Below are 54,987 nucleotides of genomic sequence, written 5' to 3'. Positions count from 1 at the left end.
GCTCTCCGAGCCAGTCGTCTTCCTTGATGAGCGCGAGCAGGAAATCCCCCTCGACGTAGATCACGGGCCGGCCTCGTCGAGCGCCTCGTCTAGTGCCCCCTGTTTTAGCTCCTCGGCGGAAGCGTCTACGTTGCGGAACTCCTCGCGGAGCGCGGCCAGTGGGTCCTCGTCGACGGGGATAAGTACGAGCCGGTCACCGCGGTCGACGAGCTCGAACCGGTCGCCGAACTTCTCCCGGAGGTGTTTCGGGAGATAGACACGGCCGTCCTCTGCGTCCACGTCCATAGGTGAGATAGTGGCTAAACCTCTGTAAACGCTCCGAGAATGGGGCCGTTTTCCCACGATGCGGGTCGAATTGGGAACCTACTGAGCGGTGCCATCTGCTGTCGCTCGTGGCTCTAATAGCGTATGTCGGCTATAATCTACCGTTACAACGTCGCCGTCACCATCACGAAGCGAGCGCTCGTGGAGTTGCGTCGAGAGAAGTGCGCTGGCCGAGATTTGAACTCGGGTTGTGACCATGGCAAGGTCACGTGATACCACTACACTACCAGCGCCCTGCACTCTCAGTATCCCGCTGGAAGGTAAAAGCGTTCCGAATCGAAATCGAATCCCCGGACGGAGAACCCACCACACGGGCTTCGTCGCGCCCTGTGAACGCGGCGCACGCGCCCGCCGAAGCGCTATCCTTTTACGACCCAATACGGTAAAAGCGCCACAGTCTAGTGGCACGGCGCGAAAGCGCCGGCATGACACGTAGCGTACTCGTGCCGTCATCCCTCTGTCGGGAGGCGAGCGACAAACGCGAGGCGACCCACAAGGTCGGCCTCGTGGCTCGTGCGGCCACCGTCTTCCGGGTCGACCGCGTCACGGTCTTTCCGGACGACGGCGGGAACCGACGATGGGGTGGCGGATTCGTCGCCACGGTACTCGCGTACGCCGCGACGGCCCCCTACCTCCGAAAGGAGGCCTGGGGCACGCGCGAGGAATTGGAGTACGTCGGTGTCCTGCCGCCGCTTCGCCCCGTCCCACGGACCGGCTCCGGACCACAGAGTTCGGGGTCGTTAAGACAGGGAATCGTGACCGAGGTCGGCCCTGATGGGCGCGTTCGGGTCAATTGCGGACTGCAACACCCGGTCTCGCTCGTCGTGCCTCCCGGAGTGGAGGTCGGCGAGGGGGAACGCGTGACCGTCAGGATATCTTCGCGAGAACCGGTCCGCGCACGGATCGTCGACGAACCCGCACCCGGGTTCGCCGTCGACCGCACGGACCTCCCGGCGGCGCTCGGCCGTGAGGATGCCGGGCTCCGGGTCGCCACGTCGCGCCACGGCGAGGCGCTGACGGCGGACGGACTCGGAGCACTGGCCGGCGGGCCCGGCGGCGACCTGACAGTCGCCTTCGGGGCCCCCGAACGAGGGCTGCCGGCGATGCTCGGCATCGACGTCGAGTCGGTGACGAGCGCCGAACCGAACGGCGGGTTCGACCGCTGGCTCAACACGGTTCCGAACCAGGGCAGCGAGGTGGTCCGCACGGAAGAGGCCGTGTTCGCGACCCTCGCCTGCCTGACCCTGCCGTAACAGAGGGAACACACAAGATGGTACAACCAAACAGACCACGAAAAGGCTCGATGGGCTACAGCCCGCGAAAGCGCGCGAGCAGCGAGGTCGCGCGCTTCGGGTCGTGGCCCGACGACGACGGACAGCCCGGGCTGCAGGGCTTTGCCGGCTACAAGGCCGGTATGAGCCACGTCGTGATGATCGACGACGCGGCGAACTCGCCACGCGAGGGGATGGAACAGACGGTCCCTGTCACCGTCGTGGAGACGCCCCCGATGCGCGCGGTCGCCCTGCGAGCCTACGAACAGACCCCCTACGGACTTCGCCCGCTCACCGAGACGTGGACCGACGAGTTCCACGCGGACCTAGACAGAGCGCTCGACGTCCCGGACGGCGAATCCGACCCCGAGGCGTTCGAGGAGGCCGTCCAGGACGGCGACGTCTCGGAGATCCGCGCCATCACCCACACCGTTCCGGGCGGGATGGCGAACATCCCGAAGAAGAAACCCGACGTGATGGAGACCCGGATCGGCGGTGGCGACGTCACCGAGCGCGTCGAGTTCGGTCTCGACCTCATCGCCGGCGGCGGCGAACACAACATGACCGAAGTGTTCCGCCCCGGCGAGTACATGGACGCGGCCGGCGTCACGAAGGGCAAGGGCACCCAGGGCCCCGTCAAGCGCTGGGGCGTCCAGAAACGCAAGGGCAAACACGCCCGTCAGGGGTGGCGGCGTCGCATCGGCAACCTCGGCCCGTGGAACCCCTCGCGCGTGCGCTCGACGGTCCCCCAGCAGGGGCAGATGGGCTACCACCAGCGGACGGAGCTCAACAAGCGCCTCGTGAGCGTGGGCGACGGCGACGACGCCAGCGCCGAAGGTGGCTTCGTCGGCTACGGCGAGGTCGACGGCCCCTACGCGCTCGTGAAGGGATCGCTTCCCGGTCCGGACCAGCGACTCGTTCGCTTCCGACCGGCGATCCGACCCGGAGACCAGCCGCGCCTCGACCCCGAGGTCCGGTACGTCTCGACGGCCTCCAACCAAGGACAATGAGTGTAACCAAATTCGACACCGACGGCGAGGACGCGGGCGAGGTCGACCTCCCCGAGGTCTTCGAGACGCCGTACCGCCCCGACCTCATCGCGCGGTCGGTGCGCGCCGCCCAGGCCAACCGGTCGCAGGCCCACGGGGCCGACGACTACGCCGGGATGCGCACGCCCGCCGAATCGATGGGGAGCGGCCGCGGGATGGCCCACGTCCCCCAGTCGAACGGGCAGGCGCGGCGCGTCCCCCAGGCCGTCAGCGGTCGCGCGGCACACCCGCCGAAGGAAGAACAGGACCGTTCGCAGAAGGTCAACACGAAGGAGCGAAAGCTCGCGACCCAGAGCGCCATCGCGGCCACGGCCGACCCCGAACTGGTCGAGGAACGCGGGCACGTCTTCGAGGGCGACCTCCCGCTCGTCGTGAGCGACGAGTTCGAGGAGTTCGAGAAGACCCGCGAGGTCGCCGACCTCCTCGACGCGCTCGGGGTCGCCGGCGACATCGAGCGCGCCGAGGACCGGACGGTGCGGGCGGGCCGCGGGACGACCCGTGGCCGGAAGTACAAACGAGCCAAATCCATCCTGTTCGTCACGAGCGACGAGCCCTCGCGCGCGGCGCGCAACCTCGCCGGGGCCGACGTCGCCACCGCGCAGGAGGTCAACGCGGAGGACCTCGCGCCCGGCACGCAGGCGGGCCGGCTGACGATCTGGACCGAGAGTGCCATCGAGGAGGTGGCCGACCGATGAGGCTCGAAGCACGCGTCGCGCGCTTCGGCCACATCGGTCTCACCCGAGGTGAGACGCGATGAGTGTCATGAAATACCCCTACGTCACCGAGAAGGCGATGAACGAGATGGACTACCGAAACAAGCTCCAGTTCGTGGTGGCGACCGACGCCACCAAGGCCGACGTCAAGTCGGACCTCGAAGAGCAGTTCGACGTCGCCATCACGAAGGTGACCACGCAGGTCACGCCGCGGGGACAGAAGAAGGCGACCGTCACGCTCAGTGAGGACGACGACGCACAGGACGTCGCCTCGCGGCTGGGGGTGTTCTGAGATGGGACGACGGATCCAGGGTCAGCGGCGTGGTCGCGGGACGCCGACGTTCCGCGCGCCGTCACACCGATACAAGGCCGAACTCTCCCACCCGACCGTCGAGGGCGACGACGTCGTCTCGGGCACGGTGGTCGACATCGAACACGACCCCGCCCGGAGCGCGCCGATCGCCGCCGTCGAGTTCGACGATGGCGACAGACGGCTGGTGCTCGCGCCGGAGGGCATCGGCGTCGGCGAGGAGCTCCAGGTTGGAGTCACCGCCGAGATCAAACCCGGCAACACGCTCCCGCTCGCCGAGATCCCCGAGGGGATCCCGGTCTGCAACGTCGAGAGCCACCCCGGCGACGGCGGGAAGTTCGCGCGGTCGTCGGGCGTGAACGCCCAGCTGATCACCCACGACCGCCACGCCGCGGTGGTCGAGCTGCCGAGCGACGAGATCAAACGCCTCAGCCCGCAGTGTCGCGCCACGATCGGCGTGGTCGCGGGCGGCGGCCGGACGGAGAAGCCGTTCGTGAAGGCGGGGAACAAACACCACAAGATGCGCTCGCGCGGGACGAAGTACCCCCGTGTGAGCGGTGTGGCGATGAACGCCGCCGACCACCCGTTCGGTGGCGGTGGCCGCCAGCACCCCGGCCAGCCGAAGAGCATCTCGCGGGACGCACCACCCGGCCGGAAGGTCGGCGACATCGCCTCGCGGCGAACCGGGAGGAAGTAGACCATGAGTTCTGATTACAGAACCGGCCGTGAGGGCGAGTTCACCTACCGCGGCCACACGATGGAGGAACTGAACGCGATGGAGCTCGACGAGGTCGCCGAGCTGCTGCCCGCGCGCAAGCGCCGCAGCATCGAGCGCGGTCTCTCGGTCGAGAAGGAGAAGCTCCTCGAGAAGGCCCGCGAGGCCGACGACGAGACCACCGCGAACGACCCGATCCGGACGCACCTGCGCGACATGCCGGTGCTCCCGGCGTTCGTCGGCAAGACCTTCGCGATCCACAACGGCGAGGACTTCGAGCGGGTCCGCATCGAGCCCGAGATGCTCGGCCACTACCTGGGCGAGTTCCAGCTCACCCGGACGTCGGTCGAACACGGTCAGGCGGGCATCGGGGCGACGCGGTCCTCGAAGTTCGTACCGCTCAAATGATGGGGAACTAACACAATGGGAATCAGCTACAGCGTGGACGCGGACCCGGAGAAGACGGCGAAAGCCATGCTCCGGGAGCGCCACATGAGCCACAAGCACAGCAAGGAGATCGCCCGGGAGATCAAGGGGATGACCATCGCGGACGCCCGCGACTACCTCGAAGCCGTCATCGACGGCACGCGATCGGTCCCGTTCCGGTCGCACAACACCGGTGTCGGCCACCGGAGCGACGTCGACGGCTGGGACGCGGGTCGCTACCCCGAGAAGGCCTCCGGGGCCTTCCTCGACCTGCTCGAAAACGTCGGCGCGAACGCCGAACACGGCGGCTTCGAGCCCGACGCGATGGTCATCAGCCACGTCGCCGCCCACAAGGTCGGCGAGTCCCAGGGTCGCAAACCCCGCGCGATGGGGCGGGCGACCGCCTGGAACACCCCCGAGGTCGACGTCGAGATGATCGTCGAAGACCGGGAGGTCGAGAACTGATGGCGACCGAACAGCAGTTCATCGAGGACGGGATGCAGCGCACCCAGATCGACGAGTTCTTCGCCGAGGAGCTGGGGCGAGCGGGCTACGGCGGGATGGAACTCGCCAAGACCCCGATGGGCACCCAGATCGTCCTGCGGGCCGAGAAACCCGGTATGGTGATCGGCAAGGGTGGCAAGAACATCCGGAAGGTCACCACCGAGCTCGAAGAGCGCTTCGACCTCGACGACCCCCAGATCGACGTCCAGGAGGTCGACGAACCCGACCTCAACGCCCAGATCGTCGCCGACCGGCTGGCGAACGCCCTCGAACGCGGCTGGTACTTCCGGAAGGCCGGCCACACCACGATCGACCGGATCATGGACGCGGGCGCACGCGGTGCGGAGATCACCCTCAACGGGAAGGTGACGGGCGCGCGCTCGCGCGACGAGAAGTTCAACCGGGGCTACATCAAGCACAACGGCGAGCCCTCGAAGGACATCGTCGACCGCGGCAACGGCGTCGCGGTGATGAAGCTCGGGACGATCGGCGTCACGGTGCGGATCATCCCGCCGAACGCCGAGCTCCCCGACGACTTCCGCATCCGCGAGGACGTCGATGTCTCCGACCTCGTGCCCGAGGACATCGAGTCCGGCGACGAGGTCGACGCCCTGCTCGACGAGGGCGAGGGCGAACCCGTCGCGGGCCCCGAGGAGTCCGACTCCGAGGAGGAGTTCGAACTCACCGGCGAGGAGGCCCCCGAGACCGACGACCTCGCCGAGGAGGAGGTCATCGAGGAGGCCGTCGAGACCGAGGAGGGCGCGGCCGAGACCTCGCCCCCCGATTCGGCGGCCGAGCCCGACGTCGACGACGACCTCTCCGAGGAGACCGAGGCCGACGCCGAGGCGCTCCTCGACGAGATGGAGTCGGTCGAAGGGCTGACCGCGATCGACGGCGTCGGCGACGCGAAAGCCGACGCGCTCCGCGAGGCCGGCTTCGAGTCGGTCGAGGACGTCCAGGCCGCGAGCGAGGACGACCTCGCCGAGGCCGAGGGCATCGGCGCGGCGTTCGCCGAGCGCATCAAGCAGGGTGCCGAGGACCTCGTGGAGGCGGAGAACTGATGGCGATCCTCTACGCCGCGGAGATCCGCGACATGACGCCGGCCGAGCGCGAGGCCGAACTCGAGGAGCTCGAAACCGAACTCCTCAACTCTCGGGCTGTCCAGGCGGCAGGTGGCGCACCCGAGGACCCCGGCCGCATCGGGGAACTCAAGCGCACCATCGCACGGCTCAAAACCATCCGCAACGAGGAAGGCGACCTCGACGAGAACGAGGACGAGGAGGCCGCGTGATGGCGGTGACGCCGGAGACGGTCGCGCGACACGAACTCTGCGGGCTTCCCGCGCGAGTGGCGGCGGCCGACGATCCGTCGCTCGTCGGGACTCAGGGTCGTGTCGTGAGCGAGACGAAATCCACCCTCCGGGTCGAGACCGACTCGACGCGGACGAAACAGGTGCCGAAGGCCGGTGCGACCTTCGAGTTCGACCTCACGGGCGAGTCCGAGACCGACTCGGCGTTCGTCACCGTCGAGGGGACTCGACTCCTCGCGCCGCCGGCACGGCGGACCGAACTGAGCAGTGATTCGAAATGGCGTTAGGACTCAACGTAGACGAACCCGAGGCGACCTGCGACGACCCGAACTGTCCGTTCCACGGCACGCTGTCCGTGCGCGGCGGGACGGTCGACGGCGTGGTGGTCTCGACGGACATGGACAGATCGGCCGTCGTCGAACGCGAATACGACGTGGCGGTTCCGAAGTACGACCGAGCGATGAAACGGCGCTCGCGGACGCCCGCGCACGCGCCCGAGTGCCTCGAGATCGAGGTGGGCGAGCCGGTGCGGATCGCCGAGACCCGCCCGCTCTCGAAGACCAAATCCCACGTCGTGGTCGGCCGGATCGACACCGACCGCGACCTCGGCGCGGCCAGCCTCTCGGGTCCCTCGGACGCCGAGAGCGAGGCCGCGATGAGCGACATCGAGGAGAGCGTCGCCGAGGCCGAGGACGGAGGTGAGGCCTGATGGAAGCCCTCTCGGCCGACGTCACGCAGGGTCTCGAGAAGGGCTCGCTGGTGACGTGTGCCGACAACACGGGCGCACGCCAGCTCCGCGTGATCAGCGTCTCCGGCTATCACGGCACCAAGAACCGCCACCCGAAGGCCGGGATCGGCGACAAGATCACGGTGTCGGTGACGAAGGGGACGCCCGAGATGCGCCGGCAGGTGCTCGAGGCCGTCGTGATCCGCCAGCGAAAGCCGATCCGACGACCCGACGGCACCCGCCTCAAGTTCGAGGACAACGCCGCGGTCATCGTCGACGAGAACGAGGACCCCCGTGGAACGGAACTCCGCGGGCCGATCGCGCGCGAGGTCGCCGAACGGTTCGGCTCGATCGCGAGCGCGGCAACGATGATCGTCTAACCACATCGCAATGAGCAAACAACCACACAAACAACGCACACGAACGGAGCGCGCGCCGCTCCACGAGAAGCACCGACAGGTCCGTGCGACGCTCTCGGGCGACCTCCGCGAGGAGTACGGCAAACGGAGCGCCCGCGTCAACGCGGGCGACACCGTGGAGGTCATGCGCGGGGACTTCGCCGGCGAGGAGGGCGAGGTCGTGAGCGTCGACCTCCGGGCCACGACCGTCGACGTCGAGGATATAACCGTCGAGACCGCCGACGGCGAGGACGTCCCGCGCTCGCTCGACGCGAGCAACCTCCGGATCACGGACCTCACCCTCGACGACTCGCGTCGCGAGGACCGACTGGAGGGCGACGACGATGAGTAAGCACCAGAAACGGCTCTCGGTGCCGAACTCCTGGCCGGTCGAGCGAAAGACCGCCACCTTCACCGTCAAGGCCACCGCCGGCCCGCACGGCGAGGACGGGGTTCCGCTCCTCATCCTGCTCCGGGACGTCCTCGGCTACGTCGACTCCCGGAAAGAGGCGCGCTACGCGCTGAACCAGGGCTCCGTGCTGGTCAACAACGAGACTCTCAGCGACGAACAGCGCCCGATCGGGATGTTCGACATCGTCGAGTTCGCCGAGCGCGACGAGCACTACCGGGTGTTCCCCGACGAGGGCGGCCGGCTGGCGCTCACGCCGATCGACGCCGCGGACGCCGACTCGAAGCTCGGCAAGATCGAGGGCAAGCGGCAGGTGCCGGGTGGCAACACGCAGCTCTCGCTCCACGACGGTCGCACCCTCGAGATCGACGAGGGCGACTACGCCGGCAACGACTCGATCGTCGTCGACACCGACAACGAGATCCTCGCGCACTTCCCCTACGAGGAGGGCGCGCTGGTGACCGCCGTCCGCGGGCAGCACGCTGGCGAGATCGGCGAGATCGACGAGATCCAGGTCACGCCTGGAAGCTCGCCGAACAACGTCCTGGTGAGCCAGGACGACGGCGAGGGCTTCGAGACGATCGCCGACTACGTGGTCGTCATCGACGAGAACTTCGTCGAGGAGGACGACGAGGAGACCGTCACCACGACCGGCGAGGACGAGCAGGAAGCCGACGAGGGAGGTGACGACGAGTGAGCGAAGCCGCCGAGTTCCACGAGATGCGCGAACCCGTCGTCGAGAAGGTCGTCGTCCACATGGGCGTCGGCCAGGGCGGGCGCGAGCTCGCGAACGCCGAGGAGATCCTCGAGGCCATCACGGGCCAGGAGGGCGTCCGGACGCGCGCGAACGCCACCGAGCCCGAGTTCGGCATCCGGCAGGGCGACCCGATCGGCGCGAAGGTCACCCTCCGGAGCGAGTCCGCCGAGACGTTCCTCGACACCGCGCTCGACCTCGCCGCGGTCTCGCGCTCGCAGTTCGACCAGACCGGCAACTTCAGCTTCGGCATCGAGGAACACACCGAGTTCCCGAGCCAGGAGTACGACCCGAACATCGGGATCTACGGTCTCGACGTGACCGTTCACCTCGCACGACCGGGATCGCGCGTCGCGAAACGAACCAAGGTCACCCGGAAGCTGCCGAGCCGTCACCGGCTCGACACCGAGGACGCGGTGGCGTTCCTCGAAGCCGAATACGACATGGAGGTACAATGAGCGAAAGCGAAACCGATAGCGGGAACGACGTCGAAACGGGCGAGCACACGGGGAAGCGAACGGGCCAGCTCGAGGCCTGCCAGCGGTGTGGTCGCAAGCAGGGCCTCGTCGGGAAGTACAACATCTGGCTCTGCCGGCAGTGCTTCCGCGAGATCGCCCGCGGCATGGGATTCGAGAAATACCAATGACCGACAACGATCCACTCGCCGACGCCCTCAGCGGTCTCGACAACGCCGAGAGCGTCGGGAAGCTCGATCTGACCGTCCGACCCGCCTCGAACACCATCGGCTCGGTGCTCGAAGTCATCTACGACCGGGGCTACATCTCCGGCTTCGAGTTCCTCGACGACGGCAAGGCCGGGACGTTCGAGGTCGAACTCAACGGTGCCATCAACCGCTGTGGCGTCGTCAAGCCCCGGTACTCCACCGGGGCCGACGGCTACGAGAAGTGGGAGAAGCGGTTCCTCCCAGCGCGGGATTACGGCACGCTGATCGTCACGACGAGCCACGGCGTGATGAGCCACTACGAGGCCCGCGAACAGGGTCTCGGCGGGCAGGTGCTCGCCTACGTCTACTAGACCAATGACAGAAGAACGATTCACGATACCGGACGGGGCAAGCGCCGAGACGGAGCGCTTCGACCTCACAATCTCCGGCGAGAACGGTTCCGTCACGCGGCGACTCTGGTACCCGAACGTCTCCGTCGACGTCGACGGCGACGAAGTGGTCATCGAGACCGCCGCCGAGGACGCGAAGACCAACGCCATCGTCGGCACGTTCACCAGCCACATCCAGAACGCCTTCCACGGTGTCAGCGAGGGCTGGACCTACGAGATGGAAGTGTTCTACTCGCACTTCCCGATGCAGGTGCGTGTCGAGGACGGTGAAGTGGTGATCCAGAACTTCCTCGGCGAGCGCGCACCGCGCCGCACGAGGATCCACGGCGACACCCAGGTCGACGTCGACGACGAGCAGCTCACGCTCTCGGGTCCCAGCAAGGACGACGTCGGCCAGACCGCCGCGGACATCGAACAGCTCACCCGCGTCAGCGGCAAGGACGTCCGGGTGTTCCAGGACGGGGTCTACATCACCCAGAAACCGAAGCGAGCGGAGGTGACCGCCGGTGGCAGCTGAGGAGCTCACCCAGGTCGACGGCGTCGGCGAGGGGAAAGCCGAAGCGCTCGTCGACGCAGGCTACGAGACGGTCGCGGACCTCGAGGACGCCGACCAGGACGACCTCGCCGCGGTCGAGGGCATCGGCGACGCGCTCGCGGCCCGGATCAAGGCCGACGTCGACGACCTCGACGTCGACGAGGAAGCGGACGACGAGTCCGCCGAGGCCGAGGAGTCCGACGAGGCTCCCGACGACCTCGCCGACGTCAGCGGTGTCGGCGAGGAGAAGGCCGAGGCGCTGCGCGCGGCGGGCTTCGAGACGGTCGAGGACCTCCGCGAGGCCGAACAGTCGGACCTCACCGCCGTCGAGGGCGTGGGCAACGCGCTCGCGGCCCGGATCAAGGCCGACGTCGGCGGGCTCGAAGTCGAGGAGGAGACCGAGGCGGCGGTCGAGGACGAGACCGAAGCCACGGAGGACGAAGCGGTCGAGACCGAACTCGAACCGCGCGGGCTCGTGGACAAGACGCCCGACCTCGACGACGAGACCGGGCGGCTGCTCACGCGGCGTCGCCGGAAGTCGAAGCCGCAGTTCAACCGTCAGGACCACCACAAGAAAAAGCGGGTCTCGACCTCGTGGCGGCGACCCCGCGGGACGCTCTCGAAACAGCGCCGCGGCATCAAGGGCAAGGGCGCGAAGGTCTCGGCGGGCTACCGCACCACCGAGGCCGTTCGCGGTCTCCACCCCAGCGGGTTCGAGGAGGTCCGCGTCGAGAACACCGACGACCTGGAGGGCGTCGACGGCGACACCCAGGCCGTGCGGATCGGTTCGTCGGTCGGCGGTCGGAAGCGAGAACGCATCGAAGAGCAGGCCGAGAGCGACGGGATCCGGGTACTGAACCCGACCTACGTCGAAGTCGAGGTGGAAACAGATGAGTGACCTCAGCGCACAGCGCCGGCTCGCCGCCGACGTCCTCGACGTCGGGGAGAACCGCGTCTGGTTCGACCCCGAGAACCAGGACGAGATCGCGGAAGCGATCACCCGCGAGGACGTCCGCGAGCTGGTCGCCGACGGCACGATAGAATCGAAGAACGCGAAGACGAACTCCCGCGGTCGGGCGCGCGAACGCGACGCCCAGCGCGCCGCCGGCCACCGCAGCGGCCCCGGCACGCGACGCGGGACCGCCGGCGCGCGCCAGAACCGAAAGGACGCGTGGGTCTCGCGGATCCGCGCCCAGCGCCGCCGGCTGAAGGAGCTTCGAGCCGACGGCACGCTCGACCGCACCCAGTACCGCACGCTCTACGACAAGGCGGGTGGGGGCGAGTTCGACAGCGTGGCGCGCCTCGTTGCCTTCGCCGAGAACAGCTACGACATCGACATCGAAACGGAGGACGACTAATGGCCACAGGACCACGATACAACGTACCGATGCGCCGCCGGCGCGAGGTCCGGACGGACTACCATCAGCGGTTGCGCCTGTTGAAATCAGGCAAACCCCGACTGGTTGCGCGGAAAAGCAATCGCCACGTCAGGGCGCAGCTGGTGAGCCCCAGTCCCGACGGCGACGAAACGCACGCGGGCGCGAACTCGGCGGACCTCGCCGAGTTCGGCTGGGAGGCCCCCACGGGGAACCTCCCGAGCGCGTACCTCACGGGCTTGCTCGCCGGACTGCGCGCGAAGGGGAACGGCGTGAACGAGGCGGTGCTCGACATCGGCCTCAACACCGCGACGCCCGGCAACAAGCTGTTCGCGATGCAGGAGGGCGCGATCGACGCCGGCCTCGACGTGCCGCACAACGAATCGGTGTTCGCCGACTGGGAACGCACCAGCGGGGAGCACATCGCCGACTACGCCGAATCACGCGACGAGCCGCTCTACTCGGGCGAGTTCGACGCGACCGACCTCCCCGAGCACTTCGAGGAGACACGACAGACCATCATGGACGAATTCGACCACGAACTCGGAGGCGACGATGAGTAGACGCGGCTGGGAGCCGCGCACGCGGCTCGGCAAACTGGTCGCCGAAGAGGAGATCACCACGATGGAGGACGCCCTCAACTCGGGGCTCCCCCTGAAGGAACCGGAGATCACCGACCAGTTGCTCTCGCTCGAGGACGAGGTCCTCGACATCAACATGGTCCAGCGGATGACCGACTCCGGTCGGCGGGTGAAGTTCCGGTGTGTGGTCGTGATCGGCGACCGGAACGGCTACGTGGGCTACGCCGAGGGCCGCGACGACCAGGTCGGCTCGGCGATCCAGAAGGCCATCGAGGTCGCGAAGCTCAACATCATCAGCGTCGACCGCGGCTCGGGCTCGTGGGAGGACCGCGCGGGCGGTGTGAACTCCCTGACCCGCCGCACCGAGGGCAAGGCCGGCTCGGTCACCGTCGAGGTCATCCCCGCTCCGCAGGGGCTCGGCCTCGCGGCCGCCGAGACGGTTCGGCACATCCTCGAACTCGCTGGCGTCCAGGACGCCTGGACGAAGTCGAACGGCAACACCCGGACGACGGTCAACCTCGCGAAGGCGACGTACAACGCGCTCCGGAACGGTTCACAGTCCCGGATGCCACAACGTGCCCGCGAGAAGCGACGCGAGGTGGTCGAGTGATGCAAGCGCTCGTGCAGGTCCGCGGCGAGGTCAACATGGAGCAGGGCGTTCGGGACACCCTCTCGATGCTCAACATGCACAGCACCAACCACTGTACGCTGGTGCCCGAGACGGACACCTACCGGGGCATGATCACGAAGGTCAACGACTACGTGGCCTACGGCGAACCCAGCCCGGGCGTGCTCGCGACGGTGCTCGAAACCCGCGGCGAACCCGCCGAGGGCGACGAGGACGTCGACGACGAGTGGGTGGGCGAGAACACCGACTACGACGACCTCTCGGCGCTCGCGGAGGCGCTGCTCGCCGAGGAGACCACGCTTCAGGACGCCGGGCTCTCGCCCTCGCTCCGGCTCCACCCGCCGCGCGGCGGACACAACGGCGTGAAACACCCGACCGCCGAGGGCGGCGAACTCGGCAAGCACAGTTCGGACGAGATCGACGCGCTGTTGAGCGCGATGCGGTGACCACACGACGATGACTTCCAAAAAACGACGCCAGCGCGGCTCGCGCACCCACAGCGGCGGCACCCACAAGAACCGACGTGGGGCCGGCCACCGTGGCGGGCGCGGTCGTGCGGGACGCGACAAGCACGAAAAGCACAACTACGGGCCGCTCGGCAAGCACGGTTTCAGCCGGCCCGAGAAGACCACCGAGGACGTGCGGACGGTCGACGTCCGCGAACTCGACGAGGACGCGGCGCTCTACGCCGCCGACGGCCTCGCCGAGGAGACGGGTGACGGGTTCGCGCTCGACGCCCGCGACATCGTCGAGGACGGCTACGACGCCGACGTGGTGAAGGTGCTCGGCGGCGGACAGGTCCGCCAGTCGCTCGACGTGACCGCCGACGCGTTCTCCGAGAGCGCGCGCGACCTGCTCGCCGACGCGGGCGGGGAAGCGACCCTGAGCGAGCGCGGCGAGGAACGCAACGCGGAGGCGGACGACGACGAGGACTCGGACGAAGAAGCTACAAACGCGGAGTCCGAGTAACCGTTAAATGGGTTGGAAGGAGACCGCCGAACCGGTTCTGACGCGGATGCCCTCGGTCACACAGCCCGAGGGCCACATCCCGTTCAGACGCAAGCTCGCGTGGACCGCGGGCGTGCTCGTACTGTATTTCTTCCTGACGAACGTCACGCTGTACGGGCTACAGGGCACCGGGAGCAACCCGTTCGGCCAGTTCGGGTCGATCCTCGCGCTGAGTCAGGGGACGGTCCTCCAGCTCGGGATCGGCCCGATCGTGACCGCGAGCATCGTGCTCCAGCTCCTCGGCGGTGCCAACCTGCTCGGCCTCGACACCAACGACCCGCGCGACCAGGTGCTCTATCAGGGGCTCCAGAAGTTCCTCGTGCTGGTGATGATCTGCATCACCGGCCTCCCGATCGTGTTCTCGGGCTTTCTGCCCCCGAGCGGCGACGTGGCCGCCTCGCTCGGTATCGGTACGCTCGGCGTTCAGCTCGTGTTGTTCGCCCAGATATTCGTCGGCGGCGTCCTCATCCTGTTCATGGACGAGGTCGTCTCGAAGTGGGGCGTCGGCTCGGGGATCGGGCTGTTCATCATCGCGGGTATCAGCGAGCAGCTGATGCTCGGGATCTTCGGGCAGGGACAGCTCCTCGCCGGCTGGTTCGGGATCCTCACCGGGTCGATCGAGGCCTCGCCGCTGACGGCCGACGGGCTCCAGACGATCCTCTTCGGCCCCGGACAGATCGTCGCGCTCCTCACCACGGTGTTGATCTTCGTGGTGGTCGTCTACGCCGAGAGCGTCCGGGTGGAGATCCCGCTCTCGCACGCCCGCGTCAAGGGCGCGCGGGGACGCTTCCCGGTGAAGCTCATCTACGCGAGCGTCCTGCCGATGATCCTCGTGCGGGCGCTCCAGGCCAACATCCAGTTCATCGGGCGCATCCTCAACTCCCAGATCGGCTTGCCGCCGTGGCTCGGTGTCTACGGGAGCCAGGGCCAGCCCACGGGCGGGCTGTTCTACTACCTCGCCCCGATCTACCAGCCACAGGACTGGCAGTGGTGGGCCGGGAGCGTGAGCGCCGAGGTCTGGCAGGTGCTCATTCGCGTCGGCGTCGACCTCACGTTCATGGTGGTCGGCGGCGCGATCTTCGCGATCTTCTGGGTCGAGACCGCGGACATGGGTCCGGAATCCACCGCCCAGCAGATCCAGAACTCCGGGATGCAGATCCCGGGCTTCCGCCAGAACCCCGGCGTGATCGAGAAGGTGCTCGAACGCTACATCCCGCAGGTCACGGTGATCGGCGGGGCGCTCGTGGGCGTGCTCGCGGTCGGCGCGAACATGCTCGGCACCATCGGGCTGGTCTCGGGGACCGGCCTCCTGCTCACGGTGTCGATCACCTACAAGCTCTACGAGGAGATCGCCGAGGAACAGCTGATGGAGATGCATCCCGTGATGCGGCAGATGTTCGGCTGACTACCGAAGCGACCGGCGTTTCGGTTCTCCATCGTCTCCCGCTCCGTTCTTCCATCTTCCTTCGGGTCGTGCGCGTATTCGTACCGAGGACCACCTCCCGGTACGAGCGATCGAACGACTACCGATGACGGCGACGAGAACGAGGAGAACACGCCCGCCAGCCCGGACGACGGCGGGCCGACGGGCGCTCGGGACGAAGCACAGGTCGAGGACGGCACCGACGACGATTCGTGGCGCTATCGAAAACTCGTCAATCCCCTTAGACCGCGTTACTGCAACCGAGTGTAGGCCTCGCGCACCAGCGCCATCGCGGGGCCCGCGCGCTCGGCCTCGTGGTAGGTCCTGAGTTCGGGGTCGAACTTCGCTTTGTACCGATTGAGTCGGCGTTCGTCGGCTCCCACGAGGTCGTAGGAATCGATCCCGCGGTCCATCGCGTCGCGCATGATGTGCCAGTCGACGAGGTCGTTCACCGGGACGCCCGCGTCGTGTTTCGCGCCGCCCTGCCACCGGTAGATCGTGTCGTCGTCTTCGAGGGTTATCATCCCGCCGGCGAACCGACCGTCGACCCGGCAGACGTAGGGCCGGAGGCGGCCCTCGTCGAGCCCGTCGCGGAGGGCGAGCACGAGCCCCGGCGTGACGCCGTAGGACTTACCCTGGGACTCGTAGCGCCGGTAGACCTGGGTGACGATCCGGCGGATCGCGCGTTCGCCGCCCTCCTCGACCACGCAGTTCTCGGGCGGGCCGTCGCGGACGTTGCTCCGGGCGTCGGAGCTGAACCGTTTCAACAGCGCGTCTTCGCCAACCGAGAGGTCCACCGTGTAGGTGTGCCCGAGCGAGACCCGCATCTCGTTCCATTCGAGCGGCCGGAGGTCCGTGTAGCGATAATCGCTCCGGACGTGGGTGTAGCGCGGGTCGACCACCTTGTCGATCCACTCGAAACAGCCGTCGACGAAGCGCTCGTGACGGCGCTCGCGTTTGCGCTGTTTGAGCTTCCCCATGTTGAGGAGGGCGGGGCCGAGATACGGTACGAGGAGGCCCGGCGGGGGCGAGAAGGCGGTCGAGACCCCGAACCGCGTGACCTCGAAGACGGGGAAGATCCCCACGACCTCCTGGCCCTTGTAGCCGACCAGGTGGTGGCACTCGGCGTTCGCGTAGTCGGCGAGCGCCGCGAGGCTCCTCCGGTAGTGAAAGGGGTTCGCGTGCGGTGACCGGTCCACGTACGAATCCCACTGTTCCAGATCGTCGTCCGTCGCGTTCCTGATGGTGATGCTCATTCGAGGTATCCAAGGTCCGAGAGTCGTGCTTCGACGGCCCGCTCGTCGGTCGATTCGCGCGTTCGCGGTTCGAACTCCGGGTACGTCCGCTCGCCGGCGGCCTCCACCACCGGCAGCACCTCGCCGTCCATGTGGTCGCCGCGCGGGAGGCCGAGCGCCGCGAGCACCGTCGGGGCGACGTCGAACAGGTGCGCCCCGTCGAGCGACGCGTCGGCGTCGACGCCCGCCCCCGAGACGGCAACGAAACCGTCGCGTTTGTGGTTGTAGGGTTCGGTGGGCGGCCCGAACACCGACTCGCGGAGCCCCGTCGCGAGGAAGTTGTCGAACGCACGCGGCACGAGCACGATGTCGACCGCGTGCTCGACGTGCGGCCCCTCGAAGTACTCTTCACGCGGTGCGACGTCGTCGAAGGCCGGCTCCCCGTCCGGCGTTTCGACCCCAGACAACAGCTCGACCAGCCGTTCCCGAACCGCGTCGTACTCCTCGGGAGCCACCACACCCTCGGGGTCGCGACCCGCGACGTTGAGCCGGACGCCACACTCGATGTGCGAGCGGGCGTAGGCGGTCGAACGCGGGAAATCGACCCCCTCGGTGCCGGCGCGGACCATCGACTTCGGGACGTGGCGCACGACGAACTCCGCGAGGCCGAGCCGCGAGAGCGCGGCGTCGACCCGCTGGCTGGTGACCCCTGCGCGCGTCGCCAGCCCCATCGCGCGTTCGAGGAGCGCATTTCCATCGTCACTCTCGGCACGGTCGTCGAGGAACTCCTCGTCCCGGATGACGTCCCACGAGGGCATCCCGCCGCCCTGTGTGGTCTCGACGAATCCTTCCTCGCGGAGGAGGGTGTTCACGCGCACGTCGTAGCCCTCGTACTTCCCGATGCCGTGGTCGCTCGCCAGCACCACGACGTCCGGGTCGCACGATTCGAGGGTCGCGCCGATCTGGTCGTCGACCGCCTCGTAGACCGCCCGAAGCGCGTCGCGGTCGCCCGGACACTCGTGAAAGACGGTGTCGGTGTTCTGGAACTGGACGAAGCCGAACTCGGGGTCGAACCGGTCCGCGAGATACCGAAAGGCCTCGCCGCGCATTCGGACCGTCTCGCGGTACTCCGCGACCTTCTCCTCGGCGGTCGTCTCCCCGCCGCCGGTGTGGCGGGGATAGACCCGGTAGCCGCCGATCTCGCGCCGAACCTCGTCGAGGAGCCCCTCGGGCTGGCACGTCGGCGAGTCGGGGGCGGTGTAGCCGGGGATCAACGCGCCGTCGAACTCCCGCGGGGGGTGGGTGACGGGCACGTTGACGACCACGCTGCTCGTTCCCTCCGTATCGAGGAGTTCCCAGAGCGCGCGCTCGCGGACGTGGGTCGCGTTCACGACGTCCCAGTCGTAGCCCTCGAAGTCGAGGAAGCCGTAGACGCCGTGTTTACCCGGGTTCACGCCGGTGTAGAGCGACGGCCAGGCGCTCGGGGTCCACGGCGGGATCTGGGATTCGAGCGGCCCGCTCGCCCCGTCGGCGCGGATCCCGTCGATCGCGGGGAGGTCGGCACCCTGGGCTGCGAGCGTCTCGAACACCGGCTCACACGCTGCGTCCAGCCCGACGAGCAGCGTCTTCATCCGTCGGTCCGTCCGCCGGCGGGGTCGGTCGGGGTGTGGTCCGTGGCCATGCGTCGGTTGTGCGCCCTAATCCGGTCGCCGGCCGTGAATCTACCGATCCGACGGGAACGGCCCGCCGAAACGGACCGCCGTTGTCGGGTCCCGGCGGGCCCGCGCCGCCTCGTGTCCCGAACCGGTCGGTGCTGGCTATCGGATGGGAAAACACATATGTGAGAACGGACTCTACCCGGACGAGACCACACGCAGTGACAGTCACTCGATCGTCCTGACCGAAACCGCCCACCGATGACCGACCACTCCCCCCCTCCAACGACGGTACTCGTCCCGGTGGAGCCACGTGTCCCCGCACGGATCGCCGACCCGGTTCGCACGACCCGCGACCGAGGTGTACGGCCGTGACGGGAGAAACACGCGCCCGAACCGGAGCGAACGCGACCATCGACGACGGCGCGACCGTCGGCTACTCACACGACCCCGACGCCCCGCCGGCCAGACTCGGCGACGACGCCACGGTTCGCGCCGGCACCATCGTCTACGCCGACGTCGAGGTCGGCGACGGCTTCACCACGGGCCACAACGCCCTCGTTCGCGAGGACACCCGTATCGGCGACGACGTCCTGGTGGGCACCGACGCGGTGATCGACGGCACGACCACGATCGGCTCGCACGTCAGCCTCCAGACCGGCGTCTACCTCCCGACGAACACGACGGTCGGGTCCCAGGTGTTCGTCGGCCCGCGAGCCGTTCTCACGAACGACCCCCATCCCGTCCGCCGCGAGGCCGACCTCGCCGGCCCGACGCTCGACGACGGCGTCTCGGTCGGCGCGAACGCCACGCTGTTGCCCGGCATCTCCGTCGGGGCGGGGTCGTTCGTCGCCGCCGGCGCGGTCGTCACCCGCGACGTCCCGCCCGAGACCCTCGCGCTCGGCGTCCCCGCACGCCACGAACCGCTCCCCGACTCCCTTTCCGGTGAGAACGCCATATGATTCCGATAGCCAACCCACAGCTCGGCGACCGCGAGAAAGCACGTATCGACGAGGTGATCGACTCCGGTCAGCTCGCCGACGGCCCCGAGGTCCGCGCGTTCGAAGACGAGTTTGCGGACTTCTGCGGCGCAACACACGGCATCGCGACCACCAACGGCACGACCGCCCTCCACACCGCGGTCGAGGCGCTCGGCCTCGGCCCCGGCGACCGCGTGGTCACGACGCCGTTCTCGATGATCGCGAGCGCCAACTCGATACGGCTCGCAGGTGCCGAACCCGTCTTCGCCGACATCGACCCCGAGACGTTCAACCTCGACCCCGACGCCGTCGAGCGGGTCGTCCGCGAGCAGGACGTCGACGCGATCCTCCCGGTCCACCTGTTCGGCCTCCCCGCGGACATGCCCCGCTTGCGGGCGATCGCCGACGAGCACGACCTCCTCGTGATCGAGGACGCCGCCCAGGCCCACGGGGCGGCGATCGACGACGAGCGCGTCGGCACCTTCGGCGACGTCGCGTGTTTCTCCTTCTACCCGACGAAGAACATGACCACCGGCGAGGGCGGCATGGTGCTCACCGACGACCCCGACGTGGCCGCCCGCGCACGGAGCTTCATCAACCACGGCCGGACCGCCGACGGCGCGGCCTACGAACACACGAGGCTCGGCCAGAACTACCGGATGACGAGTCTGCTGGCCGCCATCGGACGGGTGCAGATCGGGGACCTCCCCGAGAACAACGAGGCACGGCGCGCGAACGCCGCCCGACTCACCGAGGAGCTCCCCGACTGGGTCGACACCCCGGTCGAACCCACGGGACGACGGCACGTCTATCACCAGTACACCATCCGCGCCGACGACCGCGACGCGCTCGCCGACCACCTCGAAGCCAGGGGGGTCGGCACCGGCGTCTACTACCCCGTTCCGATACACGAACAGCCCGTCTACGACGACGTCGACCCCGACGTGCCGGTCGCCGAACGAGCGGCGCGGGAGGTGCTCTCGTTGCCGGTCCACCCCGCCCTCTCGTCGGCCGACATCGACGAGGTCGTCGCCGCGGTCGCCGCGGCGGGGGTCGAGGCGTGAGCGCCGCGGCGACCACACGGGCCGGCGTCATCGGCGTCGGGAGCATGGGCCAGAACCACGCGCGAGTCTACGCCGAACTCCCCGACGTCGAACTCGTCGGCGTCGCGGACACCGACGAGAAACGTGCGAACGAGGTCGCCACGCGACACGACACCGACGCGAGGGCGCGGGCCGACCTCCTCGCGACGGTCGACGTGGTCTCGATCGCGGTGCCGACCGCCTACCACTACGACCTCGCACGCGAGTGCATCGAGGCGGACGTCGCCGTCCTCGTCGAGAAGCCGTTCGTGGCCGACCCCGAGAACGGCCGCGAGCTCTGCGACCTCGCCGACGAACGCGGCGTGACGCTCCAGGTGGGTCACATCGAGCGGTTCAACCCCGCCATCGAGGCGGTCGCGAGCGTGCTCGCCGACGAGGAGATCCTCGCGTTCGACGCCCGTCGGCTCGGTGCGCCCCGCGAGCGCGACATCAAGGACGGCGCAGTGATGGACCTCATGATCCACGACATCGACGTGGTCTGTTCGCTCGTCGACGACGAGATAGACCTCGTCAACGCGGTCAGCACCGAGGATGGGCGGTACGTCGACGCCCAACTCGGCTTCTCCGGGGGGACGGTCGGGAGCCTGACGGCGAGCCGGGTGACCCAGCGAAAGATCCGCGAGCTCACGATCACCGCCCGGGACTGCTGGATAGTCGTGGACTACATCCACCGCTCGATCGACGTCCACCGACAGTCCCCGCCGGAACCCGACGACGCGCCGTACACGGAGTTCCGGTCGGGGGTGTGGCGGCGCGGGATCGACAGCAACGAGGGGATCATCGAACAGCCGGTGGTCGGCGACGGCGAACCGCTCAAAAAGGAGGTCGCCTCGTTCGTCGAGTGCGCCCGGACCGGGCGCGAACCGGTGGTCTCCGCTGCGGACGGGCTTCGCGCCCTCCGGATCGCCAAACGGATCGACCGCCTCGCCGACCCGAACCCGATAGAGGCCGACCCCCGATGAGCTCGTCCGGCTCGCCCGCCGCCTACGGCGACGATGCGTCCGTCGAGCGCCGTCGGACGGCGTTCGAGAACGGCGACCTCCCGGTCGCGGTCTACGGGCTGGGGAAGATGGGGCTGCCGCTCGCGGCGGTCTACGCCGAGACCTCCGGGGCCGTCGTCGGCGCGGACGTCGACGACGCCGTGGTCGACTCGGTGAACCGCGGCGAGTGTCACGTCACGGGCGAACCGGGGCTCGACGACCTCGTGGCGGATCTGGCCGCCGACGGCGCGCTCCGGGCGACCACCAACCAGGAGGCCGCGGCGATGGCGGACGTCCACGTCCTCATCGTCCCGACGAAGCTCGACGCCGGGAACGCGCCCGACCTCTCGATCCTCGAATCAGTCGTCGAGGACGTCGCGACCGGCCTCGCGGCGGGCGACCTCGTGGTGGTGGAGTGTACGGTGCCGCCGAAGACCTGTCGCGAGGTGGTGGGCCCCCTGCTCGAACGCGAGACGGGCCTCTCGATGGGCGAGTTCGGCCTCGCGTTCTGTCCCGAGCGCACGTCGAGCGGGCGCGCCCTCGAAGACATCCGGGGGGCCTACCCGAAGGTCGTCGGCGGGGTCGACGACGCGAGCACGCGCGCGGCGACCGCGATATACGAGGCGATCAACGCGAAGGGCGTGCTCGCGGTCTCCGACGCGGCGACGGCCGAAGCAGTCAAACTATTCGAGGGTGTCTATCGCGACGTGAACATCGCGCTGGCGAACGAACTCGCGCGGTTCACCGACGACCTCGGGATCGACGTGGCCGAGGCCATCGCGACCGCGAACACACAGCCCTTCTGTGAGATACACGACCCCGGTCCGGGCGTCGGCGGCCACTGCATCCCCTACTACCCGTACTTCCTCGCACACGGCCGGACCGAGGACGCGCCGCTCCTGCGGACTGCCCGCGCCGTCAACGACTCGATGCCGGGGTTCGTGGTCGGGAAACTCGAAGAGGAGTTCGAGGCCGAGGGCCGGAGCCTCGACGGCGCGCGCGTCGCCGTGCTCGGGCTGACCTACCGGCCCGGGGTGAACGAACTCGCGAAGACGCCGGCCGAGCCGATCGTCGACGGCCTCGGCGAGGCCGGAGCCGAGGTGTTCTGCGTCGACCCGTTGCTCGACGATTTCTCGCGTTTCGACGCCACCCCGACCGGGATCGAGGACCTCCCCCACTGCGACCTCGACGCGGCGGTGATGGTGACCCCCCACGAAGCGTTCGACGCGGTCGACTGGCACGGCTTCGAGTCGGGGATCGTCGTCATCGACGGCCGCGGAACGCTTGATTTATCCCGAACACCCCACAGAGTGTATACGATAGGGAGCGGACTCGATGTATAACGGGAAGACAGTCGGCGTCGTGGTGCCCGCCCACAACGAGGAGGCGTTCGTGGGTCGCGTCATCGAGACGATGCCCGGGTTCGTCGACCGGGTGTACGCCGTCGACGACTGCTCGGGCGATGGGACCTGGGCGGAGATCCAGCGCCACGCCGAGCGCGCCAACCGCGAACGCGCCGGCGGCATGCCGCTCACCGACGGCGGCGCGTACGCCGACACCGTCGTCGAGGCGATCCGCCACGACACGAATCGGGGACGCGGCGCTGCGGTCAAGACGGGCTATCGCCACGCCCTCGAGGACGGCCTCGACGTCATCGCGGTGATGGACGCCGACGGCCAGATGAACCCCGACATGCTGGCGCGGATCATCGAACCCGTCGCCGACGGCTGGGCCGACTACGCGAAGGGAACCCGGCTCCTCCACCGCGACCGCTCGGAGATGTCGAACTGGCGCTTCTTCGGCAACTCCCTGCTCACGTATCTCACCAAGATATCCAGCGGCTACTGGCGGATGAGCGACCCCCAGAACGGCTTCACCGCCGTCTCCTACGAGGCGCTCTCGCGGATCGACCTCGATTCGCTCTACGACGATTACGGTTTCCTGAACGATATGCTCACGACCCTCAACGTACACGACTTCCGGGTTGCGGACGTCTCCCATCCCGCGGTCTACGGCGACGAACAGAGCGGTATCCGCTACTCGACCTTCATCCCGAAGCTCTCGACGCTGCTCGCGCGCAACTTCGTCCGGCGGCTGGTGTTACAGTACGTCATCTACAGCTTCCACCCGCTGGTCCTGCTCTACTTCTTCGGCGTCGTGAGCGGGCTCACCGGGCTGCTCGGTCTCCTCGTGACGGTCGCGAGCGCGTTCGGTCCCGGCGAGCTCTTCCTCCGGGGCGGGCTCTCGATGCTCCTGCTCGTCGTCGGCGGCATCGCCGTCTCGGTGGCGATGGCCTACGACCTCCAGGCCAACGCGGGGCTCGAAGTGGTGGACGAGGACCGGTTCGGCGACGACGACCCGCGGCGAACCGAGGTCGAACGATGAAGGTCGTCTCGGTCGTGGGCGCGCGCCCGCAGTTCGTGAAGGCCTTCCCGGTCTCGCGCGTGCTCCGCGAACGCCACGAGGAGGTGCTGGTCCACACCGGCCAGCACTACTCCGAGTCGATGTCGGACGTCTTCTTCGAGGAGCTCGACATCCCGACCCCGGAGTACAACCTCGGGGTCGGCTCGGGCACTCAAGGCGAGCAGACCGGCCGGATCGTGACCCGGTTCGGCGAACTCGTCGAGCGCGAGGAGCCCGACGCGGTCGTGGTCTACGGCGACACCAACTCCACGCTCGCGAGCGCGGTCGTGACCGCCAAGACCGACGCCCGGCTGGCCCACGTCGAGGCGGGCCTGCGGAGCTACAACCGCGAGATGCCCGAGGAGGTCAACCGCGAGCTCACCGACCACGTCTCGGACCTGCTGTTCGCGCCGACCCGCCGCGGCGTCGAGAACCTCCGGAAGGAGGGGGTCGGGAACGTCCACCTCACGGGCGACGTGATGTACGACGCCATCCGCTGGGCGCGTTCGCGCGCCGCCGAACACTCTACGGTGCTCGCGGCGAACGACCTCGCCGACGGCGAGTACGTCCTCGCGACCGTCCACCGCGCGGGCAACACCGACGACCCCGACCGCCTCGCGGCGATCATGGGTGCGCTCTGCGAACTCGACCGGGAGGTCGTCTTCCCGATCCACCCGCGGACGATGGAGTGTCTCGACGAGTACGGCCTGCGCGAGCGGGTCGAGTCGTCGATGACCCTGATCGACCCCGTGGGCTATCTCGACTTCGTCCGGCTGCTCGACGGGGCCGAGCGCGTCGCCACCGACTCCGGCGGCGTCCAGAAGGAGGCGTTCTTCCTCGATACCCACTGTGTCACCCTCCGGGAGGAGACCGAGTGGGTCGAGACCATCGACGCGGGCTGGAACGTCCTCGTCGGGGCCGACCGCGAGGCCATCACCCGCGAACTCACCGCGCCGGTGTCGTTGCCCGAAAAGCCCGAGCTCTACGGCGACGGCGACGCCGCCGAGCGGATGGTCGACCTGATCGAGCGCGACGCGGGTTCGACGGACGGGTCGGATGGCTGAGTTCGCGCTCTGTCTCACCCACGACGTCGACCGGCCGTACAAGACCTACCAGGCCGTCTACGACGCGATCCGCGAACGCGACCCGGGTCGTCTCGACGCGCTCCGACTCGGCAACGACCCCTACTGGCAGTTCGAGACGCTGATGGGGATCGAGGAACGTTTTGGCGTTCGGTCGGCGTTCTACTTCCTCTCGGAGCCGGGACTCGGGGAACACCATCCCTCGAAGTGGTTCCGACCCCGCTACTGGCTCGAACACCTCGGCCGGTACGACGTCGAGGCCCCGCGGATGGCGAACGTCATCGACGCGCTCGACGACGGCGGCTGGGAGGTCGGCCTCCACGGCTCCTACGACACCGCCGACGACCGCGAGCGGCTCCGGGCCGAAAAGGAGCGGATCGAGGGCGTCGTCGGCCATCCGGTGCGGGGCGGCCGACAACACTTCCTGCGTCGCGGCCCCGACACCTGGGCCCACTACCGTGCGCTCGGGCTGGAGTACGACAGCTCGCTCGGGTCGAGCGCCACCTACGGCTTCGAACACGGCTACGACCTCCTCCACCCCTTCGACGACGAGTTCGCCGTCTTCCCGCTGACGGTCATGGAGGTCGCGCTCGTCGAGGGAACCGAGAGCTTCGATGCGGCGTGGCGGGAGTGCGAGCGACTCCTCGAAGAGGCGGCCGCGAACGACGCCGTGATGACCGTGCTCTGGCATCCCCGGTATGTCGGTCCCGACTTCCCGGGCTATCGCGACCTCTACGAGCGCCTCGTCGAGCGCGCCCTGGAGATGGACGCGTGGGTCGGTTCGCCGGGTGCGTATCTCGACCGTGTGAACGGGTCCTCCGACGACACGACACCGGGCGACGCCACGCCCGAACTCATCGACTGAGCGGCGAAAGGGAAACGCTTTATCGGGTCGCCGGAGTGAAAATCCCACGATGAACGGCAGCTACCTCGCTCCGATCCGGCCATGAGATTCGAGCGGCTCGACCTCGACACCTGGGGGTCCGGACTTCCCGCCTCGGGCTTCGAGGTCTTTCACACCCCCGAAGCCCTCGACGTGCTCGACCGCCACGCCGCGGGCGACCGACTCCTCGTCGGCGGCTACCGTGGCGAGCAGCTCGTGGGGATGGTCCCGCTGTTCGTCCGGCGGGTCGCGGGGCTGCGGGTGGTCTCCTCGCCGCCGCCGGGGATGGCGATCCCGGGTCTCGGCCCGCTGGTGATGCCGACGAGCCCGAAACGACGCAAACGCGAGAAGGTCAACCGCGAGTTCACCGCCGGCCTGCTCGACGCGATAGAAGCCGACGACCCCCGGACGCTGGTTCGATTCGTCGGCCACCCCGCCTACCCGGACCCGCGACCCTACCGCTGGGAGGGGCTCTCGGTCGACCCGACCTTCACCTACCGGCTCCCGCTCGACGAGCGCTCGTCCGACGAGGTCCTGAAATCGTTCAGCCGGAGCCTCCGACGCGAGATCGGGTCGGCGGAGGAGTCGGCGGTCGCGGTCGAGACGCCCGAGAACACCGTCGAAGCCGCCCGGGAGGTCTACGACGACGTCGCGGCTCGGTACGCCGAACAGGACGAACACTTCGGGCCGACCTGGGCGTACGTCGAGGACCTCGTGACGAGCCTCGACGAGCGATGTCGGGTCTACGTCGCGCGCGAGGACGGTGCCTACGAGGGCGGGATCATCGCGCTCTACTCGAACGACGCGGCCTACTACTGGCTCGGCGGCGCGCGCTCGGGCGGCAACTCCGGGGTCAACAGCCTGCTCCACTGGCGGCTGATCGAGGACGTCGTCGCCGACCCGCCCCTGGGCTCGGTCCACGAGTACGACCTCGTTGGGGCGAACACCGAACACCTCTGTCGGTACAAGGCGAAGTTCGGCGCGGACCTCGTGCCCTCCTACACCATCGAGTCCGGCGGGGCCGCGATGGCGGCCGCGAAGGAAGGCTATCAACTGGTGAACGGCGTCGCCGACCGACTGTTCGGATAGACGCCTTCCGCGCTCGTTCCCTCCAGTAGAACGTGGGCAGGTCCCGCCCCGCGCACGTCTTTTCCCGAGCGTCGGCCGTCAGTGTTCTACCGTCGGCGTCCCACGGCGGTAGGCCGGTGCGTCGTCGCGCGAGAGCCCCTCGACCGCCGACGGCCCGTCGGGGTTGGTGGCGAGGTCGACGATGACGTCGGTGAGGTTCACCATGTCGGCCATGTAGGCGTCGCGCTTCTCCGCCCACCGCGCCGCGACCGAATCGTCGTCGAGCAGCGAGCACGCCCGGTCGAGCGCGGCGTCGAACGAGGCGATGTTGTAGATCAGCCCCTCGCGTTCGAGTTCGATGAAGTTGCCCATGTCCGACTCGCCGACGAAGGAGTTCGACCGGATCGCGGGGGTCCCGAGCAGGGCGGCCTCGGTCACCATCGTCTGGGTGTCGGCGACGAGGAGCGAGGCCTCGGCGAGGGCGTCGTGGAGCAGCCCCGGGTGGAGGTCGAACGGCCGTGCGTCGACGTCGTCGAAGCACATCTTGCCGCCCTCGTCAGAGACGAACACCGTCGCGTGGGGCGCGAGGCGTTCGACCAGCTGGCGGCGTTTCCTCGGTCCGATCCCCGACTGGCTCACGTCGTGGTGGGAGCCGAAGGCGTTGAGCCGGCAGATCACGTAGCGTTCGTCCGGCCCGACGCCGAGCTTCTCGCGGATGTCGTCGCGCGGCGTGAAGACGTCCGGGTGGAGGTAGGCCGACTCCTTGAACCCGCGAAAGCGGTAGTGGTTCGGGCCGAGGTCCTTCCCGAAGGCGTAGGGCGTGAGAATGGTGTCGGCGAAGGGCCGCGAGACGGCGTGGTCGAGCGAGGTGGGTTCGGAGTCCAAGATCAGCGTCACGGGCGTCCGCGAGAGCGCGCCGGCGTGGGCCGCGTAGGCTCCCATCCCGAAGACCGTGTCCGGGTCGTATCGCCGCGTCTGCCGGAGTATCGACCAGTAGTGGGCGGGAAGCTGGCGCACCAGTGACCACTTCGTGGTCGCCAGCCGGCCGTAGAGCCGGTAGGGCAGGTCGTAGTAATCGAGGAGGGGTTTCGTGACGCCGTAATCACGGCCGAGCACTAGGACGTCGTGACCGCGCGATTCGAGGGCGTTGATGGCGTGTTTGTAGAGATGAACGTGAGCGGGGGTGTTCGTAAAAAAGAGGTGGTTCATGTACCGTTGGCTGGACCGACGACCCCGATGCTTCTAAACACGTCGGTCGAATCTCGTGAAAAGGTCGTCGTCGGTTCGGCCTCGACCCGGCGACGATCCCCGGATCGGGGCGGTACTGCCCGCCGACGCTGGAGAAGAAGGCTGTGCGGAAAAATTACTTCCGAGAGGGAACTGAACACAGGTCGGGTCCGAGCCGTCAGTGATATACCACAGGCCTACGGGGTATCATTCGATACGCCCGACGAACTGGCGGATTCAACACAGATGACAGGAACCAAACGCAGTCTAACGGTAGCGGTGGTGGTAGTGCTTTCGGCGGTAGTCGGGACGGTCGGCTTCGCCGGGTCGGCGGCCGCGCTCGACTCGGGTGCGGCGGCGACGTACCCACAGACCCCGGGGTCGGACACGCTCGGCACGTTCGTCTACGTCGCCCGACCGAACGACACCGTGGCTGAGAACGGCATCGACACGGTCACCCTCCGGACCGAGTCCGGGAGCTTCGAGAACGTGACCGACGACGACATCTTCATGGTGATCCGGGGCGGCGAGCGCATCGAGATCGCCAACCGGCAGAGCTCGATCGTCGACGTGGCCGGTATCAACACCTCCACGAGCGCCAACGGCAAGGAGCTCACGATCCAGCTCCCGCGGCCGGTCCAGCCGCAGTTCGCCTCGGACAGCCCCGGAACGGGTGCCGAGGTGGCGTTCAAGGTCGGCAACTTCACCACGCCGAACCAGCCCGGCGATTACACTGTCAACGCCACCTTCACGGACCCCTCGGGTGCGAGCGATGGTCCCACGGCGACCGACAGCTACCCGCTGAGCCAGCCCGCGATCTCGCTCTCGAACCAGAGCGTCTCACAGTTCGACGACTCCCAGAGCCTCAACGTCTCGGCGGCGGTGCCGGGCAGCGGCTACGTCGGGCTGTTCACCACGGGCCCTGACGGCTCGCCCGACCAGCTGGTGGGCTCGACCAACGTCTCCGACAACACGACGCCGCAGTCGTACACGGTGGACGTCGGCAACAACATCTCCGAGAGCCAGGAGGTCGTCGCGGTCGCGTACACCGAGTCCGAGGGTCGCTCGCAGACCCTCCGTGAGGAGGAGTCCTTCGACCCGACCCAGGACGACCGACTCGTCGTCAACGGCACCCTCGTGAACGCGACGGCACAGGTCTCGACGCTCGACGTCGACGCCCAGGTGGCGGCGGGTGACGAGTACGACCAGGGCGCGCGCCTCCTGTTCTCCCAGGGCGAGCCCTCGACGAGCTACCAGGTCAGCACGGTCGACAACGGCAGCCTCGGGTCGAGCGTGACCAACTTCGAGACCGCGGCCAACGGCACCGCGGTGATCGACACCGCCGACCTCGAACAGGGTCAGTACGCGATCTCGCGGGTCGACGACGGCTCGATCGTGGGGCTCGACAACGACAGCACCACCGGTCCGGGCGACGACAGCTTCGTGATCACCGGCCAGCAGCTCGCCACGACCAGCGACGCGAGCACGGCGGCGACGGCCGGCGGATCGACGGCCGCCACGAGCGGTGAATCGACGGCGGCCGGTGCGGCGGGCGGCGAGTCGACGCAGGCCGGCGGTGACGGCAACGCGAGCAACGGCAACGAGAGCGGTGGCGGCAGCGGTGCGGGCGGACCCGGCTTCGGCGTCGTGGTCGCGGTGGTCGCGCTCCTCGGCGCGGCCCTCATCGCGACTCGGCGACGCTGAATCGTCCGCTTCGATTTTTCCGTCTCGTTTCGAACTCGACCCGGCCTTCGGCGGCGGGTATGATGAGGATAACAAAGCCCTTCTGGAGTGAGATCCGGATCGACGACCATCGCGCGCGGTCCATCGGAAATCGCGTGTGGGTCCCGAACCGTACGACAATGAGGCAGACAAGCGCATATCCATGACGACGCGGCGTACCGTACTCATCATCGCAGTGGCACTGCTCACCGGACTGGCCGGTGCGGCGACCGTCAGCGGGCCGGCGGCCGCGCTTAACGCGAGCTCCTCCGCTCCGTTCCCGCACTCGCCGGGCACCACCGTCGACTCCTTCCCGGTGTCGGTCACCGTCCAGCAGGGCGACGCCATCGCCCAGAACGGGATGGGGTCGATGACGCTCAACTACGCGGCGAGCGACGGATTCGACGGCAACCTCGGCAACGTGAGTTCGAGCGACGTCTCGGTCTACGTCTCGAACGGCACGGGCGTCGAGCCGGTGACCGCGTATCAGGTCTCGAAACAGGGTAACGGACGGCTGGCGCTTGACTTCCAGCAGCCGGTGGGGGTCCAGCCCGGCGACCGGATCATCGCCGACGTCGGCAACGTGACGACGCCCTCCTCGTCCGATAGCTACGCCATCGGGGTCTCGACGACCGGGGCCGACGGCGGAACCGACGGCCCGGTGCCGGTCAGCTACGAGGTGGTCGCCGCCAACATCTCCTTCCCGAACCAGAGCGCCTCGCAGTTCGCCGCGAACCAGTCGGTCAACATCACCGGCGTGGTGCCGAACGCAGGCTACGTCGCCGTCTTCAAGCAGAACGACGACGGCTCGCGCGGGGAGCTGGTCGGCAACACCCGGCCGATCCTCGCGACGTACGACGACCGCAACTACTCGGTGAACCTCGGTGGCCGGGTCACACAGAGCCAGCCGCTCGAAGCGGTGGTCTACTACGAGACGAGCGGCACCACCCAGACCGAGCGGCTCAACGGGAGCTTCGATCCGGACCAGGACGCCGTGGTCACGAACAACGGCGTGCCGGCGAACGCCACCGGCTACGTCACGACGCTCGTCGCGAGCGGCCGGCTCACCGCCGGCGAGGAGTACCGACAGGGTGAACGGCTCCTGTTCGCCGGGGAGCCCGGTACGAGCTACCGCGTCAACGCGATCGACAACGGGAGCATCGGCGGTATCCAGAGCCAGTTCCAGACCGCGGCCAACGGCTCCACGACGATCGACACCGCCGACCTCGGCGAGGGCCAGTACATCGTCACTCGAATCGACGACGGCTCGGTCGTGGGACTCGACAACGACAGTACCACCAGCCTCCAGGACGACAGCTTCTTCGTGACGGGTGAGACCGTCTCGACGGCCACCAGCATCGACGCGGACGCCGGAACGAGCGGGAACGCGAGCGGCGGCGCGTCGACGGAGGCCGCCGGCGGGAACGCTAGCGGCGAGGGTAACGGCAGCGCGGGCAACGAGAGCGGCGGCAGCGGTGCGGGCGGTCCCGGCTTCGGGCCCGTGGTCGCGGTCGTCGCGCTCCTCGGCGCGGCCCTCATCGCGGCCCGGCGTACGCGCTGACCGACTTTCCTCCCCGTTCTTCCGACCCGTTCGCCGACCATCTCGACCGATCCGGATCCGATGGATGGATTTACCGCGACCGTGTCGGTCGGAACGAAATGAGTGATGCGAGCGAGCCCCGAGTGGGTGTCACGGGGCGGGTTCTCGGCGAGACGCTTCGGTACGCGCGCGAGCGCGACTACACCGGCTGGGACTACGGCGACGGCATGAGCAGCCGCCTGTTGCAGGCCGTCCCGGTCGAGAACAAGTGGCTCAACATCGCGGTTCAAGAGACCATCAAGCGCGCGCCGGTCAACGTCCGGCCCCTCTTTCTGGTCGAACAGCGCCGGAACTACAAGGGCACCGCGCTGTTCACGATGGCGAACCTCACCGCCGGACGGGTTCTCGGCGAGGGGTCGAGCGCGGAACCGGACTACGAACGCGAGGCCCGCGACCTCGCGGAGTGGCTCGTCGAGCATCGGACGCCGGGCTACGCGGGCTTTTGCGGGGCGCATCGCCACGAGATCCAGCACCTCGACATCCTGGGATTGCCCGAGTATCCCGACATGGTCTCGACCTCCTATGCGGTGCGGGCGCTGCTGGCCGCCCACGACGCCGGGCTCGACGACGGCGAGACGGACTACGCGGCGGTCGTTCGCTCCGTCGCCGACTTCATCGACGAGGACCTGGAGTACGAGGAGATCGAGGAGGGAGCCCGGATGAAGTACGTCCCGACGTGGTCGTCGGACCACTTCACCCTCAACGCGGTCGCGCTCGGCGGGGCCACCCTGCTCGAACTCGACGACCGGTTCCCCGACGAGGGCCACCGCGAGCGCGGCGAGAAGCTCCTCGACTACGTCGTCTCGCGCCAGCGCCCGGAAGGGGGTTGGATGTACCGCGACCCGCCCTCGGCCTCCCACCTCTCGATGGACAGCCACCACAACGGTTTCGTCATCGAATCCCTCCTCCGGCACGCCGAACTCACCGGTTCGGACCGGTATTCCGACGTTCTCGACGACGCGCTCGCGTTCTATCGCGACGAGCTCTTCGAGTCGAACGGCGCGCCGAACTGGGACGAGTCGAGCGCCTACCCCCGCGACATCCACGCCGCGGCCCAGGGGATCATCGTCTTCAGCCTCGCGGGCGAGTTCGAGCTGGCCGAGCGCGTCATCGGCTGGGTGCTCGGGGCGCTCTACGTCGGCGACGGCCGGTTTTTCTACCGGCAGGAACGCTGGTATACGAAGCGGGTCACGCTGATGCGGTGGTGTGAGGCGTGGATGTCGTACGCGGTCGCCACCTACCTCGACCGGCGTGACACCGTCGACCGGTTTCGACAGGTTTGATAAGCGGGCCGATGAAGGGACCGCATGATGCCCTTGATGCCGGGTTCTACGGTTCGCGGCGAGGTCTGCAGTGGCGGTGCGTCCCCGATACGACACCTATGACTCAGTTCACACACTATCGACTGTCGACGGCGGGAAGGGAGGGCGTTCGGCGATGAGCGATACCGCCGTGACGATCGTCCTCGGTACCCGTCCGGAGATCATCAAGCTCGCGCCCGTGATCGACGCCTGCGAGGAGCGCGGGGTCGGTTACTCCGTGGTCCACACCGGACAGCACTACTCCGAGGAACTCGATGCGGTGTTCTTCGACCAGCTCGAACTCCCGACCCCCGACCACAACCTCGCGGTCGGGTCCGGTTCGCACAGCGCCCAGACCGGCGCGATGATCCGCGAGATCGAGTCGGTGTTCCTCGACGAGGAGCCCGAGGTCGTGCTGGTCCAGGGCGACACCAACACCGTGCTCGCGGGTTCGATCGCCGCGAGCAAGCTCGACTGCGTGCTCGGCCACGTCGAGGCCGGCCTCCGGAGCTTCGACCGGGGGATGCCCGAGGAGGTCAACCGGGTGCTCGCCGACCACGCCGCCGACTACCTCTTCTGCCCGACCGACCAGGCCGCACGCTACCTCCGCGAGGAGGGCGTCCCCGTCGACCGGATCGAGGTCACCGGCAACACCATCGTGGATTCGGTCATCGGCTATCGCGACCTCGCGGCCGAGAAGAGCCGGGTGCTCGCCGAGAACGACCTCACGGCCGACGAGTTCTGTCTGCTGACCGCCCACCGCGCCGAGAACGTCGACGACCGGGCTCGGTTTTCGAGCCTCCTCGACGGCGTGGCGGGGTTCGCCAGCGAATCGGGACTCGACGTCGTCTACCCCATTCACCCACGGGCGCGCGAGCGCCTCGACGAGTTCGAGATCGACCTCCCGTCTGCGATCACGACGGTCGAACCCCAGGACTTCCTGGATTTCCTCCGGCTCGAAAGCACCGCCCGGCTCGTCTTCACCGACTCGGGCGGGGTGCAGGAGGAGGCGTGCATCCTCGGGACGCCGTGTGTCACCCTGCGCGACAACACCGAGCGCCCCGAGACCGTCGACGTCGGCGCGAACCGCGTCGTCGGGGTCGGCCCCGACGCCATCGCGGCGGGCGCGCGCGACGCGCTCGACGCCGGCACCGACTGGGAGAACCCCTTCGGCGACGGCCGCGCCGCCGACCGGATCCTCGACCTCGTCGGGGTCGGACCGGCGACGTCGGTCGGGGGGGTCTCGGGATGAGTTCGGTCTGTGTCCACGGCCTCGGCTACATCGGGCTGCCGACCGCCGCGATGCTCGCGGACGCCGGCCACGACGTCACCGGCTACGACGTGAACGCCGAGCTGCTCGACCGGCTCGCCGCCGGCGACGTCCCCGTCGACGAACCCGGGCTCGATACGTTCATCGAGCGCGCGCTCGATGGCTCGCTCTCGGTCTCTTCGGAAGCGGTCGCCGCCGACTACCACCTGATCTGCGTCCCGACCCCGCTCGACGGAGGGCGCGCGGACCTCTCGTACGTGGAGGCGGCCGCCGAAACCGTCGCTGGCGTTCTCCGAGAAGACGACACCGTGGTGCTCGAATCCACCGTGCCGCCGGGGACCACCACCGAGGTCGTCGGCCCGATCCTCGAAGATTCGGGGCTCGCCGTGGGCGCGTTCTCGCTGGCGTACTCGCCCGAGACGATGCTGCCGGGCAACGTGGTCGCCGAACTCCGTGGGAACGACCGCGCGGTGGGCGGCGTCGACGAGCGGGCGGTCGAGCGCACGACCGAACTCTACGGCTCGTTCGTCGAGGGCGAACTCCGTACCACGACCGACCCGACCCTCTGTGAGTTCGTCAAGCTCATCCAGAACACGTATCGGGACGTGAACATCGCGCTCGCCAACGAGGTCGCGATGGTGGCGGCGGACTACGGGCTCGATTCGCGCGAGGCGATCGCGCTCGCGAACCACCACCCGCGGGTGGACCTCCACCAGCCGGGGCCCGGCGTCGGCGGGCACTGCATCCCGATCGACCCGCTGTTCCTCGGCCAGCACTCGGAGCGCCTCGACCTGATCGAGCGCGCCCGGGCGATCAACGACGGGATGGCCGACTACGTCACCGACCTCGTGGCGGCGGGCGTGGGCTCGCTCGCGGGCTCGACGGTCGCGGTGCTCGGCGTGGCCTACAAGGGCAACGTCGCGGACGCCCGCGAGAGCCCCGGCCTCCGCCTCGCGGAGGTGCTTCAGACGCGGGCGCGGGCGGCGACCGCACCCGGGGTCGACGACGGCACCGACGAACCGTCGGTCGACGTCAGGCTCACCGACCCGCACGTCACCGACCAGCGCTTCGCGCTCTCGCCGCTCGACGACGCACTGGCGGGGGCCGACGCCGTCGTCATCGCCACCGACCACGACGAGTACGCAGCGCTCGACCCGACCGACGTCGCCAGCCGGCTCGCCGGCGACGTCGTCGTGGATACGAAGGGCCTCCTCGATGCCGCCGAGTGGGAGGCGGCCGGATTGAGGGTCGTCGAACTATGAGCGGGCGCACCCGAACCGAGGCCGAAGCCACCGCCCGTACCGACCTCGTCCGGGCGTGGATCGACCTCGTGAGCCCCTCACACCCGTTCTTCTTCGACGCGCTCGTCGGCGGGCTCGACGGGGTCTCGGTGACGACCACGGTGCGCGAGAAGACCGAGACCGTCTCGCTCGCGAAGGAGGTCGGCTTCGACCACCGGGTCGTGGGCCGTGACTTCGACAACGCCCTCGTCCGGAAGTTCGGCATCCCGCTCCGGACCGCCCAGCTCGCGCTCCAGGCCCCCGACTGCGACGTCTCGCTCTCCTCGCGCAACGCGATGTGCATCCTCGCCTCGAAGGCCCGCGGGATCCCCTCGATACACTTCACGGACAACGACATCACGGCGCACATCGACGGGCTCTGGGTCGAGGAGCTCTACAACCGCTTCGAGGCCGCCGCGACCCACAACGTGGTGCCCCGGGCGTTCGCCACCGAAGAACTCACCCGATGGGGGGCCGACACGGACTCCGTGCACACCTACGACGGCTACAAGGAGGACGTCTACGTCGCGGGCTTCGAACCCGACCCCGACTTCCCCGACCGGCTCCCGTTCGCGTCGGGCGAGTACATCGTGCTCCGTCCGGAGGCGCTGACGGCGGCCTACGTCGACGCCGACTCGATCGTCCCCCAGCTCCTCGCGGCCGCCGTCGACCACGACATCGGCGTCGTCTACCTCCCGCGGGGCCGCGGCGACGAGGGTCACGCCGGGGCGTACCCCGACGACGAGGTGTTCGTCCCGCAGGGCGCGGTCAACGGGCTCCAGCTCGCCTGGCACGCCCGCTGTGTCCTCACCGGCTCGGGCACCATGTCGCGCGAAGCCGCCTGCATGGAGAAACCCGCCGTCTCCTTCTTCCCGAACACGCTGCTCTCGGTCGACCAGGAGCTCGTCGCCGACGGCCGGATCTTCCACTCGCGCGACCCCGAAGCGATCATCGACCACGTCGCGTCGCTCGACGAGTCGGACATCGACCCCGACCGCGAGCGCGCCCACGCGGTGCGCGAGGAGGTCATCGACCTCACGAACGACCTGATAGACTCGTGTTGTGGTCGCCGATGAACCGGACCGACCCCGACGTGGCGGCGGTCGCGGACCGCGCGCTCGACTGGGCACACGACCGCGACTACGCCGGCTGGGACCCCTACGACGGGCTCAACAGCCCGCACTCAGACACGCTCGTCGACAACTGGTTCACGCGACTGGTCTGGACGCACACCGTGAACCTCTCGCCGGTCAACCTCCGACCGGCGCTGTCGGTCCCGAAGGAGCGAAACCCGAAGGGGATGGCCCTGTTCGCGCTCGCGAACCTCCATCGCTACGAGGCCACCGACGACGGGACGTACCTCGACCGCGCCGAGTGGCTGCTCGACTGGCTCGCCGAGTACCAGTCGACCCGGTTCGACCGCCCGTGCTGGGGCTACAACTTCCCCTGGCAGAACGCCCGGAAGTTCCACCTCCCAGCCTACTGGCCGTCGGTGGTCGTGACGGTGTTCGCCGCCCAGGCGTTCGTGCGCCACCACCGGATCACGGGCGACGAACGCTCGCTGACGGTCGCGGAGGGGGCCTGCGAGTTCATCCGCACCGAGATCAACACCGTCGAGATCGACGGCTTCGACGCCTACACCTACTCCACCGACGACGAGTTCGTGGTGATAAACGTCAACGCGCTCGCGGCCCGGCTGTTCGCGATGGTGGCGGCCGAGAACGGGTCCGAGGAACTCATGGCGCGTGCAGACGCCCTCGTGACGTTCGTCGAGTCGGCCCAGGAGGACAGCGGTGCGTGGCACTACTCGATGCCGGCCGCCGACTCCCACATCAGCCACGACAACTTCCACACCGGCTTCGTACTCGAATCCCTCCGGCACTACCTCGATTCGGGTGGCGACGTCGCGGGCGCGGAGGCGAGCTACGAGCGCGGCCTCGAGTTCTACCGCGAGCACCTCTTCGAACCCGACGGCGCGCCGAAGTTCGAACACGAGACCTCGAAACCCTACGACGCCCACGCCGCCGCCCAGTCGGTCGTGACGTTCGTCACCGACGGCCGACCCGAGAGTCGCGAGACGGCCCGTTCGGTCATCGAGTGGTCGATCGAGAACCTCTACGACGAGGACGGCTACTTCTACCGCCGCCGCGGCCGCCTGCTGGACGACGAGACGCCGTACATCCGCTGGAGTCAGGCGTGGATGTGCCTCGCGCTCGCCGCCACGGCGAACCTCGACCCCGAATCGTAGGCAGCGTTAGTCCACGAGGTAGCCGAGATCCGCGAGCTGGTCGCGCATCGCGTCGCTGAACTTCCCCTCGCGTTCGCCGCTGTAGGCCGGCTGGCCGTCGGTCTCGAGGATCGTCTCGAGTTCGTCGTCGAGGTCCGCCGCTACCTCGGGGTGGTCGTCGTCGACGTCCTCGCACTCGTCGGGGAGGGCGAAGAGCTCGGCCCGGTCGTCGCTTCTCTGATACTTGAACTCGTCCGTGCGGAGCGCGCTCAGGGTCGAGGTGTGGTAGGGCGTGGGGTCGAAATCGGGGTTGAGCTCCGCGAACCGGTCGAGGTTCTTTCGCGTGCGCTTCGCGCCGCGCTGGGTGAGGGTGTGATCGCGGGTCTCCTCGCGGAGGTCGACCCCGTGGAAGCCCTCGACTCCGGCACCCGCGACCTCACAGAGGGTTCGCATCACGTCGGCGTGCTGGACGGTCTCGCTCTCGTGGTCGACGAGTTCGTCGAAGCCGTGGGTCACCAGCGGGACGTGGGTCACGGCGTCGTCGGTGACGACGAGGTGGGCCAGCATGCCCTGCTCGCCGAAGAGCTCGCCGTGGTCGGCCGTCACGACGAAGACGGTGTTGTCGAGTCGCGTGACGTGCTCGAAGAGGTCGCCAACGAGCTCGTCGGTGTGGGCTATCTCGGCGTCGTAGAGCGCGTGGAGCGCGTTCCACTCGTCGTCGTCGAGCGGGCAGCCGTCGGCGATCAGCTGGTGGAAGTTGCCGTGGTGGTACTGGCCGAGTTCGAGCGCCTCGTCCACGCTCATCTCGAAGTCGTCGGCGTAGGGTTCGAGGTAGCGTCGCGGCGGCTGGTAGGGGTGGTGGGGGTCACCGTAGTGGGCGTAGAGGAAGAACGGGTCGTCGTCCTCGGCGGCGGCGTCGACCCGGCGCTTCGCCATCTCGTTCATGATGAAGCCGGTGCCGTGCTTTCTGGTGTCGGTGGTGAAGCCGGGGCCGTGTCGCCGGCAGTTCCGGAGGTACTTGAACAGGATCCGGGGACCCGCGGCGTCGAGGAGGGTGTCGGCGCTCAGCCAGACGAACTCGTCGAAGCCCCGGTCGAGCTCCGTCGCCGAACTCAGGTGGGAGTTCGGCGAGAGACACGCGGTGTGATAGCCCGCCGCCGAGAGGCGTTCGGGCACCGTCTCGACCTCGTCGGGGATCGCGTCGTTCGCCATCCCCGCACCGTGGTGGGTCGGGACGGTGCCGGTGAGTATCGACGCGCTGGAGGCGAGCGTCCAGATCCCGTGGGTGTGGCAGTTGTCGAACGCGCGCCCGCGCTGCCCGCGGGCGATCCGGTCGATGTTCGGGGTCGTATCGCGCGAGTACCCGCTCATCGTGGTGTGGTCGGCCCGAGTGCTTTCGAGGGTTATCCAGACAATGTTCGGGCGCTGCATACTGAGTTCCCTTCTCGATTCCGTGGCTTAGGCATCACGGTCCGTCGCGCCTCGTGCGAACACCTCACACGACGTTCCCGAACGGAAACCGTTTATAACGACCGCCCAAGAGACCGTGTATCCCACACGCCGCGACACGGCGTGACCTCCACACAGATGAGTACGCTCACGAAAGCCGTCCCACGGAATCGCGGCCGGAAGCTCGCGCTCGTGGTCGGCTACCTCGCGCTCGCGGGCGGCGTGCTGTTCGCCTACGACGAGCCCACCACCGGCTACGAGGTCTCGATCTACGGCGCGACGCCCTGGGGTTTCTGGCTCGGCGTCGGTATCGCGCTCCTCGTCGGCGTGGTCGTCACCCTCTACGTCTCCGAGGGCTACGTCAACCTCGCGGGGCTCTTCCTCGCGGGCGGGTCGGTGATCTCGATCGCGGCGCTCCCGCTGATCCGGAGTTACTACTACTACGGCTCCGCCGACGGCATGACCCACCTCGGGTGGACGAAGGACCTCTACAACGGCTCGATGAGCATCTTCGGCGACTTCTATCCCGGCGTCCACACCGTCGGGCTCTTCGTCAGCGGCGTCCTCGGCACCCCGATCACCCGGTCGCTGTTGGTCGGCGTGCTCCTGTTCGTCGTCGCCTACGTCGTGTTCATCCCGCTGTGTATCCGCTCGATGACCTCCCACCGGGGTGCGATGGTGCTCGGCGGCCTCACGGGGCTCCTCATCCTGCCGATCAACCACTTCGGGACGAACTACATGACCCCGCACCCGATCAGCGACACCATCCTCCTGACGCCGGTTGTGCTCTATCTCCTGATAAACTACCTCACGAGCCCGACCGACGTCTTCGAGACCCAGCTGCCGGTCTCGGCCGCCGGCGGGGCGTTCGCGCTGATTCTCAGTGCGCTGGTGCTCTATCACCCCCAGCAGGCCGCGAACCTCATCATCCTCTTCATCACGATCTCGGGGGTCCAGTTCGTCTACCGAACCGTCCGACCGAACAGCCGGATCGCCGAGCACAAACCGCTCTACGCACCGACGGTCTACCTGATCGGGGCGTCCATGTTGTGGTCGCTGGGCCGGAGCCGGTTCGAGGGTTCGGTGAACGCGGTGCTCAGAGAGCTGTTCAGCTTCCTCTCCGGTGGATCGACGAACCTCGGCTCGACGACCGCGAGCCAGGGGAGTTCGCTCACCCAGGCCGGGGGCAGCATCCCCGAACTCTTCCTCAAGCTCTTCGGGGTGAGCATGGTCTTCGCGGCGCTCGCGGGCCTCCTGATGCTCACGAGCCTCTTCGGGCGACTCCGCGACGCCCCCGACACCTCGGCGCTCGTGAAGTACTTCACCATCGGGCTGGTGGTCCTCATCCCCTACTCGCTGGTCTTCTACATCGGGAGCGTCTCCGAGCTCTTCTTCCGGAACGTGGGACTCATCATGGTGATCGCGACGATCCTCGGGACGATCGCCCTCTATCGGTACATCACCGGTCTCTCGGAGGTGGTCCCCGGCGGCGGCGTCCGTGCGGTGACGGTGGTCGTCATCGTGGTCATGCTCGTGCTCTCGATCGCGGTGATATTCCCCTCCCCCTATCTCTTCATCCCGAACGACCAGGTCACCGAGGGCCGGATAGACGGTTACGACTACACGTTCTCCCACACCGGACCCAACGCCTCGGTCTACGGGGTGCGGGAGGGCCCCTGGCGCGTGAGCCACGGGCTCTACGGCGTCGAGGCGAACGAGGAGGCCGACGAGATCCGCTACAGCGGTTCGACGATCAACATCACCAACGCCACTACCGTCACCACCCCGACCTCGGACGTCAGGTACCTCGCGGTGACGGGTGCCGCCCGCGAACGCGAGATCGAGGTCTACAACGGGATCCGCTACAACGAGACGGCCTTCGAGCGGCTCGAAGGCACGCCCGGCGTCAGCCTCGTCATGAGCAACGGCGAGCTCGACCTCTACCGGCTCGCCAACAGCACTGACTCCCCCGCCGTGACCAACGCGACGGGGCCCACGAACACCACCGCGGGGCCCGCAGCGAACGGAACGACGTCGGGCGCGAACGCGACGAACGGGTCGGTGTTCGGCAACGCGTCCGCCTCGGTCGCCCCGTCGACGAGCCCCGCCGTTCGGTCGGTCGGCCTCGGCACCGACCCCGGGGGCTTCCCCGCGGACCGGGGTTCGTGAGCGGGCGAATGAAAACGGTAATGAGCGTCACGGCAGGAGTGGATTCATTGTGAACCAGCCATGACCGACGGCACCACACCCGACCGCGCGCTCGTCCTCGGGCTCGATGGCGTGCCGTTCGAGCGCCTCCGCGGATGGGCCGAGGCGGGCGAGCTTCCGAACGTCGCGGCGCTGTTCGAGGCGGGCGCGGCCGGCCCGCTCGCGAGCACCAAGCCCGCGAACACCGCGCTGGCGTGGCCCTCGATCGCCACCGGCACCTGGCCCGACAAACACGGCGTCTACGCCTTCTACAAGCTCGGCACCAACTACCGCCACCGGGTCAACACCGGGGCCGACGTCTCCCGCCCCGCGCTCTGGGAGATGGTCTCGCCCGCGACCGCGGTGAACGTCCCGATGACCTACCCCGCGAGCGAGATCGACGGCCGGATCGTGACCGGGATGATGACCCCCTCGCGCGACGAGGGGTTCACCTACCCGCCGGAACTCGCCGACGAGATCGGTCGGGTCTCGCCCGACTACGATATCGGTCTCGACTGGAACGAGTACAAGGACCGACCCGACGAGTTCCCCGCGGCGCTCGAAGCGCTGGTGAACGCCCGTCGGACGTACATGAACCACGCGCTCGAGGAGGACTGGCGGCTGTTCTTCTTCGTCTACACCGCCCCCGACCGACTCCAGCACCTCCTCTGGGAGGAGGAGGTCCTGATCGACCACTACAAGCTCCTCGACGAGGTCATCGGCGACGCCCGCGAGTACGCCCGCGAACACGACCTCACGCTGTTCGTGGTCTCGGACCACGGCTTCGGCCCGATCGACAAGAACGTCCACGTCAACCGGCTGCTGGCGAACGAGGGCTACCTCACCCCGAAATCCGACACCGCGAGCCGGAGCACGCTCTCGCGGGTCGGGCTCACCAAGGAGCGCGTGCTCGGCACCCTCGAAGACCTCGGGATCGATACGGATCGCCTCGCGAAGCGGCTCCCGCAGTCGCTCGTCGACCGGGTCGCGGCCGGCATCCCGGGCGACAACGTCCGCTACGACGTCGATTACACGGAGACGAAAGCCTTCGTCCACGCCCAGGGGACCCTCTACATCAACGACACCGAGCGCTTCGACCAGGGGATCGTCGAACCCAGCGAGGTCGACGGGCTCAAAGCCGAACTCACGGACGTGCTCACGAGCTTCCGTGACGACGGTGAGCAGGTGCTCGACGTCCACGACGGCGACGACCTGTTCCCGACCGACCCGAAGTCGCCCGACCTCGTCGTCGAACCCCGCGAGGGCTACTACGTCAAGCCCTCGCTCGCGCCCGAGGTCTTCTCCGACCCCGGTGCCCACGCCGCCGACCACCGCCCCGACGGCATCTTCTTCGCCGAAGGGCCGGACGTCGAACCCGGCAGCACGCCCGAGGACGCCAGCGTGGTCGACGTCGCGCCGACGGTGCTCCACGCGATGGGCGAGCCGGTGCCCGCCGACACCGACGGGCGAGTGCTCGACGAGCTGTTCGCGCCGGGCTCGCCGACCGCCGAGCGGGCCGTCACGACGGCGAACTACGCGGGATCGGGTGGGCAGCGGGGCACCGACGACGACGACTTCAGCGACGTCGAGGAGCGACTCCGCGGGCTCGGCTACGTGGAATGAGGGGCCGCGAAACCCGGCTCCTCGTCGTCGGTCGCCACGGTCCCGGCGGGATCGGCCAGTACATCAAGGAGCAGCGCCGCCACCTCGCGGGCGAGATCCGGCTCTCCTCGCATCGGAGCGGCGCGTTCGACACGGCGGGGGTGGTGGCGTTCATCCGCTCACTCCTCCGGATCGTCTGGAACGCGGTGAGCTACACCGCCCGGTCGCCGCCCGACATCGTTCACGTCCACTCCTCGCATCGGTTCTCGTTCTACCGGGCGGGCTTTTACGTGCTGTTCTCGAAACACGTCTGGGGCTGCCCGGTGGTGCTCCACATCCACGGTTCGTCGTTCGACACCTTCGTCGCCACCGACAACCCGCTCGTCCGGTGGTATCAGTCGATAGTCTACGACGCCGCCGACGAGATCATCGTGCTCTCGGCGTACTGGCGTGATACCCTCGCGGCCCACACCGACCCCGCCAAACTCGTGGTGCTGGCGAACGCCGTCGACTCCGAGAACTACCTTCCGGCGTTCGACGGCACCAAACCACACATCGTCGCGATATCGAACCAGCTCCGCCGGAAGGGTATCGCCGAACTCGCCGCCGCGATCGACCAGCTCACCGACCGCGACCTCGACTTTCGGGTGTCGCTGGCGGGGAAGGGGGCCCTCTCGCACCACTCCGAACGTCTCGCGGCGGCCAACCCGAACGTCGAGTACTTCGGGTTCGTCTCGGAGGAACGAAAGCACGAGCTCCTCGGGTCGGGGTCGATATTCGTGCTGCCCTCCCACGCCGAGGGGTTACCGATCGCGATCCTCGAGGCCATGGCGGCGGGCAACGCCATCGTCTCGACCACCGTGGGCGCGATCCCCGAGGTGATCGACGAGGAGAACGGCGTCCTGGTCGCCCCGCGCGATGCCGACGCGCTCGCCGAGGCGCTCGCCGACCTCATCGCCGACCCCGAACGGACCGCCGCGATGGGACGGACGAACCGCGCCGTCGTCGAGGAGCGCTACGAGTGGGCGACCGTCACCGAGGACCTCCTCGGGATCTACGACCGGTTGCTCGCCGACCCCGCCGACCACAAGAGCGAAGCCGAGCGGGTGCGTGAGGACTGACGTGAACACCGTCCGCACGCGGGGAGGCCGATAGCGATGCACGTCTGTCTGCTCACGGCGGGTCGCTATCCGCCGAACGGCCGGGTCCGACGCCACGCCGAGGCGCTCCATCGGGCGGGCCACGCCGTGACGGTCTGTGCCCGCGGCGTGGACGAACCGGACCACGAACTCCACAGGGGGATCGACATCGAACGGGTCGCCGACGACTCGCTCTACGCCGGCCCCCGTGGGGTTCTCGACGGCGTGCGCTACGCGCTTCGGTTCGTCCACCCCGCGTGGCTCCGCGCCGCGAGCGCGGTGGACGACGAGGAGGACGTCGACGTCGTCTGTGTCTTCGACCTCTCGCTCGTGAAGACCGGGCTGGCGCTCGGCGAGCGGTTCGACGTTCCCGCCGTCTGTGACCTCCCCGGCCCGACGGCCGCGGTGGCCAGCGACCCGTCCCGCGGCGGGCGACTCCGCGGGATCGCGCGTCGTGTCTTCCAGCCGCGGTGGCGACGTGGCCGGCTCGTAAAGCGGCTTACCGACGCCGAGTGGCTCGTCACGACCTGCGAGGAGGCGCGCGCGGCCTACGTCCGCGAGCGGGACGTCGACCCCCGGCGGCTGTCGGTGGTCCGGGACACCGTCGCGCCGAGCGTGGTCGACCCCGCGACCGTCTCCGAGGTCCGGGAGGAGCTGGGGTTCGAGGGGGACGCGTTCGTCGTCACCGCGCTCGCGGACGACTCGTCGGGCGATAGCCTCGAACCCCTCGTCGAGGCCGTGGCGCGCGCCGCGGACGAGGCGGTCTCGCTCCGCGTGGTGGTCGTCGGCGACCCCGGACGAGCGACGCTCGACGACCTCGAAACCCTCGCACGGCGACGCCTCGCCGGGGGTCGGATCCGATTCCGTACGGAGGGGGATCCGACCGACTACGTCGCCGCGAGCGACGCGTGCGTGTTCCCGTCGGAACCCATCGACCCCGAAACCGTGGTCCCGGCGGCACTCTACGAGGCGATGGCGGTCGGCGTGCCGGTGGTCGCCCCCGACACGGCCCCCATCCGACGTGTGCTCGCCGAGACCGAGGCCGGACGCGTCGTCGACGATGGAACGCGACCGCTCGCCGACGCGCTCGTCGCACTGGCCGACACCGAAACCCGGGCCGAACTCGGGGCGAACGGCCGGCACGCGGCCGGGACCGCCTACGACCCGGCGACCGATGCGGTGCGGCTCCGGCGGGGTTACGAGTGGGTTCGGGCGCGACCCGAGAGCGGCCCCGCGAGCAGGTTCGTGAGCGCCATCACGTACGAACCGACCTCGTAGGAGCCCTTGTAGGTCTGGTCGGGGACGTCGAGCCGGTCGTCGGTCGTCAGGAACCGGAGGGGGACCCCGATGCCGCTCGTCTCCACGAGGTCACCCCGGCTACTGTCGCCGTAGACCCACGCCATCGCGCGGGCGACCGCGGGGTCGAAGTCGCGCTCGCCGCCCGCCGCGGCGTACTCCGCGACCGCGTTGACGAAGAACGTCTGGTGACAGGAATAGAGGAAGTCCCAGTGGGGCGGCCGGAAACCGAGGCGTTTGGTCGCCGCCCGACGGGCGCGCTGGGTGGCCGGCACGTCCTCCCAGATGAACGCGCCGTCGGGGCGCATCCGCTTTTCGACGGTTCGATCGAGTACCCGTCCGACGTTCTCGACGTAGCCCGTCTGACCGGCGACGCCGGCCGCGCGGGCGAGCCCCCAGCAGGCGTACATCTGGTTCTGGTGGCGGCGGGTGGTGTGGTTCTCGAAGACGAACACGCCGTGGCCGGTGAGCCGGTCGTTCAGTTCCCACACCGCTTCCGAGAGCGCCTCGTGCACGGTCGAATCGTCGGCGCGCTCGGCGAGGTACGACCAGCCGTAGGCCAGCAGCGCGTCTTCCGCGTGCGAGAAGTCGAACCGTTCGTGGGCGTGCTCGAAGAGCTCGTGCGCGACCGCGAGCCGGTCCCCGTCGAAAACGTCGTCGGCGAGCGCGAACGCGCAGGTCAGGGGGCCGATGCCGTAGCTCGGCATCTCGTCGAGCGCGAGGTCGATCCTCCCCTCGAAGTACGCGAGCGCCCGCCGGATCCGCTCGTCGTAGCGCTCGTCGCCGACGGCCGAGGTTCGCCACTGGAGCGCGCCCATCAACGCGAACGGCGCGTAGCGCCAGAGCACGCCGTCGTCGCGCGACCAGGCGAAGTCCCCTGGTCGAACGCCCTCGCCAACGAGGTCGTACTCCAGCCCCCGGGTGAACTTCCCCTCGTCGGGGTCCCAGAAGCCGTTCTCCGTCGCGGGTCGGAACAGGCTTTCGAGCCCTTCGTCGAGATACTCTCGATAGGCGAGCGGTTCGGCGGTGAGCACGAGGTACGAGGCGAGGTCCTGGCGATCCAGCCGGGTGAGTTCGTCGCTCGCCCGACCCGCGAACTCGACGAAGGGTTCCTGATACCGCTCGGGGAGCCGATTGAGCCCCATGTGGACGTAGTAGGGGTACTGGAACAACGACTCCACGCTCTGCAGCCGCCAGTCGGGTGCGACCAATGAATGCGCGTCTGCGGGGTCGTAGTAGCGGTTCTCGGTCCAGCCGTTGACGGCGTAGGGCGAGCGCGGCGTCGGCACCGAGAAGACGAACTTCCCATCCGGACGGAGCACGCGGTGGACCTCGGCGGTGAGGTCGTCGACGTCGAGGAACCGCCAGTCGTACGGGCCAATGGAGACCGCGGCGTCGAAGGCGTCGTTCTCGAACGGCAGCTCGGGGTTCCCGGGGTCCGCCGTGTGGAACTCGACGTCGTCGTCGACGACCTCCCTCGCGTACTCGCTCGCGGCGGGCGAGAAGTCGACGCGCGCGACCGAGTCGGCCTCGATCCCGCCGGTGACGCGTGCCTCGCTCGCGAGGTCGAGCACCCGCCCCCCGTCGAGGCGGGCGAGCGCGCGCCGGCGTTCCTCGTCGCGGAGGGACTGCATGATCGGGCTGGTCGGGGGCTGGGACACCCACTTCCGGAGGGTGGCGTCGCGGGGCATGGCCGTGGTGCTCTCCCGGCACACATTTACCTACTCCTTCGCTCCTTCCGGTATGACCGCCGCGGACCGACTGGTTTCGGTCGTGATTCCCACCTACTTCCGGAACGACCGGCTCCCGGGAGCCATCGAGAGCGTCGCCGACCAGGACCACCCCACCGAGACCATCGTGGTCGACGACTCCGGCGAGGGCCACGCCGCCTCGGTCGCCGAGGCCCACGACGTGACCTACGTCGAACTCGAAACCAACCTCGGCTCGAACCCCGCCCGGAGCGTCGGCGCGGACCGCGCCTCGGGGACCTACGTCCAGTTCCTCGACGACGACGACCGGCTATTGCCGGGGAAACTCGCTCGCCAGGTCGCGCTCCTCGAACGGACGGGCGCGGGCGTGGCCTACTGCGGGATGACCTACGAGACGGGTACCACGATTCTCCCCGACCCCGCCGTGCGCGGCGACGTGCTCCACCGCGCGCTCGAATTCGACGTCTCGCCGTGTCTCACCACGACGATGCTCGTCTCCACGGAAGCGCTCGACGGCGTGCTCCCGTTCCCCGACCGACCGGGCGGCGACGACCTCGGGTTCATGATCGACCTCGCGCGCGAGTACGACTTCGAGTTCGTGGACGACTCGCTGGTGCGGCGAGGTGTCGTCGAGGGCTCCAGGGGGAAGTCCGACGGCCTCGTCCGGGGTCGAAAGGAGATCGTTCGAGAGTACGACGACCTCTACCGCGCCGCACCCCCCTCCGTCCGCGCGAACGCGCTCGCCAACACCTACCGACTGGAGGGGCGGATGGAGCTCCGCGAGACGGAGTGGTCGAAGGAGACGATCAAGGCGTTCGCGCTGGCGTGCTATCACGCGCCCTCGGTCCGGACCGCGGTTCCGCTGGGTGCCTCGCTGTTCGGCCGACCGGGGATGGACGCGATACAGCGGGTCTACTCGCTTATCGGATGAGATCTCGGGGCTATCGTGCCGCAACGAACCCTTTTACCCGTCCATCGAAAGCCCGGGTCATGGAGCAAACGTCGATCCGGAACGTCGAGTCCTCGCCCACCGAAACCGGTGTCGACCGGCGGCGGATCGGGAACGTACTCGGAACGACCGACGTCGCGATCAACCACTACGCTCTCGAACCCGGCGAGCGATTCGCCGAGTCGGTTCACGCCCACATGGACCAAGAGGAGGTCTTCGTGGTGCTCGACGGCACGGCGACGTTCGAGGTTCGGGGGTCCGGGGACGGAACGAGCCGAAAGACAACTGTGGGGACGGGCGAGGCGGTCCGGTTCGAACCCGGCGAGTTCCAGCGGGGTGAGAACGATTCGAGCGAACGAGTAAGGGCACTCGCGTTCGGTGCGCCACGCGGAACCGACGACGTTCGGATCGCGCGGATCCCCGGTGTGGGGGAGATAGCGTGTCCCGATTGTGGTCGTGGCGAGATGCGGATCCCGGATACGGGCACCGCTCTCGTCTGCCCCGACTGTGGCGGCGAACTCGTCGTGGAGTGATCGACGCTCTATACGCTGCTTACTCGTCCGCGGACGCCCGCCAGTTCATCGCGAAATCGCGTGCCTTCCGCGCGGTCCCGAGCGCGCGCTGGCCGAGGACCGCGAAGACGACGATGAAGGCGCTCTCGGCGGAGTACTCGTAGCCGAGCGCCCGGCGGGCGAACCCGATGGCGCGGCGGCGCTCGCCGCGCGAGAGCGCGACGCGGGCACGCGCCCGGCACTGTTTCTCGCGGAGCCGGCGCTCGACGTCGGGATACCGGGCGATCTCCTCGCGGTACTTCTCCCAGATCAGTCGGTTGACCTCGACGCCGTGGGTCGGCTGCTGGGAGATGTTGTCGGTGTGGAAGATCCGTTCGACGAGGCGTTCGTCGACGTACTCGAACTCGTACTCCCTCGCGAGTCGGATGCAGTGGTCCCAGTCCACCCCACGGGGGAAGTCGGGGTCGAATCCGCCGAGGTCGAAACACTCGGCGCGAAGCATGTGGCTCGAATGCGGGTGGAGGCCGAAGCGCGCGATCACGTCGGGGTAGATGTCCCCGCGGCGCTCGGGGTCGTAGACCTTGACCACGGAATCGCCCTGTCGGACCACACCGCCGGTGTAGACGACCCCACAGCGCTCGCTCGCGCGTTCGAATCGCGCCAGTTGCTTTTCGACCTTCGTCTCGTGCCAGCGGTCGTCGTCGTTGAGGACGCAGACGAACTCGCCGTCGGCGACCTCGGCGGCGCGGTTCATGCTCGCGGAGATCCCTCGGTTTTCCTCGTTGTGGCGGACGCGCACCCGGTCGTCGTCGGCGTAGGCCGCGAGCCGCTCTCTCGTCCCGTCGGTCGAGCCGTCGTCGACGACCACGACCTCGCAGTCCTCGTGGGTCTGAGCCAGTACCGTCTCGATCGCGCCGTCGAGGTAGCTCGCACGGTTGTACGTGGGGAGGATCGCGGAGACGAGCGTCATATCCGACCCACTCCATCGGCCCGGATAAGTGACGCCATGGGCGATGCGGATCACAAAACGCATGATGGGTGGTCGAGAACGCCCGCTGTGACGAGCCGACAACCCGCCCTGCCGCGACCATCGAGGTAGTCGTGCACATCTGTATGCTCCTCCCGGAACGGTTTCCGCCGGACATCCGCGTCGAGAAGGAAGCCGCCGCGCTGACCCGTGCCGGCCACTCGATCACCCTGCTGTGTCGTGGCGACGCGAGCCAGCCGACCTTCGACCGCGTCGACGGTATCGACGTCGAACGGCTCCCCGCGAACGGGATGTTCGACGGTATCTCGGGGTTGTTCGACGGCGTACGCTACGTCTCGACGCAGGTCCACCCGGCGTGGAAGCGGGCGGTGCTGACCCTCGACGCCGCCCGCCCGATCGACGCCATCCACGTCCACGACCTGCCGCTGGTTCGGACCGGCCTCGTCTGCGGCGAGCGCCTCGACGTCCCGGTGGTCGCGGACCTCCACGAGAACTACCCCGAGGCCGCCCGTCAGATCCAGCGGATGCGCGGCTGGCGCGAGATCGCCCGCGACCTCGAGGCACTGTTCCAGCGCGTGTTCCTCTCGCCGTGGCGGCTGAAACGCGCCGAGCGCCACGCCGTCGGGAACGCCGACCGGGTTCTCACCGTCTGTGAGGAGGCCCGTGCCCACTACCTCCGGGACTGCGGCGGGGACCCCGAACGGGTCGACGTGGTCTCGAACACCGTCGACCGCACCGCCTTCGACCCCGAGACCGCGACCGCACCGGACCTGCCGTTCGACCCGGACGAGTCGTTCGTGGTCTCCTACATCGGGAACTTCACCGAACACCGCGGGCTCGACAGCCTGATCGAGGGGTTCGCGCGGCTGGCCGAAACCACGCCCGAGGCCGAACTCCTGCTCGTGGGGACGGGCAACGCACGCTACGTCGCGCGGCTGAAATCGCTCGCCGCCTCGCTCGGCGTTCGCGACCGGGTTCGTTTCACCGGTTGGGTTCCGTTCGCCGACGTCCCGGGCTACGTCGCCGCGAGCGACGTCTGTGTCGTACCCCACGCCTCGACGCCACACACCGAGACCACGGTGCCCCACAAGCTCTTCCAGGCGATGGCGATGGGCGTCCCAGTACTCGTGAGCGACGTCGCGCCGCTCGCGCGGGTCGTCACCCGAACCGAGAGCGGACTGGTCGCCCCCGCCGGCGACGGCCCGGCGATGGGGGAGGCGCTGGCCGACCTCGCGGATGCCGACCTCGCGCGCGAACTCGGGGCGAACGGGCGGCGGGCCACCGAGCACGAGTACAACTGGGAGCGCGACGGCGCGCGCCTCCGGGCGGTCTACGACGACCTCCGGGAGATATAGGGTCGCGGTCGCTACACCTGGGGTTCGACGAGTTCGGCGTCGTCGAGGCTCCGATTCCGGAGCGCCCGCCCGGTCTCGGAATCGAAGAGGTGAACCGCTTCCTCGGGGATCCGCGCGATCGCGGGCTGGCCCGCCTCGACCTGGCGAAGTCCGCCGATGGTGGCCACGAAGGTCCGGGAATCATCGGTTTCGAGTTCGCCGCTATCGCTCTCGGTCCCCTCGAACGCGAGATAGATGTTGTTTCCGCTCCCGACGGGCTCGACCACGTCAACGACCGTTCGGAAGTCGTGGTCGTCCTCAGCCGTGTTCACGAGTTCGATGTCCTCGGGTCGGATCCCCAGCGTGACGTGAGTGGTATCGCCGAGGTTGCTCCGAACGTTCTCCGAGAGCGGGTACTCGAAGTGGTCGTGGACGAGCCGGTCGCCCTGGAGCTCGGTCTCGAAGAAGTTCATCGAGGGCTCGCCGATGAAGCTCGCCACGAACCGATTCGCGGGTTCGTGGTAGGCTTCGAGCGGGGTGGCGACCTGCTGGAGTTTCCCGCCGTTCAGGATCGCGATCCGGTCGCCCATCGTCATCGCCTCGGTCTGGTCGTGGGTGACGTACATCGTCGTGACCCCCAGGTCTTCCTGGATGCGCTGGAGCTCGGTCCGCATCTGTGAACGGAGCTTCGCGTCGAGGTTCGAGAGCGGTTCGTCCATCAAGAAGACCGACGGGTTCCGGACGATCGCCCGCCCGAGCGCGACGCGTTGCTGTTGCCCGCCCGAGAGCTCCCCGGGGGTCCGATCGAGGAGCTGTTCGATACCCATCATCTCGGCGGTGGACTCGACGTGGTCTCGGATCTCGTCGTCGGGCATCGTCGTGCTCTCTTCCAGTCCGAAGCTCATGTTCTGACGAACCGTCATGTGGGGGTAGAGCGCGTAGGACTGGAACACCATCGCGATGTCGCGGTCCGCCGGCTGACGGTCGTCGATGACCCGATCTTCGAGGCTGATGGTCCCGTCGGTGACGGTTTCGAGCCCCGCGACCATCCGGAGCGTCGTCGACTTTCCACATCCCGATGGGCCAACGAGTACGAGGAACTCGCCGTCCTCGATCGTAAGCGAGAGGTCGTCGACCGCGACGATCTCGTTGCCGTCGTCCTCGGTGAACGTTTTCGTTACGTCGTTTAGTTGCAGGTTTGCCATTTGTTGATCTCGTTCTCGTTGTTTCTTCGCTGTACGTTCCGTTCTCGTGGTCTCGGACTAATGATGGGCGATCCTCTCATCCACCGGTCTCCAGACCCTCGGCGAACTGTTCGGCGAACAGGACGTAGATGACGAGGGTCGGAAGCGCGGCGATGAAGGCCCCGGCCATCCGCATCCCGAAGTCGACGCCCGAAAGCGACGAACCCAGTCCGGACAGGATGAGCGTCACCGGCGCAGCGGGGCTGTCCGCGCTCCCCACGATGGTCAGCGTGAACAGGAACTCGTTCCAGATCTGGGTGAACTGATAGATGAAGACCACGCCGATCATGGGCGTCGACAGCGGGAGCACGATGCGGCGATAGATGCTGGTGACGCTCGCTCCATCTAGCTTCGCCGCTTCGATGAGGTCGCCCGGAAGGCTCAGGTAGTACCCCCGGAACAGCAGCGTACAGATCGGGATGCCGTACGCGGCGTCGGTGATGATGAGTTCGACGAGCTGGGCGTGTTCGGGTTGGACGAACGACAACACGTAGAGTGGCGAGAGCCACTCTTCGAGCGGCACCATCGACCAGAACCGCGAGAGCGGCACCAACACCGCCTGGTAGGGGATGAAGATCCCGATCAGGAACAGGACGAGAACGAAGATCTGTCCCCGCCAGTTGATGAGGGTGAGGCCGTAGGCCGCAGTGCTCCCGAAGAGGAGACAGAGCAGGGTCGCTGGGACCGTCAGCACCATACTATTGACGAGTCCCCGACCGAGCATGTCGAAGGCGTCCACCCACTTCTGGAACGTGAACGCCTCCCCGAGCGGCGGGAAGAACGGGAGCGTGTTCGTGACCCCCTGCGTCGTCTTGAACGCGGTCATCAGCCCCGTCTCAAGCGGCACGAGGAAGAACGCCACGAAGAACAGGATCAGGAGATAGAGGAGTGCTCGCGACAGGTCGAAGCCGGGAAGCCTGTCGAACAGCGTTCGGTCTGTCGTTCCACGACTCATCTCAGAGGCTCCCCCGCTGGTACTGGTAGTAGAGGTACGGACCGATGACGACGAGCGCCATCAACAGGAGCAACGTCGCGACGGCCGCCGCATAGGACCACTCCTGGAATTTGAACGCCTGGCGCACCATCAACGTCGCGAGGATGTCGGAGCCGTTCGGCGGTCGGTACGTCCCGAACATCGAGTAGAGGAACGTGAACGCCTTCAGCGCGAAGATCATCAACACGACGGCCGCGCTGACCGAGGCGGACTTCAGCTGCGGGATGATGACTCGCCAGTAGATCTTGACCGTGCTCGCGCCGTCGGTCGCCGCGGCCTCGAACTGGTCCTGCGGGATCGACTGGAGCCCCGAGAGATAGACGATCATGGTGTAGCCGCTGAACTGCCAGATCAGCGCGAAGATGACGGCACCGAGAACGAACCGGGGATCGCCGATGAACTGTATTCGTCCGATCCCGACCGCATCGAGGATGATGTTGATGACACCGCTGTTGTAGTTGTACATCCAGAGCCAGAACTGCGCCGTTACGACGAACGACAACGCCATCGGCAGGAGATAGATCGTCTGTATCTGCTCTTTGAACCGAATCTGGCGGTCGAGAACGATCGCGAGCGCCAACCCGAGCACGAGACAAACGGCGGTGAAGACGACGAGGAGAACGAACGTGTTTCGGGAGGCGGCGATGACGTCGGGGCTGCTGAGAGCCTGCACGTACATCTCGAAGTCGAGGTCCCCGTAGTCGGCGGAGCCGAACCCGGTGTAGTCGGTCAGCGAGACGAGGAGGTTCCAGCCGATACCGCCGTAGACGAAAAACCCCATGATGACGAACGGAACGAACCAGTAGGGCATCGAGCGAACGAAGTCGCTCTCCGAGATCGACCGCAGTCGCGAGACACGATTGGTTCGCACTCCGCCGTCGGTCCGTACGGCATCGTCGTCGTCCGAGCGAGAACCGCTCAGGCCCGGAATCCGCATCGTTAGCGGTCCCCACGTGTGGTGTTTTCACCAGCAGTCATGTGTCGTTACGACTGCCCCTGAACGGCTTGCATGAGTGCGTCAGCGGCGGCGTCGACCTGGTAGGGGCCCATGAAGTTGTTCCCGAACGCGGACTTCACGTTACCGAGCGTCTCCGGCGGCACCGCGAGGCCGTGTGCCAGCGTGCGCGGCATGTCCTGTGCGTCGACGAGGTCGTTGTACGTGATCTCGAGATACTCCCCGAGCTTGCTCCCGTCGACGTCCGTTCGGACCGGAACCGAGCCCTTCCGTTTGTTGTACTGGACCTGGGCCGGTTTCGAGCCGACGAACTTCTCCCAGGTCTTCGTCGCATCCGGCGAGGGGTTGTTCGAGGGCGCGATGAACGAATCGAGGTGGAAGACGTACATCTGCTCCGTTCCGGGGAACGCCTGCCATCCCCATGCGTCGTTGAAATCGAAGCCCTCCGCGGCCCGAAACATCCCCGCCACCCAGTTGCCGTTGTGCATGAACGCCGCCTCCCCGTTGATGAGCTTCTGGGCGGCCTCCGTGTAGCCGATGGTGGAGGCGTCCTGATTGATGTAGTTTTCGAGTATGGGCTTCGTGGCCTGCAGGCTCTGTTTGACCTTCGACCTGTCGCCGTTGCCCTGGGTGTACTTCGTGTACGCTTGTTTTCCGAACTCGGAGAGGAAGACCTCGACCCAGAACTGGATACCCAAGAACGGCGACTTCATGCCTTTCGAGAGTGGGACCTTGTCGGTGTTCTGTTGAACCTTCTTCAGTGCGCTGACGAAGCCATCCATGTCGCTTATCGAGGAGGGATCGACGTCGGCTTCCTCGACCACTTGGTTGTTGAAATAGAGGTTGTTGAGTCGATGGGAGCCGATGGGGACCGTGACGTACTTCCCGTTGAACTTCGAGGCCTCCGCCGCGGGGCCGACGATGGTGTCGGCGAGGTTGGCCTGGTTCCATACCGACCCGATATCCATCAGGACACCGTCGTACTGTACGAGGTTCGCTCCCGGCCAGCCCGCAAACGAACTCGGCGGGTCGCTGTTCGCGAGCCGCTGTGCCACGCGCGAGTTGAGGTTGACGTTCCC

Annotated in this window: 59 protein-coding genes and 1 tRNA gene (2 of these 60 running past the window's edge); 47 read left to right on the top strand and 13 right to left on the bottom strand. The window is 68.1% G+C overall.

The features are described from left to right. From C447_RS16350 to C447_RS16340, 3 genes are all read right to left on the bottom strand, one after another. On the bottom strand, positions 1 to 61 hold the beginning of the coding sequence (locus tag C447_RS16350; RefSeq protein ID WP_029602017.1) for a PIN domain-containing protein. 302 nt of this gene lie to the left of the window's left edge; only the first 61 of its 363 coding nucleotides appear in the window; it begins with the start codon at positions 59 to 61; the stop codon falls past the left edge of the window. After that, positions 61 to 285 carry an AbrB/MazE/SpoVT family DNA-binding domain-containing protein gene (locus C447_RS16345; RefSeq protein ID WP_007695866.1) on the bottom strand — a complete coding sequence of 75 codons (225 nt, stop codon included), beginning with the start codon at positions 283 to 285 and terminating at the stop codon, positions 61 to 63. Before C447_RS16345 ends, C447_RS16350 begins: the two co-directional genes overlap by 1 nt. 201 nt (positions 286 to 486) lie before the next feature. Beyond that, positions 487 to 557, bottom strand: a tRNA-Gly gene (locus C447_RS16340). Between the two features lie 192 nt (positions 558 to 749). Here C447_RS16340 and C447_RS16335 point away from each other — a divergent pair. The 25 genes from C447_RS16335 to secY are packed head-to-tail and all read left to right on the top strand — an operon-like array spanning position 750 to position 15,516. Further along, positions 750 to 1,577 (top strand): putative RNA uridine N3 methyltransferase, encoded by an 828-nt coding sequence (locus C447_RS16335; RefSeq protein WP_007695865.1) that lies wholly within the window; start codon positions 750 to 752, stop codon positions 1,575 to 1,577. 17 nt (positions 1,578 to 1,594) lie between these two features. Continuing rightward, a complete protein-coding gene (locus C447_RS16330) occupies positions 1,595 to 2,605 on the top strand; it encodes a 50S ribosomal protein L3 (protein WP_007695863.1) in 1,011 nt (336 codons plus the stop codon). After that, the gene (gene rpl4p, locus C447_RS16325) at positions 2,602 to 3,339 is read left to right on the top strand and encodes a 50S ribosomal protein L4 (RefSeq protein ID WP_007695861.1); all 738 of its coding nucleotides are present in this window, start codon (positions 2,602 to 2,604) and stop codon (positions 3,337 to 3,339) included. Before C447_RS16330 ends, rpl4p begins: the two co-directional genes overlap by 4 nt. A gap of 58 nt (positions 3,340 to 3,397) precedes the next feature. Next, positions 3,398 to 3,649 (top strand): 50S ribosomal protein L23, encoded by a 252-nt coding sequence (locus C447_RS16320; protein WP_007695859.1) that lies wholly within the window; start codon positions 3,398 to 3,400, stop codon positions 3,647 to 3,649. A gap of 1 nt (position 3,650) precedes the next feature. Next, a complete protein-coding gene (locus C447_RS16315; protein ID WP_007695858.1) occupies positions 3,651 to 4,364 on the top strand; it encodes a 50S ribosomal protein L2 in 714 nt (237 codons plus the stop codon). Positions 4,365 to 4,367: 3 nt separating this feature from the next. Then, the gene (locus tag C447_RS16310) at positions 4,368 to 4,790 is read left to right on the top strand and encodes a 30S ribosomal protein S19 (RefSeq protein ID WP_007695855.1); all 423 of its coding nucleotides are present in this window, start codon (positions 4,368 to 4,370) and stop codon (positions 4,788 to 4,790) included. Positions 4,791 to 4,805: 15 nt separating this feature from the next. Further along, a complete protein-coding gene (locus tag C447_RS16305) occupies positions 4,806 to 5,273 on the top strand; it encodes a 50S ribosomal protein L22 (RefSeq protein ID WP_007695853.1) in 468 nt (155 codons plus the stop codon). Further along, entirely contained in the window at positions 5,273 to 6,373 is a 1,101-nt protein-coding gene (locus C447_RS16300; RefSeq protein ID WP_007695852.1) for a 30S ribosomal protein S3, read from the top strand. Before C447_RS16305 ends, C447_RS16300 begins: the two co-directional genes overlap by 1 nt. Continuing rightward, positions 6,373 to 6,603 (top strand): 50S ribosomal protein L29, encoded by a 231-nt coding sequence (gene rpmC, locus C447_RS16295; RefSeq protein WP_007695850.1) that lies wholly within the window; start codon positions 6,373 to 6,375, stop codon positions 6,601 to 6,603. The genes C447_RS16300 and rpmC overlap by 1 nt, the downstream gene beginning before the upstream one ends. Continuing rightward, positions 6,603 to 6,908, top strand: coding sequence for a ribonuclease P protein component 1 (locus C447_RS16290; protein WP_007695848.1), 306 nt, complete (start codon positions 6,603 to 6,605; stop codon positions 6,906 to 6,908). The genes rpmC and C447_RS16290 overlap by 1 nt, the downstream gene beginning before the upstream one ends. Further along, entirely contained in the window at positions 6,899 to 7,330 is a 432-nt protein-coding gene (locus C447_RS16285) for a 30S ribosomal protein S17 (RefSeq protein ID WP_007695846.1), read from the top strand. The genes C447_RS16290 and C447_RS16285 overlap by 10 nt, the downstream gene beginning before the upstream one ends. Then, positions 7,330 to 7,728 carry a 50S ribosomal protein L14 gene (locus C447_RS16280; protein WP_007695844.1) on the top strand — a complete coding sequence of 133 codons (399 nt, stop codon included), beginning with the start codon at positions 7,330 to 7,332 and terminating at the stop codon, positions 7,726 to 7,728. The genes C447_RS16285 and C447_RS16280 overlap by 1 nt, the downstream gene beginning before the upstream one ends. 10 nt (positions 7,729 to 7,738) lie before the next feature. Beyond that, positions 7,739 to 8,098 (top strand): 50S ribosomal protein L24, encoded by a 360-nt coding sequence (gene rplX, locus C447_RS16275; RefSeq protein WP_007695842.1) that lies wholly within the window; start codon positions 7,739 to 7,741, stop codon positions 8,096 to 8,098. After that, on the top strand, positions 8,091 to 8,852 hold the full coding sequence (locus C447_RS16270) for a 30S ribosomal protein S4e (RefSeq protein WP_007695841.1): 762 nt from the start codon (positions 8,091 to 8,093) through the stop codon (positions 8,850 to 8,852). Before rplX ends, C447_RS16270 begins: the two co-directional genes overlap by 8 nt. Next, positions 8,849 to 9,367: a 50S ribosomal protein L5 gene (locus C447_RS16265; RefSeq protein WP_007695839.1), complete on the top strand. Its 519-nt coding sequence runs from the start codon at positions 8,849 to 8,851 to the stop codon at positions 9,365 to 9,367. The genes C447_RS16270 and C447_RS16265 overlap by 4 nt, the downstream gene beginning before the upstream one ends. Then, complete coding sequence (locus C447_RS16260; protein ID WP_007695838.1) at positions 9,364 to 9,555, top strand: 30S ribosomal protein S14; 192 nt, start codon at positions 9,364 to 9,366, stop codon at positions 9,553 to 9,555. Before C447_RS16265 ends, C447_RS16260 begins: the two co-directional genes overlap by 4 nt. Beyond that, a complete protein-coding gene (locus tag C447_RS16255) occupies positions 9,552 to 9,944 on the top strand; it encodes a 30S ribosomal protein S8 (RefSeq protein ID WP_007695837.1) in 393 nt (130 codons plus the stop codon). The genes C447_RS16260 and C447_RS16255 overlap by 4 nt, the downstream gene beginning before the upstream one ends. 4 nt (positions 9,945 to 9,948) lie before the next feature. Further along, positions 9,949 to 10,500 (top strand): 50S ribosomal protein L6, encoded by a 552-nt coding sequence (locus tag C447_RS16250; RefSeq protein ID WP_007695836.1) that lies wholly within the window; start codon positions 9,949 to 9,951, stop codon positions 10,498 to 10,500. Next, complete coding sequence (locus C447_RS16245) at positions 10,490 to 11,416, top strand: 50S ribosomal protein L32e (RefSeq protein ID WP_007695835.1); 927 nt, start codon at positions 10,490 to 10,492, stop codon at positions 11,414 to 11,416. Before C447_RS16250 ends, C447_RS16245 begins: the two co-directional genes overlap by 11 nt. Beyond that, on the top strand, positions 11,409 to 11,876 hold the full coding sequence (locus C447_RS16240; protein WP_007695834.1) for a 50S ribosomal protein L19e: 468 nt from the start codon (positions 11,409 to 11,411) through the stop codon (positions 11,874 to 11,876). Before C447_RS16245 ends, C447_RS16240 begins: the two co-directional genes overlap by 8 nt. After that, positions 11,876 to 12,457 carry a 50S ribosomal protein L18 gene (locus tag C447_RS16235; RefSeq protein ID WP_079255092.1) on the top strand — a complete coding sequence of 194 codons (582 nt, stop codon included), beginning with the start codon at positions 11,876 to 11,878 and terminating at the stop codon, positions 12,455 to 12,457. Before C447_RS16240 ends, C447_RS16235 begins: the two co-directional genes overlap by 1 nt. Continuing rightward, positions 12,450 to 13,085, top strand: coding sequence for a 30S ribosomal protein S5 (locus C447_RS16230; RefSeq protein WP_007695832.1), 636 nt, complete (start codon positions 12,450 to 12,452; stop codon positions 13,083 to 13,085). The genes C447_RS16235 and C447_RS16230 overlap by 8 nt, the downstream gene beginning before the upstream one ends. Then, positions 13,085 to 13,549: a 50S ribosomal protein L30 gene (gene rpmD / locus C447_RS16225; RefSeq protein WP_007695831.1), complete on the top strand. Its 465-nt coding sequence runs from the start codon at positions 13,085 to 13,087 to the stop codon at positions 13,547 to 13,549. The genes C447_RS16230 and rpmD overlap by 1 nt, the downstream gene beginning before the upstream one ends. A gap of 10 nt (positions 13,550 to 13,559) precedes the next feature. After that, positions 13,560 to 14,072, top strand: a complete 513-nt coding sequence (locus C447_RS16220; protein WP_007695830.1) for an uL15m family ribosomal protein — start codon at positions 13,560 to 13,562, stop codon at positions 14,070 to 14,072. Between the two features lie 7 nt (positions 14,073 to 14,079). Continuing rightward, positions 14,080 to 15,516, top strand: a complete 1,437-nt coding sequence (gene secY, locus C447_RS16215; protein WP_007695828.1) for a preprotein translocase subunit SecY — start codon at positions 14,080 to 14,082, stop codon at positions 15,514 to 15,516. 269 nt (positions 15,517 to 15,785) lie between these two features. Here secY and C447_RS16210 read toward each other — a convergent pair whose 3' ends face one another. Then, positions 15,786 to 16,790, bottom strand: a complete 1,005-nt coding sequence (locus tag C447_RS16210; RefSeq protein WP_007695826.1) for a GNAT family N-acetyltransferase — start codon at positions 16,788 to 16,790, stop codon at positions 15,786 to 15,788. After that, entirely contained in the window at positions 16,787 to 18,400 is a 1,614-nt protein-coding gene (locus tag C447_RS16205; RefSeq protein ID WP_007695824.1) for an alkaline phosphatase family protein, read from the bottom strand. The genes C447_RS16210 and C447_RS16205 overlap by 4 nt, the downstream gene beginning before the upstream one ends. Positions 18,401 to 18,795: 395 nt before the next feature. On the opposite strand from C447_RS16205, the gene C447_RS16200 reads away from it, so the two are divergent. The 8 genes from C447_RS16200 to C447_RS16165 all read left to right on the top strand — a co-directional run bounded on the left by C447_RS16200 (position 18,796) and on the right by C447_RS16165 (position 26,944). Then, on the top strand, positions 18,796 to 19,386 hold the full coding sequence (locus C447_RS16200; RefSeq protein WP_007695822.1) for an N-acetyltransferase: 591 nt from the start codon (positions 18,796 to 18,798) through the stop codon (positions 19,384 to 19,386). Beyond that, entirely contained in the window at positions 19,383 to 20,468 is a 1,086-nt protein-coding gene (locus C447_RS16195; RefSeq protein WP_007695821.1) for a DegT/DnrJ/EryC1/StrS family aminotransferase, read from the top strand. Before C447_RS16200 ends, C447_RS16195 begins: the two co-directional genes overlap by 4 nt. Beyond that, positions 20,465 to 21,469, top strand: a complete 1,005-nt coding sequence (locus tag C447_RS16190; RefSeq protein WP_007695820.1) for a Gfo/Idh/MocA family protein — start codon at positions 20,465 to 20,467, stop codon at positions 21,467 to 21,469. Before C447_RS16195 ends, C447_RS16190 begins: the two co-directional genes overlap by 4 nt. Further along, complete coding sequence (locus tag C447_RS16185) at positions 21,466 to 22,830, top strand: nucleotide sugar dehydrogenase (protein ID WP_007695819.1); 1,365 nt, start codon at positions 21,466 to 21,468, stop codon at positions 22,828 to 22,830. Before C447_RS16190 ends, C447_RS16185 begins: the two co-directional genes overlap by 4 nt. Next, the gene (locus tag C447_RS16180; protein ID WP_007695818.1) at positions 22,823 to 23,872 is read left to right on the top strand and encodes a glycosyltransferase family 2 protein; all 1,050 of its coding nucleotides are present in this window, start codon (positions 22,823 to 22,825) and stop codon (positions 23,870 to 23,872) included. The genes C447_RS16185 and C447_RS16180 overlap by 8 nt, the downstream gene beginning before the upstream one ends. Beyond that, complete coding sequence (wecB, locus tag C447_RS16175; RefSeq protein WP_007695817.1) at positions 23,869 to 24,954, top strand: non-hydrolyzing UDP-N-acetylglucosamine 2-epimerase; 1,086 nt, start codon at positions 23,869 to 23,871, stop codon at positions 24,952 to 24,954. Before C447_RS16180 ends, wecB (C447_RS16175) begins: the two co-directional genes overlap by 4 nt. Beyond that, complete coding sequence (locus C447_RS16170) at positions 24,947 to 25,837, top strand: polysaccharide deacetylase family protein (protein WP_007695816.1); 891 nt, start codon at positions 24,947 to 24,949, stop codon at positions 25,835 to 25,837. The genes wecB (C447_RS16175) and C447_RS16170 overlap by 8 nt, the downstream gene beginning before the upstream one ends. A gap of 81 nt (positions 25,838 to 25,918) precedes the next feature. Next, complete coding sequence (locus C447_RS16165) at positions 25,919 to 26,944, top strand: GNAT family N-acetyltransferase (protein ID WP_007695814.1); 1,026 nt, start codon at positions 25,919 to 25,921, stop codon at positions 26,942 to 26,944. A gap of 78 nt (positions 26,945 to 27,022) precedes the next feature. On the opposite strand, the gene C447_RS16160 is transcribed toward C447_RS16165, so the two are convergent. Further along, complete coding sequence (locus tag C447_RS16160; RefSeq protein WP_007695813.1) at positions 27,023 to 28,132, bottom strand: DUF354 domain-containing protein; 1,110 nt, start codon at positions 28,130 to 28,132, stop codon at positions 27,023 to 27,025. Between the two features lie 306 nt (positions 28,133 to 28,438). Here C447_RS16160 and C447_RS16155 point away from each other — a divergent pair, with 306 nt between their 5' ends. The 7 genes from C447_RS16155 to C447_RS16125 all read left to right on the top strand — a co-directional run bounded on the left by C447_RS16155 (position 28,439) and on the right by C447_RS16125 (position 37,571). Beyond that, complete coding sequence (locus C447_RS16155) at positions 28,439 to 29,854, top strand: PGF-CTERM sorting domain-containing protein (RefSeq protein WP_007695812.1); 1,416 nt, start codon at positions 28,439 to 28,441, stop codon at positions 29,852 to 29,854. 181 nt (positions 29,855 to 30,035) lie between these two features. Further along, complete coding sequence (locus C447_RS16150; protein WP_007695811.1) at positions 30,036 to 31,433, top strand: PGF-CTERM sorting domain-containing protein; 1,398 nt, start codon at positions 30,036 to 30,038, stop codon at positions 31,431 to 31,433. A 98-nt stretch (positions 31,434 to 31,531) separates the two neighbouring features. After that, entirely contained in the window at positions 31,532 to 32,755 is a 1,224-nt protein-coding gene (locus C447_RS16145; RefSeq protein WP_007695810.1) for a prenyltransferase/squalene oxidase repeat-containing protein, read from the top strand. 154 nt (positions 32,756 to 32,909) lie between these two features. Beyond that, positions 32,910 to 34,025: a non-hydrolyzing UDP-N-acetylglucosamine 2-epimerase gene (wecB, locus tag C447_RS16140; RefSeq protein WP_007695809.1), complete on the top strand. Its 1,116-nt coding sequence runs from the start codon at positions 32,910 to 32,912 to the stop codon at positions 34,023 to 34,025. Next, on the top strand, positions 34,022 to 35,305 hold the full coding sequence (locus C447_RS16135) for a nucleotide sugar dehydrogenase (RefSeq protein ID WP_007695808.1): 1,284 nt from the start codon (positions 34,022 to 34,024) through the stop codon (positions 35,303 to 35,305). Before wecB (C447_RS16140) ends, C447_RS16135 begins: the two co-directional genes overlap by 4 nt. Then, complete coding sequence (locus C447_RS16130) at positions 35,302 to 36,399, top strand: DUF354 domain-containing protein (RefSeq protein ID WP_007695807.1); 1,098 nt, start codon at positions 35,302 to 35,304, stop codon at positions 36,397 to 36,399. The genes C447_RS16135 and C447_RS16130 overlap by 4 nt, the downstream gene beginning before the upstream one ends. Then, the gene (locus C447_RS16125; protein WP_007695806.1) at positions 36,396 to 37,571 is read left to right on the top strand and encodes a hypothetical protein; all 1,176 of its coding nucleotides are present in this window, start codon (positions 36,396 to 36,398) and stop codon (positions 37,569 to 37,571) included. Before C447_RS16130 ends, C447_RS16125 begins: the two co-directional genes overlap by 4 nt. A 6-nt stretch (positions 37,572 to 37,577) precedes the next feature. Here the strand turns inward: C447_RS16125 and C447_RS16120 are convergent, their stop codons facing one another. Beyond that, complete coding sequence (locus C447_RS16120; RefSeq protein ID WP_007695804.1) at positions 37,578 to 38,981, bottom strand: sulfatase; 1,404 nt, start codon at positions 38,979 to 38,981, stop codon at positions 37,578 to 37,580. Between the two features lie 141 nt (positions 38,982 to 39,122). On the opposite strand from C447_RS16120, the gene C447_RS16115 reads away from it, so the two are divergent. The 4 genes from C447_RS16115 to C447_RS16100 are packed head-to-tail and all read left to right on the top strand — an operon-like array spanning position 39,123 to position 45,205. After that, positions 39,123 to 41,168: a RodZ family helix-turn-helix domain-containing protein gene (locus tag C447_RS16115; protein WP_237713352.1), complete on the top strand. Its 2,046-nt coding sequence runs from the start codon at positions 39,123 to 39,125 to the stop codon at positions 41,166 to 41,168. A gap of 60 nt (positions 41,169 to 41,228) precedes the next feature. Beyond that, positions 41,229 to 42,809, top strand: coding sequence for an alkaline phosphatase family protein (locus C447_RS16110; protein ID WP_007695799.1), 1,581 nt, complete (start codon positions 41,229 to 41,231; stop codon positions 42,807 to 42,809). Next, a complete protein-coding gene (locus tag C447_RS16105) occupies positions 42,806 to 43,909 on the top strand; it encodes a glycosyltransferase family 4 protein (RefSeq protein ID WP_007695797.1) in 1,104 nt (367 codons plus the stop codon). Before C447_RS16110 ends, C447_RS16105 begins: the two co-directional genes overlap by 4 nt. 36 nt (positions 43,910 to 43,945) lie before the next feature. Further along, positions 43,946 to 45,205, top strand: a complete 1,260-nt coding sequence (locus C447_RS16100) for a glycosyltransferase family 4 protein (RefSeq protein WP_007695796.1) — start codon at positions 43,946 to 43,948, stop codon at positions 45,203 to 45,205. On the opposite strand, the gene C447_RS16095 is transcribed toward C447_RS16100, so the two are convergent. Continuing rightward, positions 45,124 to 46,914 (bottom strand): class I SAM-dependent methyltransferase, encoded by a 1,791-nt coding sequence (locus C447_RS16095; protein WP_007695795.1) that lies wholly within the window; start codon positions 46,912 to 46,914, stop codon positions 45,124 to 45,126. The two genes, C447_RS16100 and C447_RS16095, sit on opposite strands and share 82 nt — an antisense overlap. Positions 46,915 to 46,966: 52 nt before the next feature. Here C447_RS16095 and C447_RS16090 point away from each other — a divergent pair, with 52 nt between their 5' ends. Together C447_RS16090 and C447_RS16085 are read left to right on the top strand one after the other, a co-directional pair. After that, positions 46,967 to 47,863, top strand: a complete 897-nt coding sequence (locus tag C447_RS16090; protein ID WP_007695794.1) for a glycosyltransferase family 2 protein — start codon at positions 46,967 to 46,969, stop codon at positions 47,861 to 47,863. A gap of 59 nt (positions 47,864 to 47,922) precedes the next feature. Continuing rightward, complete coding sequence (locus C447_RS16085; RefSeq protein WP_007695793.1) at positions 47,923 to 48,414, top strand: cupin domain-containing protein; 492 nt, start codon at positions 47,923 to 47,925, stop codon at positions 48,412 to 48,414. 19 nt (positions 48,415 to 48,433) lie between these two features. Here C447_RS16085 and C447_RS16080 read toward each other — a convergent pair whose 3' ends face one another. Beyond that, the gene (locus tag C447_RS16080) at positions 48,434 to 49,363 is read right to left on the bottom strand and encodes a glycosyltransferase family 2 protein (RefSeq protein ID WP_007695792.1); all 930 of its coding nucleotides are present in this window, start codon (positions 49,361 to 49,363) and stop codon (positions 48,434 to 48,436) included. 131 nt (positions 49,364 to 49,494) lie between these two features. On the opposite strand from C447_RS16080, the gene C447_RS16075 reads away from it, so the two are divergent. Further along, the gene (locus C447_RS16075) at positions 49,495 to 50,736 is read left to right on the top strand and encodes a glycosyltransferase family 4 protein (protein ID WP_029601941.1); all 1,242 of its coding nucleotides are present in this window, start codon (positions 49,495 to 49,497) and stop codon (positions 50,734 to 50,736) included. Between the two features lie 11 nt (positions 50,737 to 50,747). Here the strand turns inward: C447_RS16075 and C447_RS16070 are convergent, their stop codons facing one another. The 4 genes from C447_RS16070 to C447_RS16055 form a co-directional block, all read right to left on the bottom strand. Further along, positions 50,748 to 51,920 carry an ABC transporter ATP-binding protein gene (locus tag C447_RS16070; RefSeq protein ID WP_007695790.1) on the bottom strand — a complete coding sequence of 391 codons (1,173 nt, stop codon included), beginning with the start codon at positions 51,918 to 51,920 and terminating at the stop codon, positions 50,748 to 50,750. A gap of 76 nt (positions 51,921 to 51,996) precedes the next feature. Continuing rightward, positions 51,997 to 52,914 (bottom strand): carbohydrate ABC transporter permease, encoded by a 918-nt coding sequence (locus tag C447_RS16065; protein ID WP_007695789.1) that lies wholly within the window; start codon positions 52,912 to 52,914, stop codon positions 51,997 to 51,999. Position 52,915: 1 nt separating this feature from the next. After that, positions 52,916 to 53,890 carry a carbohydrate ABC transporter permease gene (locus tag C447_RS16060; protein WP_007695788.1) on the bottom strand — a complete coding sequence of 325 codons (975 nt, stop codon included), beginning with the start codon at positions 53,888 to 53,890 and terminating at the stop codon, positions 52,916 to 52,918. A 47-nt stretch (positions 53,891 to 53,937) separates the two neighbouring features. Continuing rightward, a protein-coding gene (locus C447_RS16055) for an ABC transporter substrate-binding protein (protein WP_007695787.1) crosses the window boundary here: on the bottom strand, positions 53,938 to 54,987 show its 3' portion. 252 nt of this gene lie beyond the right edge of the window; 1,050 of the gene's 1,302 nt are visible here — the last part of the coding sequence; its start codon lies beyond the right edge, outside the window; it ends in the stop codon at positions 53,938 to 53,940.

This window comes from Halococcus hamelinensis 100A6 (assembly GCF_000336675.1).
Classification (GTDB): Archaea; Halobacteriota; Halobacteria; order Halobacteriales; family Halococcaceae; genus Halococcus; species Halococcus hamelinensis.
Note: the sequence above shows the minus strand (reverse complement) of the source record. Positions and strands in the feature narration are given on the sequence as shown.

Bases quoted from the DNA above. Each gene is read 5' to 3' on its own strand.
- C447_RS16135 (WP_007695808.1), top strand. From the start codon at position 34,022: ATGAGTTCGGTCTGTGTCCACGGCCTCGGCTACATCGGGCTGCCGACC.
- C447_RS16235 (WP_079255092.1), top strand. From the start codon at position 11,876: ATGGCCACAGGACCACGATACAACGTACCGATGCGCCGCCGGCGCGAG.
- C447_RS16125 (WP_007695806.1), top strand. From the start codon at position 36,396: ATGAACCGGACCGACCCCGACGTGGCGGCGGTCGCGGACCGCGCGCTC.
- rpmD (WP_007695831.1), top strand. From the start codon at position 13,085: ATGCAAGCGCTCGTGCAGGTCCGCGGCGAGGTCAACATGGAGCAGGGC.
- C447_RS16330 (WP_007695863.1), top strand. From the start codon at position 1,595: ATGGTACAACCAAACAGACCACGAAAAGGCTCGATGGGCTACAGCCCG.
- C447_RS16085 (WP_007695793.1), top strand. From the start codon at position 47,923: ATGGAGCAAACGTCGATCCGGAACGTCGAGTCCTCGCCCACCGAAACC.
- C447_RS16305 (WP_007695853.1), top strand. From the start codon at position 4,806: ATGGGAATCAGCTACAGCGTGGACGCGGACCCGGAGAAGACGGCGAAA.
- wecB (WP_007695817.1), top strand. From the start codon at position 23,869: ATGAAGGTCGTCTCGGTCGTGGGCGCGCGCCCGCAGTTCGTGAAGGCC.
- secY (WP_007695828.1), top strand. From the start codon at position 14,080: ATGGGTTGGAAGGAGACCGCCGAACCGGTTCTGACGCGGATGCCCTCG.
- C447_RS16280 (WP_007695844.1), top strand. From the start codon at position 7,330: ATGGAAGCCCTCTCGGCCGACGTCACGCAGGGTCTCGAGAAGGGCTCG.
- C447_RS16220 (WP_007695830.1), top strand. From the start codon at position 13,560: ATGACTTCCAAAAAACGACGCCAGCGCGGCTCGCGCACCCACAGCGGC.
- C447_RS16260 (WP_007695838.1), top strand. From the start codon at position 9,364: ATGAGCGAAAGCGAAACCGATAGCGGGAACGACGTCGAAACGGGCGAG.
- C447_RS16320 (WP_007695859.1), top strand. From the start codon at position 3,398: ATGAGTGTCATGAAATACCCCTACGTCACCGAGAAGGCGATGAACGAG.
- C447_RS16130 (WP_007695807.1), top strand. From the start codon at position 35,302: ATGAGCGGGCGCACCCGAACCGAGGCCGAAGCCACCGCCCGTACCGAC.
- C447_RS16290 (WP_007695848.1), top strand. From the start codon at position 6,603: ATGGCGGTGACGCCGGAGACGGTCGCGCGACACGAACTCTGCGGGCTT.
- C447_RS16095 (WP_007695795.1), bottom strand. From the start codon at position 46,914: ATGCCCCGCGACGCCACCCTCCGGAAGTGGGTGTCCCAGCCCCCGACC.
- C447_RS16105 (WP_007695797.1), top strand. From the start codon at position 42,806: ATGAGGGGCCGCGAAACCCGGCTCCTCGTCGTCGGTCGCCACGGTCCC.
- C447_RS16285 (WP_007695846.1), top strand. From the start codon at position 6,899: ATGGCGTTAGGACTCAACGTAGACGAACCCGAGGCGACCTGCGACGAC.
- C447_RS16170 (WP_007695816.1), top strand. From the start codon at position 24,947: ATGGCTGAGTTCGCGCTCTGTCTCACCCACGACGTCGACCGGCCGTAC.
- C447_RS16060 (WP_007695788.1), bottom strand. From the start codon at position 53,890: ATGCGGATTCCGGGCCTGAGCGGTTCTCGCTCGGACGACGACGATGCC.
- C447_RS16240 (WP_007695834.1), top strand. From the start codon at position 11,409: ATGAGTGACCTCAGCGCACAGCGCCGGCTCGCCGCCGACGTCCTCGAC.
- C447_RS16345 (WP_007695866.1), bottom strand. From the start codon at position 285: ATGGACGTGGACGCAGAGGACGGCCGTGTCTATCTCCCGAAACACCTC.
- C447_RS16335 (WP_007695865.1), top strand. From the start codon at position 750: ATGACACGTAGCGTACTCGTGCCGTCATCCCTCTGTCGGGAGGCGAGC.
- C447_RS16090 (WP_007695794.1), top strand. From the start codon at position 46,967: ATGACCGCCGCGGACCGACTGGTTTCGGTCGTGATTCCCACCTACTTC.
- C447_RS16100 (WP_007695796.1), top strand. From the start codon at position 43,946: ATGCACGTCTGTCTGCTCACGGCGGGTCGCTATCCGCCGAACGGCCGG.
- C447_RS16120 (WP_007695804.1), bottom strand. From the start codon at position 38,981: ATGCAGCGCCCGAACATTGTCTGGATAACCCTCGAAAGCACTCGGGCC.
- C447_RS16205 (WP_007695824.1), bottom strand. From the start codon at position 18,400: ATGAAGACGCTGCTCGTCGGGCTGGACGCAGCGTGTGAGCCGGTGTTC.
- C447_RS16250 (WP_007695836.1), top strand. From the start codon at position 9,949: ATGACAGAAGAACGATTCACGATACCGGACGGGGCAAGCGCCGAGACG.
- rpl4p (WP_007695861.1), top strand. From the start codon at position 2,602: ATGAGTGTAACCAAATTCGACACCGACGGCGAGGACGCGGGCGAGGTC.
- C447_RS16070 (WP_007695790.1), bottom strand. From the start codon at position 51,920: ATGGCAAACCTGCAACTAAACGACGTAACGAAAACGTTCACCGAGGAC.
- C447_RS16145 (WP_007695810.1), top strand. From the start codon at position 31,532: ATGAGTGATGCGAGCGAGCCCCGAGTGGGTGTCACGGGGCGGGTTCTC.
- wecB (WP_007695809.1), top strand. From the start codon at position 32,910: ATGAGCGATACCGCCGTGACGATCGTCCTCGGTACCCGTCCGGAGATC.
- C447_RS16230 (WP_007695832.1), top strand. From the start codon at position 12,450: ATGAGTAGACGCGGCTGGGAGCCGCGCACGCGGCTCGGCAAACTGGTC.
- rpmC (WP_007695850.1), top strand. From the start codon at position 6,373: ATGGCGATCCTCTACGCCGCGGAGATCCGCGACATGACGCCGGCCGAG.
- C447_RS16315 (WP_007695858.1), top strand. From the start codon at position 3,651: ATGGGACGACGGATCCAGGGTCAGCGGCGTGGTCGCGGGACGCCGACG.
- C447_RS16150 (WP_007695811.1), top strand. From the start codon at position 30,036: ATGACGACGCGGCGTACCGTACTCATCATCGCAGTGGCACTGCTCACC.
- C447_RS16210 (WP_007695826.1), bottom strand. From the start codon at position 16,790: ATGAGCATCACCATCAGGAACGCGACGGACGACGATCTGGAACAGTGG.
- C447_RS16270 (WP_007695841.1), top strand. From the start codon at position 8,091: ATGAGTAAGCACCAGAAACGGCTCTCGGTGCCGAACTCCTGGCCGGTC.
- C447_RS16165 (WP_007695814.1), top strand. From the start codon at position 25,919: ATGAGATTCGAGCGGCTCGACCTCGACACCTGGGGGTCCGGACTTCCC.
- C447_RS16080 (WP_007695792.1), bottom strand. From the start codon at position 49,363: ATGACGCTCGTCTCCGCGATCCTCCCCACGTACAACCGTGCGAGCTAC.
- C447_RS16310 (WP_007695855.1), top strand. From the start codon at position 4,368: ATGAGTTCTGATTACAGAACCGGCCGTGAGGGCGAGTTCACCTACCGC.
- rplX (WP_007695842.1), top strand. From the start codon at position 7,739: ATGAGCAAACAACCACACAAACAACGCACACGAACGGAGCGCGCGCCG.
- C447_RS16180 (WP_007695818.1), top strand. From the start codon at position 22,823: ATGTATAACGGGAAGACAGTCGGCGTCGTGGTGCCCGCCCACAACGAG.
- C447_RS16300 (WP_007695852.1), top strand. From the start codon at position 5,273: ATGGCGACCGAACAGCAGTTCATCGAGGACGGGATGCAGCGCACCCAG.
- C447_RS16195 (WP_007695821.1), top strand. From the start codon at position 19,383: ATGATTCCGATAGCCAACCCACAGCTCGGCGACCGCGAGAAAGCACGT.
- C447_RS16185 (WP_007695819.1), top strand. From the start codon at position 21,466: ATGAGCTCGTCCGGCTCGCCCGCCGCCTACGGCGACGATGCGTCCGTC.
- C447_RS16065 (WP_007695789.1), bottom strand. From the start codon at position 52,914: ATGAGTCGTGGAACGACAGACCGAACGCTGTTCGACAGGCTTCCCGGC.
- C447_RS16110 (WP_007695799.1), top strand. From the start codon at position 41,229: ATGACCGACGGCACCACACCCGACCGCGCGCTCGTCCTCGGGCTCGAT.
- C447_RS16255 (WP_007695837.1), top strand. From the start codon at position 9,552: ATGACCGACAACGATCCACTCGCCGACGCCCTCAGCGGTCTCGACAAC.
- C447_RS16160 (WP_007695813.1), bottom strand. From the start codon at position 28,132: ATGAACCACCTCTTTTTTACGAACACCCCCGCTCACGTTCATCTCTAC.